This is a genomic window from Magnetospirillum molischianum DSM 120, assembly GCF_000294655.1.
Taxonomy (GTDB): Bacteria; Pseudomonadota; Alphaproteobacteria; order Rhodospirillales; family Magnetospirillaceae; genus Phaeospirillum; species Phaeospirillum molischianum.
In genome coordinates, this window is the sequence record NZ_CAHP01000034.1 from 111,956 (window position 1) to 168,626 (window position 56,671).

Here is a 56,671-nt window from a genome sequence, read left to right on the forward strand (position 1 = left end):
CAGCCAGTTGACCGCGCCGTAACGGCGGGGGCAGGGCGGCAGGCCGCGCGTCGGGTCGTTATTCATGTTAGGATCATCTCCATGACCGGCAGGGCCGGGCGGGTTCCGCCCCAGATCACCGCATCCTACATCGAGAATGCAGCGATGCATTATCTTGAACGCTTCGCTTCGTCCAGGGCCAACCTGCGCCGGGTGCTGATGACCAAGGTGCGCCGCTCGCTGGCCCATTGGGGCGGCGAACCGGCCGAGGCCGAAGCCGTCGTCGATGCGGTGCTGCTTCGTCTGACCGGCCTCGGTTATCTCGATGATGCCGTCTATGCCGACATCAAGGTGCGCGGACTGGCGCGGCGCGGCGGTTCGCTGCGTGCCATCCGTGCCACTCTATCAGCCAAGGGCGTCGAGGCGGAAACCGTCGCCGCCGCTTTGACCGAGCTTGGCCCTGATTCCGACCGCGCCGCCGCTCTGGCCCTGGCTCGCCGCCGCCGCCTGGGTCCATTCCGTTTATCTGAAGTCCGTGCCGATTATCGAACCCGCGATCTTGCCTCGCTGGGCCGCGCCGGGTTCTCGTGGGAAGTCGCCCGCGCCGTGATCGATGGCGATGGGGCGGAGCCGGACGACGGGAGCGAGACCGGCTGAGTTCGTCCGCCGCCTGGTCGTCGATGGAGCGAGGCTTGTCTTCCGGCTGTCTATGCCGTGAAGCGTTTGGCGGAGGTCGATCCGTTTCCCGCAATTATTGATAAAATTGTATTCATCGCATGGCGTCAAGTATTTGTGGTGTCTAATGTTTGATCTCGCGCATATCTGCGCTTACAAAAGTGGCAGAGTGTGGTAGGTGTCACCATTAGAACATTTACCCTATCGGAACGCTTTGGTGCTTGGGGGGCTTGATTGATGGCGATCGAATTGCGTCGGATGCCGATCTATGTCCGTCTTGGACTGATCGTTATCGTTGCCGTCGTTATCACGCTTTTCGATCTGGTCGGCAGCCTGCGGCAATTTTCCGAGATGGTGCACAGCGCACGCCTCGACCGGGTGAAGACGGCGGTGGAGGCGGCGCATTCGATCGCCGCCAGCTTTGCCGCACGTGCCGCCAAGGGGGAACTGACCACCGAGGCGGCGCAGGATGCGGCCAAGGCGGCGATTCACGATCTGCGCTACGCCGGAACCGAGTATGTCTTCATCGTCAGTTTGGACGGGGTGGTGCAACTGCAACCCTCCAATGACGGCTTGGTCGGCAAGAACCTGATTGGCCTGAAGGACGTCAACGGCGTCGCTTTCATCGCCGAAACGATCAAGGTGGTTCGTGAAAAGGGAGAGGGGGCGGTCGAGTATCACTGGCCCAAATCCGGATCCAGCACACCCGAGCCGAAAGTGTCTTTTGTCAAGGGCGTGCCGGAATGGGGCTGGGCCATCGGTACCGGGGTCTATACCGATGACATCGCCGCGACGCTGCGGGCGCTGACCTTGCGCGAAGGAGCGCGGGCAGTGGTCGAACTGGCGCTGCTGATCCTGCTTGCCGCGTTGATCGGGCGTGCGATTGCCCGGCCGTTGCGCCGACTGACTACCGAAATGCGGCGTTTGGCCGGGGGCGATCTGTCCGTCGATATCTCGCGGGATCAGGGGGCCGAAATCGGTGAAATGCAGGCGGCGGTGCAGGTCTTTAAGGACAACGCCGTCGAGGTCCGCCGCCTGACCCAGGCTCAGGAAGATTCCCAGCGTCAGGCCGAGGCCGCACGTCGCAGCCTGCTGCTGTCTCTGGCCGAAGAGTTTGAAAAATCCGTCAATCGGGTGGTCGAAGATGTATCGGCGGCGGCGGGGCGTCTCAGTTCGACGGCCGAAAGCATGGCCAAGGTCACCGACGATGCGGCGCGTCAGTCCGATACCGTTGCCGCCGCGACCGAGGAAGCTTCGGCCAACGTCCAGACCGTCGCCGCCGCGACCGAGGAACTCAGTTCCTCGATCACGGAAATCTCGCGTCAGGTCAATCAATCCGCGGCGATTTCGAATGCTGCTGTCGAGGCCGCCCGCCATACCGATGGCATCGTGCGCGGCCTGTCCGAGGCGGCGCAGAAAATTGGCGATGTCGTCAACCTGATTAACGATATCGCGGCGCAGACCAACCTTCTAGCCTTGAATGCCACTATCGAGGCGGCGCGGGCAGGGGAGGCGGGCAAGGGCTTCGCCGTCGTCGCGGGTGAGGTCAAGCATCTTGCCAACCAGACCGGACGGGCCACCGACGAGATCGCTCAACAAGTCTCGGGCGTTCAGGGCGCAACCCGCGAGGCGGTGGCGGCGATCAGCGGGATTGCCCGCACCATTGAGGAAATCAGCCGGATCGGTGCGGCGATTGCTTCCGCGGTCGAGCAGCAGGGGGCCGCGACCCAGGAAATCAGCCGTAATACCCAGCAGGCAGCGACCGGAACAGGCATTGTCACTCAGACTGTCGGCCGGGTCGCGACGGCGGTCTCGGCGGCGGGGCAATCGGCTCAGGACGTCCGTAATCAGGCCGGTCATCTGGCGGGCGATTCCGCAACGCTCCGTCAGGCGGTCGCCCGTTTCCTCGACGGCATCCGCGCCTGATCCGATCGGGTGATTCCCCCAGGGTAAGCGCCGGGCTTGACTTTCGCCCGGCGCGCCCGTCACTCTTCACCAACAGACCGAAGGGGAGCCCCACGCTTAGGGGGCTGAGAGGTCGGCACATGCGCCGGCGACCCTTGGAACCTGATCCGGGTCATGCCGGCGAAGGGATCGGAATCACCGCCATCCTCCCCACTTCGCCGCCCGATCCGCAACATCCGTTACAGGAAAGAGGCGAGGATGTCCGACCAAGCTGTTCCCCCGGTCTCTCCCCGGGTTACCACCGGCCCCTTGCCGGGGTCCCGCAAAATTCATGTCGAGGGATCGCGTTCCGACCTGCGGGTCGCGATGCGCGAGATCGATCTGGCCCCCAGCGCGGCGGAACCTCCGGTTCGTCTGTATGACTGTTCCGGGCCTTATACCGATCCGGCGGTCAGCGTCGATATCACCCGAGGATTGCAGCCGCTGCGTGCAGCGTGGATCGCCGAACGCGGCGATGTCGAGACCTATCCCGGTCGTCCGCACCGTCCCGAGGATGACGGACTGAAGCCGGGCGAAAGCATCGGCGTTCCGGTATTCGACCGTGGTGGGCGCCTGCCGTTGCGGGCCAAGCCGGGATGCCGCCCGACTCAGCTGGCCTATGCTCGCGCCGGGATCGTTACCCCTGAAATGGAATATGTCGCGATCCGTGAGAATCTGCGCCGGGCTGACGCAATCGACAGCGGCCCGCGCGATGGCGAAACGTTCGGGGCTGAACTCCCCGAAATTATTACCCCCGAGTTCGTCCGCTCTGAAATCGCGCGCGGCCGTGCCATCCTGCCTGCGAACCTCAACCATCCCGAAGCCGAGCCGATGATCATCGGCCGGAATTTCCTGACCAAGATCAACGCGAATATCGGCAATTCCGCCGTGGCGTCCTCGGTCGAGGAAGAGGTCGAGAAGATGGTGTGGGCGATCCGCTGGGGCGCCGATACCGTGATGGACCTTTCGACCGGGCGGCACATCCACGCGACCCGCGAATGGATCATTCGCAACAGCCCGGTGCCGATCGGGACCGTGCCGATCTATCAGGCACTGGAGAAGGTTGACGGCAAGGCAGAAGACCTAACCTGGGAGATCTTCCGCGATACCCTGATCGAACAGGCCGAACAGGGGGTCGATTACGTCACCGTCCATGCCGGTCTACGTTTGGCCCATATTCCCTTGACGGCAAAGCGGGTGACCGGGATCGTCAGCCGGGGCGGCTCGATCATGGCGAAGTGGTGTCTGGCGCATCATCGCGAGAATTTCCTCTACACCCATTTCGATGAGTTGTGCGAGCTGTTGACCGCGTATGACGTCGGCATTTCGCTGGGTGATGGGCTGCGTCCCGGTTCGATCGCCGACGGCAACGACGCCGCTCAGTTCGCCGAACTGGAAACGCTGGGCGAACTGACGCATCGTGCTTGGGCGCTGGATGCCCAGGTGATGATCGAAGGTCCGGGCCATGTGCCGATGCACAAGATCAAGGTCAATGTCGAGAAGCAACTGGCCCTGTGTGGCGAAGCGCCGTTCTACACGCTTGGGCCGCTGGTCACCGATATCGCCCCCGGCTATGACCACATCACCAGCGCCATTGGCGCGGCGATGATCGGTTGGTTCGGTACCGCGATGCTGTGTTACGTCACGCCAAAGGAGCATTTGGGGCTGCCCGACCGCCAGGATGTTCGCGAGGGCGTCGTGACCTACAAGCTGGCCGCCCACGCCGCCGATCTGGCCAAGGGACATCCCGCCGCCCGGTTGCGCGATGACGCTTTGTCGCGGGCCCGTTTCGAGTTCCGCTGGAAGGACCAGTTCCATCTGTCGCTCGACCCGGAAAAGGCTCAGGACTTCCACGACCAGCATCTCCCCGCGGACGGGGCGAAGCTGGCTCACTTTTGTTCAATGTGCGGCCCGAAATTCTGCTCGATGAAGATCAGCCAGGAAGTCCGCGACGCCGCCAATGCCGAGGCGGAAGCCGGGATGAACAGCATGAGCGAGAAGTTCCTCGCCGAAGGTGCCGAGATTTATAAGACCGATAAACCGGCGGCGGAGTGATCAAACGGAAACGGGGATGTGGGGCGCTTATGCCCCATATCCCCGTTCTTTTTTGTGGGCATTTGCCCTCAAAACGTGACTTTAGCGCTTGATGCCACAAGCTTTGTCTGCGGCGGCCAAGGCATCGCTGAAGCCGCTGAGGGCGACCGTGGCGGACAGATTGGCCCCCTTGGCGGGGATGGCGCGAAGGCTGGCGTCCTTGCCCTTGCGCATCGAAGCGATGATCGCTTTGTCGGTGGCGGCATCGCGTGCCCAGGCGCGGTCGCCCCGTGTGAACAGGGCGAATTTCGTCGCGCCGATCTGAAACTCGACCTCTGAATCTTTTTTGAAGCCGTAGGTGCCGTTCAGGCTGATCTCGTCCTGGCCCTTGGAGCCGGGACGGTGGGTAACGATCAAATAGGTGGTGGTTTTTCCCTTCTCGCCACCGACAACTTTGCCCGCAGCGGCGGCCAGATAGCAGGTTTTGGCGGCACCATCGCCATAAGTGAAAGATTCCCAGGTTCCGAATTTTCCAAGCCGCTTGGTGGCATCTGCGGCGGCTGCGGTGTTGGCGGCGACGGCCGGGCTGTGGAAGGCAAAGAGTGCGGCCAGGGCGGCGACAGCAAGGCGGAACGTCATGGAATCCTCGTCATGATGTTGATACCCGAACAAGAATCGAAAAAGGGCCCAGCCTCGCGGCGGGGCCCTCTCGATAGTGTCGTACCAAACCCCGAAATTACGGGAGGACGATCTCGACACGACGGTTCTGCGGCTCGCGGACGCCATCGGGAGTGGCGACCAGCGGCTCCGACTTGCCCTTGCCGACGACGTCGATCTGGGCGGCCGGGATGCCGAGCTTCACCAGTTCGGCCTTCACGGCATTGCCGCGCTTGATCGACAGAGCCTGGTTGTAACGCTCGCTGCCGGACAGATCGGTGTGGCCGGTCAGGTCGATACGGGTGATCGTGGTGCTCTTGGAGGTCCCGGCAGCCTGCTGGATGATGCGGGCGGCTTCGGGGGTGATCACGGCCTTATCGAAGTCGAAGAACACGATGAAGTTACGCTTCGCCGCGACCGGCTTGACGGGAACCGGAGTCGGGGCCGGAGCGGGAGCCGCCACCGGAGCGGGAGCCGCCACCGGAATCGGAGCCGGGGCCGGGTTGTTAAACTTGTAGGTGAAGCCGACCAGCAGGGCGTGATCGCGATACTCGTTGTCGATCTTAGTGCCGTTCGCGATGACCTTGGTGTCGTAGTCGAGGGTAGCGAAGTAGCGATACTGCGCCTTCAACTCGACATTGCGGGTCACGTCGTACCCGACACCGGCAAAGCCCTGATAGGCGAACTGCCAATCATTGCCCTTGTAGATGTTCTGGCCATCGACCTTGATCTTACCCGCATCGATGTTGGCGACACCGATACCGGCACCGAGGAACGGATGCCAGCGCGAATCGGGCAGGAATTCGTAGATACCGTTGGCCATCGTGGCCAGGACGGCGGTGTTGCCATCCACATTTATGCTGCCGCGGGGCGTGTCAATTTTGTTCAGGGAGTTGTCGCGATAGCTCAGTTCGCCTTCGACCTTCCACGGGCCGAACGCGTAACCGACCTGACCCTGGGCCAGCCAGCCGATGTCCGACTTCTCCTTGGCACTCTGGCCAAGGGCCTTCATCCGGTTGTCCTCAAGATGGCTGGCACCGGCATCGACGCCGACATACCACTGAGCATGGGCCAAGGTGGGCATCGTCACAGAGACCGCAGCCGCGGCGAGCAGAATCTTAAGGTTTCGCATTTGGGGTAACCTTCCCGAAATAAAGAGGCCGCATTAGCGGACGGCTATTCCCCCGGTTATACCGTGCGTTGGGAAAGGCGGCAAGGAACCGTCCTGTCGTTAGGAGCGGTTCCTTGGCGAGCGTTGCCAATAAGCAACAGTGTGCGGAAAGTACCCATACCCTGCCGCGATAATCGCGGCAGGGAAAATATCGGTACAATCGCCTATTCCGATCGGGTTCTTACCGGATCAGGACCCTGACGGACTTTCCGTCTCGGGCGCGATTGCTGCGGTCTCGGCCTGCGCCTTCAGCCGATGAAGCGCACTGAGAGCCATCGGGATGGTCGCCAGATACAGGCCCCCCAACACCGACAGGGTTAGCCACGGTTCCGTAACCAGAAAAGCGGCCGCCAGTCCGACGAATAAAAGGATCGGCAGCACCCATTTATGCGGAACCCGGACCTTCTTGAACGAGAAGGTCGGAAGCTGGCTGACCATCAGGAACGAGACGCCCAACAGGAAGACCGCAACGATGATCGGCTTGTCGAAGAAGCCGGATCCGAACTGAATGGTCAGGATCAGCGGCAAGAGAACCAGACCGGCGGCGGCCGGGGCCGGAACGCCGGTGAAGAAATTCGATGCGTAAGGCGGAAGGTCGGGTTCGCCGATCATGGTGTTGAAGCGGGCCAGTCGCAGCGCGCAGCAGACCGAGAACAGCAACACCAATGCCCAGCCGAATCCTCCGGCGTCGCGCATCGTCCAGAAATACAGCACCATCGCCGGGGCAACCCCGAAGCTGACGAAATCCGACAGCGAATCGAGTTCGGCTCCGAATTTCGAGGTGCCATGGAGAAGCCGGGCGACCCGACCGTCCAGTCCGTCGAGGATCGCGGCCAGAACGGTGGCGACGACCGCTTCCCGCCACAGGCCGTGAACCGCGAACCGGATCGATGTCAACCCGGCGCAAAGCGCCAGCAACGTCATGACGTTGGGGATGAGCCGCTTTACCGAAAGGCCGGGAATGCGGGGCTGGCGCTTGCGACGGAAAATCATCAGCGAGTCTCGAACGGACGCGCCGCCTCGGTCGAGGCGAGGTCAGCAACCACGGTCTCACCGGCGACGATCGACTGACCGGCGGCCACCAGGGCGACACTGCCCGCGGGCAGGTAGAGATCGATCCGGCTGTGGAGATGGCTGCGGCAATGGCACGCCGAGTCGGTTCCCTTGCCGGTCAGGCAGGCTTTGAGGCTGCACATCTTCAGATCGCATGCCTTGAACGACGAGGTGCAGATCTGGATTTTCTCGCCCTTGAAGACGCGGCGATAGAGCTTGTTGCCCAGTTGCTTGATCGGCTCGACGTTGAGGCGGAGCACGCCGAAACGTTCGCCAGCGGCAACCTTCTGCCCCTCGGTCAGGTCGAATGCGACGTCGCGGGCCACGGCTCCGGCATATTGCACCACCGCGATCTTGGCCCCGTTGGCGCGATCGAGCACGTAGCTGGCGCGGGTATTCTCGGTCTCGGCCTCGGGCTGCGACACCAAATGGAACTGACCTTCGGTGAACACGGCCTTGGACACGGTTGCATCGGTCGGGATGCGGGCGATCTGGACCGCGGCAAGGCTGCGCAGAATGGAGATGCGCGGCAAGGGGGCGCTGCCCAGGCCAAGCTCGGCCGGGGGAACGGCGCTGTCAACCGCGCTGACGGTGCCGTCGGTGGCACCGACGATCAGGCCGTCACGGGTTGGAGTGACGCGCTTCGGGTCTCGGAAGAACCACACGGTCCAAAGGGTGGCGAAGAAACCGAGCCAACCCAACAAACCCCAAATGTGGCCAAGAATATAGGCGGCCACCGCCACGACGGCGACGAACGGCCATCCGGCGCGATTAATGGGGAACGATAGATACTTAGTTAGAGTAGATAAGCCCTGGGTCTGCATTTACACCCTCCGGATCATGGGCCCGGCTTTAATACAGCCGGGACATTGCCCCTATATACCGCCGCGCCCGAGGCTTTTCACCCCGAAAACACTACGAATCACAGGGGGATTGCCCCCGCTCGGGTCCGACGGAAAATGGAATTCATCGTTGGGGAAGAATAAAGACCTGTCCGGGGTAAATCAGGTCGGGATTGCTGATGCGGTCACGGTTGGCGGTGAAGACCGCAGTATAGGCGATCCCCTCGCCATAGACGCGCCGCGCTATCCGCCACAGCGACGTGCCCGGAGAAACCACCACCTCACCGGCACCGGGGCGAGCCAGCGGCGTGCCTGGGGTCCAGGGTGTCTCGATCCGGGCCAGCACCTTGCCCTTGGCATCGACCAGATCCGCCCGCAGCAGATGGCTGTCGCCTGTCGGTCTCGATCCGGCGATCCGCCAGCCACCATCGGCATCGGCCTCGGCACGACCGATGAAGCGGTCGTCGATATAGAGATGGATTCGGCTGCCCGTCGGAGCCTTGCCCGATATGAACAGACGCCCCTTGTCATCGTGATCGACCAGATCGAGCGATAGCGCTCCATCGGTCAACCCGACCGGCCCTTGCAGCAACGTGGTGCCTCCGGTCGGGGCGGTCTTCAGTGCCAGCGCAGAACCTGTGCCGCGCTCGGGCACCACCAGGACCACCGGATCGCCGGATTCCAGAACCTCGCCATCGGGATTGACCGCCCGAAGCCGCAATTCGCGTCCTCCCGGCGGCATCGCCTTGGCGGGCACGAACACCCATTCGCCGCGTGGATCGGCGATGACCCGCCCCAATTCGGTTCCGCCGTCAAGGATGATGACCTGCGCTCCGGGCTGGGCGCGGCCGGCGATGACCGAATTGCCCTCTGTGCCGATGCGAACAACGTCGAAGCTGGGCCGTCGGGCGTCGGGAATGGGGGCGGCGGTGGGGGCGGTCGTCGGAGTGGGCACCGTCGGAGCGGCCTCTTCGCGCTCGTGCTGGAACGCCAGCAACGCCGCGACGATCGCGACGGCGAGTCCGAAGAGAGCGACTAGGGTTGGCCGGGTCAAAGGGGCCTCGACGGCTATGGCAAAACGAGGCAAAGCCTATCAGTTCCCTCTCTCGCTGTCACGGCCATGCAACACCTTCGGACTTTCCTAGACTGGAAAAGGCTCCGAGTCGGTACTACCTTATACGACCCCCAATGGAATTTAAGGAGTGTTCCGATGTCCGAAACCGATTCCTCCGCCGGTCCCACCAAACGGGTCCAGGTCTGGGATTTGCCGGTGCGGCTGTTCCATTGGTCGCTCGCCGCCCTGTTCGCCGTGCTTTGGATCAGTGGGTATAACGGAACGCTTGGCCTCCATATCAGCGCCGGGGCGTTGATTCTCACCCTGTTGCTGTTCCGCTTGGCCTGGGGCGTCGGCGGCAGTCCCACCGCTCGCTTTTCCGGTTTTGTCCGTGGGCCGGGAGCGGTTTTCGCTTATCTCCGCGGGGGTAAGGCTTCCGGGGTCTGGTCGGGTATCGGTCATAATCCGTTCGGCGGCTGGAGCGTTACCGTTCTGATCGGGTTGTTGTTGCTTCAGTCGGTGACCGGCTTGTTCTCCACCGACGATATCGCCACCGATGGGCCGTTGGCCTGGGCGGTGTCGAGCGGGACGGTCAAATCGCTGTCCTCGCTGCACCGGCAAGTCGGCTGGTTGCTGCTGGGGCTGGCCGGGCTGCACATCTGCGCGATTCTCTACTATCGCTTTGGCAAGGGCGAGGATCTCATCACCCCGATGATCGGCGGCGATGCCGATCTGGACACCGAAACCGCCGCTCGTGCGCCCAAGGAGCCTTTCGCCAGCGGGCAAAAGGCGGTGGGACTGCTGATCTTGGCTGCGTTGGTGGTCTACGGCGGTCTGGCGATCTGGGGGAAATAACCCTCAGGTCTTGCCAAGGCCGGGTCAAGAGGTGTAAACGACCCTCTTTCAGCGCGGCACCCCTGGAGGCCGCGCCTTTTGTCCTGTCAGGAGTAAATCCATGTCTGATGCGATCTCTATCGTCGCCGAACCGCGCGATCGGAGCGGAAAGGGGGCCGCCCGTGCCGTTCGCCGCACCGGTAAGGTGCCCGGTGTCGTTTACGGCGAAAAGCAGGCTGCCGTTCTGATCCAGCTCGACCCGCGCGTCCTGTGGGCCCAGTTGAACAAGCCCGGCTTTTTCACCCAGTTGTTCGACATCGACCTCGGCAACGGTTCGCGTGAGCGCGCCCTGGCCCGCGACGTCCAGTTCCACCCGGTTACCGATCAGCCGGTCCACGTCGATTTCCTGCGCGTGTCGGCCGACCATGCCATTCACGTCAAGGTGCCGGTCCACGTCGCCAACGAGCTTAGCTCTCCGGGCGTCAAGAAGGGCGGCGTCGTCAATATCGAGTTGCACGAAATCGAGCTGGTTTGCAGCCCCGATGCGATTCCGCATGGCCTGACCATCGATATCTCTGCTCTTGAGATCGGCCACTCGGTCCATCTGAAGGACATCGCCCTCCCCGCCGGGGTGAAGCCCTATCACCTGTCGCCCGAGGTCACCGTGATCTCGATCTCCGCTCCGACCGTTGCTCCGAGCACGGCCGAGGGCGAAGCGGCGGCTCCGGCCGCTGCCGGCTGACATGCTGTTGCTGGTGGGACTGGGCAATCCCGGCCCGGACTACGCCAGGAATCGGCATAATATCGGCTTCATGGCGGCGGACCTTCTGGCCCGCCGCCATTCCTTCGGACCTTGGCGGTCGCGCTTTCAGGGCGAGACCGCCGAGGGAAGCATCGGCGGCGAGAAGGTTTTGGCGTTGAAACCCGCCACCTTCATGAATCTGTCCGGCCAATCGGTGGCCGCGGCGGCTCGCTTCCTTAAGATTCCTCTGTCCGATATCGTCGTGCTGCATGACGAGCTTGACCTGCCGCCCGGCCGATTGCGGGTCAAGACCGGTGGCGGCGCCGGTGGCCATAACGGCCTAAAAAGCATCGATTCCCATCTCGGCAAGGATTATCGACGGGTCCGGCTTGGCATCGGCCATCCCGGCGACAAGGATCGGGTGGCAGGCTATGTGTTGTCCGATTTCGCCAAGGCCGACGAAAGCTGGCTGCCGTCGCTGCTTGACGCCGTGGCCGAATCCGTTCCGTTGCTGCTGGGCGGTGACGACGCTGGGTTCATGAACCGCGTCAGCCTGTTAACCCAGCCGCCGAAGCCCAAGACGGTACGGCCGTCCACGCCCGCGCTCCCGCCGGGGAATGTGGCCGCCGCTTCGTCGTCCGAACCGCTCCCGCCTCCCGGCGGCGCCCTCGCCGAGGCGCTGCGTGCGGCGATGACCAAACCCTCCACGAAGGATTAGACCCCCATGGGCTTCAATTGCGGCATCGTCGGCCTGCCTAACGTCGGCAAGAGCACCCTGTTCAACGCGCTGACCCAGACCGCGGCGGCTCAGGCGGCGAATTACCCGTTCTGCACCATCGAACCCAATGTCGGCCGCGTTGCCGTGCCCGATCCCCGGCTTGACCAGTTGGTCGCGATCGCCAAAAGCCAAAAGGAAATTCCGACCCAGCTCGAATTCGTCGATATCGCCGGTCTGGTGCGCGGAGCCAGCAAGGGCGAAGGGTTGGGCAACCAGTTCCTGGCTAATATCCGCGAGGTCGATGCGATCGTCCACGTTCTGCGTTGCTTTGAGGATGGCGACATCACCCATGTCGAGGGCAATGTCGATCCGGTTCGCGATGCCGAGACGATCGAGACCGAACTGATGCTGGCCGACCTGGATTCTCTGGAGCGCCGCTTCATTCCGCTGGAGAAGAAGGCCAAGAACAACGACAAGGATGCCAAGGCCCAGGTCGAGGTGATGGCTCCCTTGCTGGCCGCGTTGCGCGAGGGCAAGCCCGCTCGCACCGTGTGCTTCGATGGCGAAGACGAGCGGCGCATCGTGCGGACTCTCGGCCTGATGACCACCAAGCCGGTTCTTTACGTCTGTAACGTCGATGAGGCCAGCGCCGCCAGCGGCAATGAATTTTCGGCCAAGGTCGCCGCCTTTGCCGCCGCCGAGGGCAACAGTCACGTTGTGATCTCGGCCGCGATCGAAGCCGAGATCGCCCAGATCGGATCGGACGAAGAGCGCGCCGAGTTCCTGGAGACCCTTGGGCTGGGCGAAACCGGGCTGACCCGCGTGATCCGGGCCGGGTACGAGTTGCTGCACCTCGTCACCTTCTTCACCGTCGGCCCCAAGGAAGCCCGCGCCTGGACGGTACAGAAAGGGGCCAAGGCTCCCAATGCAGCCGGTGTCATCCATACCGATTTCGAACGTGGCTTTATCCGTGCCGAGACCATCGCCTTTGACGATTTCATCGCCTGCGGCGGCGAAGCCGGGTCAAAGGAAGCGGGCAAGATGCGGCTGGAGGGCAAGGAATACGTCGTTCAGGATGGCGACATTTTCCACTTCCTGTTCAACGTCTGAGCGCGATGGATTGGGGGCGGGGCTATCCCGTCCTCAATCAATCCCGTAATCCTGGATGCGGACGACGTAATCGCCACTGCCGCCAAGCTGAGTCCGCAGAGCCGACGCCTCTTCACAATCGGTGACGAAGGTCTGGATCGCGGACAGGGCGCATTCCTCGGGTTTGCGGCCCAAAGCGCGGGCAGCGATGTAGAGGCGTTGGGCCAGATCAAGGGGGATGTCGATGCGCACCGACAGGCTCCTTTGCTATTTTCTTGATTCTCACACCGGTTCCGACGAAAACCCAGGACCATGAGCTCGCTGTCCGATCATATCGCGCTTCGGCGCACCTTCGCCATCATCTCCCACCCCGATGCGGGTAAAACCACGCTGACGGAAAAGCTGTTGCTGTTCGGCGGAGCGATCCAGATGGCCGGAGCCGTGCGCGCGCGCGGAGAGCAGCGCCGCACCCGCTCGGACTGGATGGCGATCGAAAAAGAACGCGGGATCTCGGTGTCGGCTTCGGTGATGACGTTCGAGCATGAAGGGCTGACCTTCAACCTGCTCGACACGCCGGGCCACGAGGACTTTTCCGAGGATACCTATCGCACCCTGACGGCGGTGGATTCGGCGATCATGGTATTGGACGCGGCGAAGGGCATCGAGACCCAGACCCGCAAGCTGTTCGAGGTCTGTCGTCTGCGCGACGTCCCGATCGTCACCTTTATCAACAAGGTCGATCGCGAAGGCCGTGAGACCTTCGATCTGCTCGACGAGATCGAAAAGACCCTGGCGCTCGACGTCTCGCCGGTGACTTGGCCGATCGGGATGGGGCGCGATCTGAAGGGCGTCTACGATCTGACCCGTGACCGGGTGATCCTGTTCGATCCGGGGCGCGGCGATCACATCGCCGAAATCGGCCTGGACGCCAGCCTGGATTCGCCGGAACTCGACCGTGTGGTCGGTGCGGCGGCGGCAGAGAAACTGCGGGAAGAAGTCGAGCTGGTCCGCGCCGGTTTCCCTGAGTTCGATATCGATGCGTTCCGCGCCGGTCACCAGACTCCGGTGTTTTTCGGCAGCGCGCTGAAGACCTTCGGCGTCGCTGAATTGCTGCGCGGAATCGGACGGCTGTCGCCGGCACCAATGGCGCGCAAGGCGGTCAGCCGTACCGTCGAGCCGGACGAGGCCAAGGTCACCGGCTTTGTTTTCAAGGTCCAGGCCAACATGGACCCCAATCACCGCGACCGCATCGCCTTTTTCCGTATTTGTTCGGGTACGTTCCGGCGTGGCATGAAGCTGCGTCACATCCGTACCGGCAAGGCGATGGCCCTGGTCAATCCGGTGTTCTTCCTTGCCCGCGACCGGGAACTGGCCGAGGAAGCCTATCCCGGCGACATCATGGGCATTCCCAATCACGGCCAGTTGCGGATCGGCGATACGCTGTCGGAAAGCGAGGATCTGAATTTCCTCGGTATCCCGACCTTTGCCCCCGAAGTGCTGCGTCGGGTTCGGCTCGACGATCCGATGAAGGCCAAGCAGTTGAAAAAGGCGCTGGAGGATCTGGCCGAAGAGGGCGTCAGCCAGGTATTCAAGCCGCAAGACGGTTCGACCTGGATCGTCGGCGTGGTCGGGCCGTTGCAGTTCGATGTGCTCTCGACCCGGATCGAAAGCGAATATTCGATCAAGGCCGGGTTCGAGGAGGCACCGTTCGTTACTGCCCGCTGGGTCGCCTGCGACGACGACGCGACGATGCGGCGTTTCATCGATGCCAATAAGTCCAATATGGCCGAGGATCGCGACGGCGGGCTGGTCTATCTTGCCCGGAATTCGTGGCAATTGACCCGCGCCCAGCAGGATTTCGAAACCGTTCGCTTTACCGCGACCCGTGAACAGCATTAACGGAAATTGGACACGGACGACACTGGACGGGGGGCGATTTGCCCCCCAGATAGGATGCGGTTTATCGTAACCCCCGGAAGGCAATGACCATGACTCCCCAGGAACGATCCTTGATCCAGAGCGTCTTTGACCGTTTGGCGCGTCTGGCTGGCTCTCCCAAGGACTCGGAAGCCGAGGCTCTTATCCTCGCCTCGATTCGACAGATTCCCGACGCCCCCTATCAGTTGGTCCAGGCGGTGGTGGTGCAGGAGCAGGCTCTCAACGAGGCCGACGCCCGGATCGCCGAGCTTCAGCGCCAGTTGGCCGAGGCCCAGGCTCAGGCCCGGACCGCTCAACCCGCACAACAGCCCGCGTCCGGCGGTCTGTTCTCCGGCATCAATCCGTGGGGCCGCTCTCGCGTGCCGCAAACCCCCGCTGCCCCGGCTCCGGGCTATGCTCCGGCTCCTCCTCCCGGCTTTGGCGGTGGTCAGCCCGCGTATCCCCAGCCCCCCCAGTCAAGCCCATGGGGCGGCGGTGCTCCATCGGCTGGCGGCAGCTTCCTGCGCACGGCGGCCGGAACCGCTGTTGGTGTCGCGGGCGGTGTCATGCTGGCCCAAGGACTTTCGAGCATGTTCGGCGGCAGTCACGCCGCTGCGGCCGCGGCTCCCAATGTGCCGCCCGCCGCAGATCCCGCCGCCGCCGCCCCGGTGTCCTACGACACCCAGGTTGCCGACACTGGCGGCTATGATGCTGGCGGCGATTACACGGCCGATGGTTTCGACGGTGGCTTCGACGACAGTTCTTACTAATCCTGTGATGGGTGGGTGGGAGTGGTCCCGCCCACCACGTCCATCCGGCTGAAGAACCGGATCGGCGGCGTGGCGAAGGCGAAGCGCCACCCCTTAGGGTTGGAATGGTCCCGTGCCCCCACCCGCCATTTCCCTAAACCGTCACCGAATCGAAACGAATTAAGGCAGATATTACAGCCTGTTAGCTGGATTGGTTTCCGGCCTTGACACGGGTGGGCCTACCCCTTATGGTGCCCGCGCTTTTGGCACCGTCGGGCCAATGGGGGCTTTTCGAGGATTACGGCATGGCTGACCCCGAGACGACCCCGTCCCTGGAGGAATTCGAGTCCCGTCTGCGCGAGGCGCGGAAACGGGAGGAAGAAGATTCCGGACGGGAGGCGGAGCGCAAGGGCGGCCCCACCAGCATGGGGCTGGGCTTTCGCATCGGCATCGAACTCGTTGCCGGGCTGGTGCTTGGGGTTGGGCTTGGCTGGGTTCTCGACCTGTGGCTGAAGACCGGTCCCTGGCTGATGCTGCTGTTCCTCTTTATCGGAGGGGCGGCCGGTGTCATGAATGTTCTCCGCGTCATGCGCGGCCTGGATCAGACGGTCGGTTTCGGCCAGGCGCAACGGCGCGCCGGACAGGCGCAGGACCATTGAAAGAGGCGTGCAGTGGCTAATCCAATCGAACAGTTCAAGATCCTGCCGTTGGTTCCCCTCAAGGTCGCGGGTGTGGACATCTCGTTCACGAACTCTGCGGCGATGATGGTTCTGGCGGTCTGTCTGACCACCCTGTTCCTGACGCTGTCGGTCCGCTCGCGCGCCCTGGTTCCGGGCCGTTGGCAGTCGCTGGCGGAAATCTTCTACGAATTCATCGCCGGAATGCTGCGCGATAATGTCGGGTCCGAAGGGCGGCGTTATTTCCCCTTCGTCTTCAGCCTGTTCATGTTCGTGCTGTTCGGCAACGTCCTGGGTCTGTTGCCGATCCCTGCGATCGGCTTCACCTACACCAGTCACATCATCGTTACCTTCGCCCTTGCGGCGGTGGTGTTCGTTGGCGTGACGGTGATCGGCTTCTGGCGTCACGGTTTCCACTTCCTGCGGATGTTCTTCCCGGAAGGGGCGCCGCTGGTGACCGCCATCGTGCTGGTTCCGATCGAAATCATCTCGTATCTGTCGCGTCCGATCAGCCTGTCGGTCCGACTGTTCGCGAACATGACCGCCGGGCACATCATCTTGAAGATTCTGGGTGGCTTCGTCGTCACTCTGGGGTCGATGTATATTCTGCCGGGCGTTCTTCCCTTCGCCTTCCTGTCGGCGGTGACGGTGCTGGAAATCGGTATCGCCCTCTTGCAGGCGTATGTCTTCACCGTGCTGACCTGCATTTATCTGCACGATGCCATCCACATGCATTAAAGCCGGCGGCGGGTCCGAGGCTTGATTTTCTGTCCTTGAAGGAGCTTGAGGAACATGGATTACGAATCTGCGAAAGTGATCGGTGCTGGTCTGGCCGCTATCGGTGTGATCGGTTCTGGTGTCGGCGTCGGCTCGGTTTGGTCGTCCCTGATCGCCACTGTCGGCCGCAACCCGTCGGCCAAGTCTAACGTCGAGCTTTACGCTTGGATCGGTTTCGCGGTGACCGAAGCCATCGCGCTGTTCGCCCTGGTCATTTCGCTGATGATCCTCTTCAAGTAGGACGGCGGTTCTCCTCGGAGGACGGGAACGGCGCCGCGCGGGAACTTCTCGGTCGCGGCCCACCCCGTCTTCGGGGGGGAGAAAAAGCTCGCTCGTCCCTCATTCTCCAGGAGCTTCCGGGATGCCCCAGTTCGACCCGGCATTGTTCACGCCGCAGCTATTCTGGCTGTTGCTCACCTTCATCGCGCTCTATGCGTTGATGGCCCTGGTGGCCCTGCCCAAGATCGGCGCCGTTCTTGACGAGCGTCAGCGCAGGATCGACGACAATCTCGACAAAGCCGCGCAGTTGAAGGCTGAAGCCGACGCCGCTGTGGCCGCCTATGAAAAGGCGCTGGCCGAGTCCCGAGCTCAGGCTCAGAAAGTCATTCGCGAAGCTGCCGACCGTCTCGCCCGCGAGGCGGACGAACGCAATCGCGCCCAGGCCACGCGCCTTGCCGCTCTCATCAAGTCCGGCGAGCAGCGTATTGCCGCCGCCAAGGCTCAGGCCCTGGCCAATGTCCGCGCCGTTGCCATCGACGTCGCCGCTTCGGTGGTTGAGCGTTTGGTCGGTCAAGCGGCCGAACCGGCCAAGCTGGAAGCTTCGGTGACCGCCGCTTTCGAGGAGCAGGGCCGATGATCTCTACCGCTTATGCCGCGACCGAGGCCGCCGCACACGCCGGTCCGTTCTATACCGAGGCTCATTTTTGGGTCAACGTCGCCTTCCTGCTGGTGATCGGCTTGGCTTGGCGTCCGGTGGCTCGTGCCATTGCCGCCGCCCTCGACGCCCGTTCGGCCAAGATCAAAGGCCGGATCGACGAGGCCCATCGTCTGCGCGAGGAAGCTCAGGAACTGCTCGCCACCTATCAGCGCAAGCAGCGTGACGCGATGCGTGAGGCCGAGGAAATCATCGCTCACGCTAAGGCCGAGGCCGAGCGTTTGGCCCATCAGGCCGCCCGCGATCTGGAAGTCCAGATGAAGCGGCGTGAGCAGATGGCGCTGGATCGTATCGCCCAGGCCGAGGCTCAGGCGCTGAAGGAAGTTCAGCACACCGCGGTCGATATTGCTATTGGTGCTGCCACCAAGGTGATCGGCGAAAGCCTGTCGGCTGGGCAGCGCGCCAAGCTGGTCGATCAGTCGATCCGTACCTTGCCGGCGAAACTGCACTAAGTAAGGCAGTGTAGGCGAGGGCGGATGGAAATCCGGATCGTCAGGTCGGATAAGAAGCGTTTTCTCGATCTGCTGTTGCTCGGTGACGAGCAGGAATCAATGATCGACCGCTATCTCGACCGGGGGACGTTATTCGTCCTTGACGATTTCGGGACGAAAAGTATCTGCGTTGTTACCGACGAGGGCGAGGGGATTTTCGAGGTCAAGAATCTCGCCACTGCGCCGGACTCACAGCGTCGGGGCTATGGTGGTGCGCTGCTGGAACATGTGGTGGCGCACCATACCGCACGGGGGCGGTGGATGTTGGTTGGGACCGGGGACAGTCCTCAGACTGTACCTTTCTACCGGCATCATGGTTTTGAACCGTCTCACCGTGTCGCCAATTTTTTTCTCGACCATTACGACCATCCGATCTTCGAAAACGGCGTTCAGCTGGTCGATATGATCTATCTGAAGCGGTCTCTCGCTTACGTCTGAGACGAACCGGCCAAGGGGTCAGATCGAGAATTGGTGTACACACCCCCACCAGACCAAACGGAAAGACACTACAATAGGGCGGCCTACCAAATAGGCCGCCCTGTTCTTTTGTGCGTTGGATGTCTTGGAGAAGAAGCGGCGCTACTCGTCGGCACAGGCCCAGGAGCTTACAGCCCGAGTTCGGCGAGGATGCGCCCGGCCGCGATGGCGGGATCGGCTGCGGCGGTGATGGGGCGGCCGATGACCAGGATATCAGCGCCGCGATCACGGGCTTCAGCAGGGGTCAGCACCCGCTTCTGATCGCCCGTTTCGCTCCAGGCGGGGCGAATTCCCGGTACGACCAGGGTGAAATCGGGACCGCATTCGGCCCGGACCGCTGCGATCTCCAGAGGAGAGCAGACAATACCATCGGCACCGTTGTCCTGGGCGAGGCGGGCCAGTCGCCGGACCTGATCGGCGACGGAACCGCAGAAGCCGACCGCTTCGGCAGCGGCCTGATCAAGGCTGGTCAGGACCGTCACCGCGATCACCTTGGGAGGGGCAATTCCCTGCTTGGCGGCGCTGTCACGCCCGGCATCGGCGGCGGCGCGGATCATCTCTGCGCCGCCCGAGGCGTGCAGAGTGGTGATCGAGACCCCAAGACGGGCCACCGAGCGCATCGCGGCGGCAACGGTGTTGGGGATGTCGTGCAGCTTGAGATCAAGGAACAGCGGCAGGCCCGTCTCCCGAATCGCGGAGAGACCGTGAGAGCCGTTGGCGGTGAAATATTCCAGTCCGATCTTCAGCCCGCCAACCTGTCCGGCCAGGGTTCGGGCCAAAGCGGTGGCGGAGTCGGGCTCGGTGGTGTCGAGGGCGACGAAAACGGGATTGGCGGCAGTCATGTCAATACTCGAAGGAAAAGGTGTCTCAGCCGCCGTCAGGACGGCCACGGATCGCGCCGAGCTGGCGTTCGAGGCTTTCGATCCGGCGGGATTTGTCGCGGGATTGGCGGCGGTCCGGGGTGGCGGCGATCCACGCCAGGGTCACGCCGCCAATCAGCCCGATGGCGAGGGGCAGCAGAACGACCAGAAAGGCGGGCAGCGCGATCGGATCGATCGGCAGCGGCCACAGCTCCAGATGCACTGCGGTACGGTTCGAAATGGCGAACACAGCCACCAGCAGGCCCAGCGGCAGACCGACGGACCAACCGAGCAGGCGGTTCATTCCTCGTCTCCGCCCACATTGAGGCGCTCGCGCAATTGCTTGCCGGTTTTGAAGAACGGCACGGTCTTGGACTCGACCGAGACGGCCTCGCCGGTTCTGGGGTTACGGCCCTGGCGCGGGTCGCGCCGTTTGACCGAAAAGGCCCCGAAGCCGCGTAGCTCAACCCGGTCGCCCCGAGCCAGCGCGTCGGCGATTTCGTCGAAAATGGTGGTGACGATGCGCTCGACATCCCGAAGATAAAGGTGGGGATTGCGCTCGGCCAAACGGGCGATCAGCTCCGACTTGGTCATGGGTCAAGGTCCTCGCATGCAATCGGACAATCTCGCAGAAGCATGCCCCAGCCCCCCGTTCTCGTCAAGTCAAGTCATTGAGGCCCAAAGGTTTTTACTTCTCGTCAGCCGAGGGTGTCACCACTTCCCAGGTGCCGTCTCCACCCCGGCAGGCGACCACGTCGCGGACGAAAGCGGGTGGGGTTCCGTCGTCGCCTCCGGTCTGTTGGCGCAGGGTCCGGCAATCGCGGCCACCGGAATCGGTCCAGGCTGCTCCGATCATCGTGACCTGGCCGCGATGATCGCGCAGGCTCCACGGCACCGGCTCTCCGGGACGGGCCGTCTCGGCGGCTTCGATCGTGGCGGCGGCCCACATTCGGCTGGGAGGCGGGTCCATGTATTCGCCGATCGCGTTACCGACCGCCGCGCCGGCGACCAGCCCCGATCCGGCAAAAACCCAGGGATAGCGGGTTCCGATCGCTGCCGCGCGGCCGATTCCGGCTCCTAACCCGGCTCCGGTGACGGTGCCGATCTTCTGTCCATCGGTCGGTTCGGCGCATCCGGCCAGTGCCGTTGCAAGCAAGACCAGTGTTGCCGATGTACCGAGGCGCATCGTCACACTCCTTCGCTACGGAAGGGCCGGGCCAGCAACGCGCGGATTGCTCCGTCGAGATCGGCACCGTGATTGAGAACGGCGTCGATGGCGGCGCAAATCGGCATCTCGATTCCGGCCGTCGCCGCCATGCCCAGAACCGCAGCGGCGGAATGAACACCCTCGGTGACCGAATGGCGGCCGCCGAGGATCTGCTGCAAAGTTTGCCCCTGCCCCAGGGCGAATCCCAGCGAATAGTTGCGCGACTGGGTTGACGAGGCCGTCAGGATCAGGTCGCCCAGACCGGAGAGTCCCATCAGGGTCTCGCGCCGTCCGCCTTGCGCCATCGCCAGCCGGGTCATCTCGGCCAGTCCCCGCGTGATCAGGGCGGCGCGGGCGTTGTCGCCCAGCCCCCGTCCTTCGACGATGCCGCAGGCGATTGCCAGCACGTTCTTGACCGCGCCGCCAATCTGGGCCCCGACCGGATCGTCGGACAGATAGGGGCGGAAGCTGGGGGTACCCAGCGCCTCGACCAGCGCCTGTCCCAGGCCGGGATCGGCGCAGGCCAGGGTGACCGCGGTCGGCAAGCCGCGTGCGACCTCGATGGCGAACGTCGGCCCGGACAGCACCGCGACGGTGGCTTCGGGCAATTCTTCCGTTACCACCCGCTCCATCAGGGCGTAGGTCGAGAGTTCGATTCCCTTGGAACAGATCACCGCCGGAGTGCCCGGCCGCCAGAACGGAGCCAGGGCGCGGCACCCGGCGCGCAGATGCTGGGCCGGAGTCACCAGCAAAACGGCGTCGGCGCTGGCGGCTTCGGCCTGATCGGCGGTGGCGTGGATGTCGCCGTCCAGCGCCACGCCCGGCAGGAACAGGTCGTTGGTTCGGCGGTTATTGACCGAATCGACGACTTCTGGCTCACGCGCCCACAGCGTTACCGATAATCCGGCGCGGCGGGCCGTCAGGGCCAGCGCTGTTCCCCAGGCTCCACCCCCCATGACTCCGATTCGCTTGAAACCGCCCATTTTGATCTATCCCCCGTCTGCCCAGGCTGTCCGGTTTACCCTGTCGATCCGGGCGGAGCAAGCCGGGCGTCGTCGTTATTCCCGGCCGTCATGTTCGTAAAGGCGGCGGACAATGAACAGCGGCCGTCCCTTTACCTCATCGAACACCCGGCCGAGATAATCGCCGATGATGCCGAGTGTCAGCAATTGCATCCCGCCCAGGAACAGAACCGAGACCAGGATCGATTCATAGCCCGGCACGTCGATCCCCCAGACCAGGGTTCTGATGATGCGGAACAGGATATAAAAGAAGGCCAATGAGGAGATGACGGCCCCGATGACTCCCCAGACTCGTAGCGGGAAGTTCGAAAACGAGGTCAGGCCGTCAAAGGCAAAACGCAGCAGCTTGATCGAACTGAATTTCGATGTTCCGGCGGCGCGCTCGCCCTGGTGATAGATGATCTCGGTGTGGTTGAAGCCGACCCAGGCAAAGATGCCCTTCATGAAACGCGAGCGTTCCGGCATCTCGTTGATGGTATCGATCACCCGGCGATCCATCAGGCGGAAATCGCCGACTTCACGCGGGAGCCGCACGTCGGACAGGTGGTCGAACACCCAATAGAAGGCACGGGCGAAGGCCCTTTCTTTCATGCCTTGGCCGGTGCGGGCGTCGCGACGGGCGAACACGACATCCCAACCCTCGCGCCATTTCGCCAACATCTCCCCGATGACCTCGGGGGGGTGTTGCAGGTCGGCGTCCATCGGCACCACCGCTTGGCCCCGGCTGTGGAATAAACCGGCCGAAAGCGCCTTTTCCTTGCCGAAATTGCGCGACAGATCGACGATCCGCAATGACGGTTCGGACTTTTGTACTGCTAGCAGCCGGGCCAGCGTGTCGTCGCTCGACCCGTCATTGACGCAGATCACTTCGACCGTGACGCCGAGGCCGTGCAACGCTGGCATCAGCCGTCCGAACAGCAGCGGAACATTTTCGCCTTCGTTGTAGCACGGGATCACTACCGACAAGACCGGAGCGGAGGCGTCGTCGTTTTTCTGGATCGTCATTCCTGGTTTCCGCCGCTTGCTTCGCTGTATCCAGCATCGCACCGACTGCTGTCCAGAGCAACGCGCGAGCCAGCGATGGCAAAGGTGATCCGCCCGGCGACGGCGACCTTGGGCACCACCAGTTCCGCGTCGGGACCGGCGGCGGCCAGTGCGGCGGCCTCGGCAACGCCGTGACAGCCGGTGGCGGCGAACACGGCGGCCGATGGATGGCGAAGGCGCGGTGTCTCACGCTCCAATCGCTCGGCGGAGAAGTAACAAATGGGGAGGTTCAGGTCAGCGGCGAGAGCGCACAGCGCCGCTTCGTCCCTGCGGCGGTCGAGACTAGCCAGCCCGGTCAGCGCCAGCGGCGACAGCGCATGAGCCGCCAGCATTTCGGCGGCAAGCCGGGCCAGGGCGGTTGGGTCAGGGCCAGGGCGGCAGCCGATCCCCAGCCACAACCCTCCCGCCACGGTCAGGTCTCTCGCGACAAGACAAACAAAGCCTGATCGGCGAACAGGTTGGCGATTCCGGCAGCGCGGGGCAGCGGCAGCACTCGGCCGTCACGATCGAGCGCGATCGCCTTATCGACCCGCACGTTCAGCGCGTCGCACAGGCCGAGGAAGTCGCGGATGGTACAAAAATGAATGTTGGGTGTGTCGTACCACTGATAGGTCAGGGTATCGGTGACCGGCATCGTTCCCCGGAACAGCAAATGGGCGCGAACCCGCCAATGGCCGAAATTGGGAAAGGACACGATGGCGTGCCGCCCGATCCGCAGCATGTTTTCCAACACTTTGCGCGGTTCGTGGGTGGCCTGAAGGGTCTGACTGAGGATAACGTAATCGAACGCGCCGCTGGGATAATCCTTCAGATCGGTATCCGCGTCGCCCTGAATCACCGACAGGCCGTGGCCGACCCCGGCCGACACGCCTTCCATCGACAGTTCGATTCCGCGTCCGTCAACGCCGCGATTGCGCCCCAGCCAGTCGAGCAGCGCCCCTTCGCCGCAACCGACGTCAAGCACGCGGGCACCAGGCTCGACCATCTCGGCGATCAGCTTCAGATCGACGCGCAACGGGCCATTCGCCAGGGTCATCATCGTCCGTACCGCCTTTGTCCGGTGGGCGGCGGCAAGCCTCGATGGGCGGCGGCGCCATCAAGGAAACCGGCCAGGGTGGCGTGAAATTCCGGTTCGTCCAGCAGGAAGGCGTCGTGTCCCTTGTCCGAGAGGATCTCGACAAAGCTGACGTTCGCCGCTACCGCGTTCAGGGCATGGACAACGGCGCGGCTTTCCGGGGTGGGGAACAGCCAGTCGCTGGAGAACGACACCACGCAGAAGCGGGTCCGGGTGCCGCGAAAGGCGTTGGCCAGCACGCCGCCATTTTCTGCCGCTAGGTCGAAATAATCCATCGCCCGCGTGATGAAAAGGTAGGAATTGGCGTCGAAGCGATCGACGAACGTCGATCCCTGATGGCGCAGATAGCTTTCGACCTGGAAATCGGCATCGAAGCCGTAGGTGATGTGCTCGCGGTTCTGAAGGTTGCGGCCAAATTTCTGGTGCAGCGCCGGTTCCGACAGATAGGTGATGTGCGCGGCCATCCGCGCCACCGCCAGCCCGCGCTTGGGCCGCAGGCCGTGGCTTTGATAATCGCCGTCGCACCAGTCGGGATCGGCCATGATCGCCTGACGGCCAACTTCGTTGAACGCGATGTTCTGGGCGGAATGGCGGGCGGCGGACGCGATCGGAATTGCCGCGAACACCCGCTCGGGATGGCTGTGCGCCCATTCCAGAACCTGCATTCCGCCCATCGAGCCGCCGATGACGCAGAACAACTGGTCGATGCCAAGATGGTCGATCAGCCGGGCCTGGACCTCGACCATATCGCCGATGGTGATGACCGGAAAGGACAGTCCCCATGGTCGGCCGGTAGCTGGATCGATCTCGGCCGGGCCAGTGGTGCCCATGCAGCCGCCAAGGACGTTGGAGCAGATCAGGAAATAACGGTCGGTGTCGAGCAGCCGCCCCGGCCCGACCAGATCGACCCACCAGCCCGGCTTCCCCGTGATCGGATGCGGGTCGGCGACATGGTGGTCGCCGGTAAGCGCATGGCAGATCAGAATGGCATTGGAACGGTCGGCGTTAAGGTGGCCGTAGGTGCGGTAGGCGACGGTCACTGGTCCCAACTCGACACCGCAATCGAGACGGATCGGGCGGTCAAGCCCCAGTTCGACACGGTGGTCGGGACTTAGGGCCGGATCGGCGGAAGGGGGTGTATCTGCTGCGCTCATCAGGTTGCTTATCATTTTTCGCGCGGAGGCGGGCAACGAACAGGGCATATCATCATGTCCTAGCTAGGTTCGCCATCCCCCAGAGTCAATGTTTTCTTTGATTTCCAAGCGCGGGGGCACTAAACCTATTCCCCTTGAACAGGATTTCGATCATCGCTTTGCCATGACCCAGGACAGTACCAGCCTCGACTCCCTTCGCCGTGAAATCGACAGTATCGACGAGTCGATTCACGATTTGTTGATCCAGCGTTCCGCGCTGGTCGAACGGATCGCCAATGCGAAGGGCGAAACGATTACGGTGCTTCGCCCCGGACGCGAAGCCGAGATTTTGCGCCGTCTGCTCGCCCGTCATCGCGGGCAATTCCCGCGCATGGCTCTGGTTCGGATCTGGCGCGAAATGATCGGTGCGCTGCTGGCGATCCAGGCCCCCTTCGCCGTCGCGGTCCAGTCTTCCGGGCGCGGTCCCGATTTCATCGAACTGGCCCGCAATCATTTCGGTGTCGTGGTGCCGCTCCAGGCTTGTCGAACTGCCGGTCAGGTGGTGCGCGCCGTTGCCGATAGCGAGGCTTCGGCCGGATTGGTGTCGATGCCCGCCGGAATCGAGATGGCTGACGAGCCTGAGCCGTGGTGGGCCAGTCTGGCCGTCGGCAGCGGAGAAGCCCCCCGCGTCGTCGCCCGTCTGCCGTTCGTCTCGCCGCCGCTTTCTTCCGGTGTGGCCGAGTTGCCTCAGGCGCTGGTGATTGCGTGCCGCGATCATGACGATACCGGCGACGACCGCACCTTGGTCGTGCTGGAGACCGGCCCCGACGTCAGCCGCGACCGTCTGCGCGCCGCCATGGCGGCGGGAGGGCTGGAATCGGCCGGGTTGCTGGCAATTTGCCGTCGCGGCGACGCCTGGCTGCATCTGATCGAGATTCAAGGGCACGTCGCCGTTGGCGATCCCCGTTTGGCGCGGCTGGCCGCCCAGCGCGAGCCGGTGGCTCACGTTTCGGTGATCGGCGGCTACGCCACGCCTCTTCCCCCCGAAAGCATTCCCTGAGCTAAAGAGCTATTTCGTGCCGTAACCTAGGAGTTTCCGCCCGTGTCCGCTCCCGCGCCCCGTCCCGGCATCATGGATGTCCGTCCCTATGTCGGTGGCGAATCCGCCCTTGAGGGTGTTAGCCGCGTCATCAAATTATCCTCGAACGAGGGTGCCCTGGGGCCGAGTCCCAAGGCGATGGAGGCGCTCGCGGCGCTGGCTCCCGAAATCCACCGCTATCCCGATGGTGGAGCTACTGAATTGCGTGCCGCTATCGCCGCCCGCTTCGGCTTCGCGGCGGATCGGATCGTCTGTGGTGCCGGTTCGGACGAATTGCTGGGCCTGTTGTGCCGGGCCTATGCCGGGCCGGGCGACGAGGTGCTGCAATCCGAGCACGGCTTCCTGATGTACGCGATTGCCGCCAAGGTCAGCGGCGCCACCCCGGTCAAGGCGGCCGAGGTCGATCTGACCGCCAGCGTTGATAATCTGCTGGCGGCGGTAACACCGCGTACCAAGATCGTTTATCTCGCCAATCCCAACAATCCGACCGGCACCTATCTGCCGAAGGACGAGGTGGCGCGGCTGCGTGCCGGTCTGCCCGATCATGTTCTGCTGGTCATCGACGCCGCTTATTCCGAGTTCGTTTCGGCCGAGGATTATTCCTGCGGCAAGGAACTGGTCGAGGCTGGCGAGAATACCGTGGTCTGCCGCACCTTCTCGAAGATCTATGCCCTGGGCGGCCTGCGCCTGGGCTGGGCCTATTGCCCCGACTCGATCGCGGACGTGCTGAACCGGGTGCGCGGCCCGTTCAATGTTTCGTCGTCGGCGCTGATTGCCGGTCTGGCTGCCTTCAACGACACCGAGCACTATGCCCGTGCCAAGTCCCACAACGAGGCATGGCGTTCCTGGTTGGCTGACCGGCTGACCGAACTTGGCCTGACCGTGGTGCCCAGTGTGGCGAACTTCCTCCTCGTCCACTTCCCGCACGAGGCCGGGCGCGATGCCGCTGCCGCCGATGCCTATCTGCGTCGCAATGGTATCATCGTCCGGGCGATGGCCAGCTATGGCCTGCCCGACAGCCTGCGTATCACCATCGGTAATGCCGAGGAAACCCAGGCGGTGGCGGAGACCCTGGCCACGTTCCTTGCCGGCGAGGCAGAAGGATGACCGACGAGTCATCCTTCGATACCGTTTGTCTGGTCGGGATCGGTCATATCTGTGCGTCTCTGGCGGTGGCACTGCGTCGGAACGGCTTGGCCCGGCGCCTGGTGGCGTTGGAGATTGACCCCGAGGCTCGTCGCGTTGCCCTGGAGATGGGGCTGGTTGACGAGGCTACCGACGACCCCGCCCGCGCCGTTCCCGGTGCGGGGTTGGTGGTGGTCGGCGTTCCGGTGGGAGCGATGGAGCAGGTCGGTGCCGTGATCGGCCCGCATCTGACCGCGGGAACCATTGTCACCGATACCGGCTCGGTCAAGCAGGCGGTGGTGCGCGACCTGGGGCCGCATATCCCCGACGGGGTGCACTTTATTCCCGGCCATCCCATCGCGGGCACCGAGCATTCCGGTCCGTCCAGCGCCGTTGACGGGCTGTTCGTCGGGCGTTGGCAGATTTTGACTCCGGTGCCCGGGACCGACGAGGCGGCGCTGGAGCGTCTGTCCGAGATGTGGCGGCGGATCGGCTCGGATGTCGAGATCATGGACCCGCAGCATCACGATAAGGTGCTGGCGATCACCTCGCATCTGCCGCATCTGATCGCCTATACCATCGTCGGCACCGCGAGCGATCTCGAAGGCCATCTTCAGCACGAGGTCATCAAGTTCTCGGCCTCGGGTTTTCGCGATTTCACCCGCATCGCCGCGTCCGATCCCGTGATGTGGCGCGACGTCTTCCTCAGCAATCGCGAGGCGGTGCTGGAAGTCATCCAGCGCTTCACCGAGGATCTGACCGCGTTGCAGCGGGCGATCCGCTGGGGCGAGGGCGAGACCTTGCAGCAAAAATTCACCGAGACCCGCGCGATCCGCCGGGCCATTATCGATGCCCGTCAGGCGTGAGGGCGGCGCGGGCCGTCAGCCGCCGGGGGGGTTCCCTCCTTACGCAACGTGAAGCGCACTGGCATGACCGGCACCGATTTTAATCTCGATACCCTCACTCCGCACGATGCGGCGATCGAACTGGACCGTCTGGCCCACGAAATCGCCCGTCATGACAATGCCTATCACGTTCTGGCATCGCCGCTGATCGACGACGGCGCGTATGACGCCCTGGTTCGGCGCAATGCCGCGATCGAGGCGCGCTTTCCCGATCTGATCCGTCCCGACAGCCCGTCGCGGCGAGTCGGCGCACGGGGGGCCGAGGGCTTTGGCAAGGTGGTGCACCGCACGCCGATGCTGTCGCTCGACAACGCTTTCTCCGAAAGCGATGTCGCCGATTTCGTCCAGAAGGTTCGCCGCTTTCTCGGCTTCACGCCCGAGGAGGCGCTGGGCTTCGTCGCCGAGCCGAAAATCGACGGTCTGTCGATCAATCTCCGCTACGAGGGCGGGCGGCTGGTTCAGGCCGCGACCCGTGGCGACGGTACCGAGGGCGAGGATGTTACCGCCAACATCCTGACCCTCGACACGGACCAATTGCCGCGCGAGTTGCCCGCCGACGCCCCCGCCTCGATCGAGATTCGGGGCGAGGTCTATATGGCGAAGGCGGATTTCCTCGACCTTAACCGTCGTCAGGAAGAGTCCGGGGACAAGCCGTTTGCCAATCCGCGCAATGCCGCCGCCGGATCGTTGCGTCAGCTTGATCCGTCGGTGACCGCAGGTCGGCGTCTCAGCCTGTTTGCCTACGCGGTCGGCGATGCGTCCGAACCCTTCGCCTCCAGCCATTGGGGCCTTCTCTCGCAACTGAAGGCGTGGGGCTTCAAGGTCAATCCGCTGGTCAGCCCGTGCGGCACGGTTGCCGAACTGATGGCTTTCTTCCAGGTGCTGGCCGAGCATCGCGCCAAGCTGGATTACGATATCGACGGCGTTGTCTATAAGGTTGACGATATCGACCTGCAACGTCGCCTGGGGATGGTCAGCCGCTCGCCGCGCTGGGCAATCGCCCACAAATTCCCCGCCGAGCAGGCCACCACCCGGCTGGAGCGGATCGAGATTCAGGTTGGTCGCACTGGTGCGCTGACCCCGGTGGCAATTCTGGCTCCGGTCAATGTCGGCGGCGTCGTTGTCGCCCGCGCCACCCTCCATAACGAGGATGAGGTTGTCCGCAAGGACGTTCGCGTCGGCGACATGGTGATCGTCCAGCGCGCCGGTGACGTGATCCCCCAGGTGGTGGGCGTGATCGAGGGGCTGCGGCCCGAGGGAACCGAACCGTTCGTGTTTCCCTCCGTCTGTCCGGTTTGCGGCGCGCATGCCGAACGGCCGACGGGCGAGGTGGTGCGCCGGTGTGTCGGTGGGTTGACCTGCGACGCCCAGGCCAAGGAACGCCTGCGTCACTTCGCTGCCCGCACCGCCTTCGATATCGAGGGGCTGGGGGAAAAGAACGTCGAATTCCTGTGGGAGCGCGGCTTGGTCCGTAAGCCCGCCGATATCTTCCGGCTGGAAGTGGCCGACAGCGCATCGCTGACCCGGCTGGAGAATTTCGACGGTTGGGGCAAGAAGTCGGCCGACAAGCTGTTCGCCTCGATTCGCTCCCGTGCCCAGATCGGGCTGGAACGCTTTATTTTCGCGCTGGGCATCCGCCAGATTGGCGAGGCTACCGCCCGCCGTCTGGCCCGTCATTACGGCACGCTGGAGCAGTGGCGGACGGCGATGGTCCAGATCCGCGAAGGCGACGAGGAAGCCCGCGCCGAGCTGACCTCGATCGAAGATATCGGCCCATCGGTGGCCAAGGATCTGGCTGATTTCTTTGCCGAGGATCATAATCTGGTCGCGCTGGACGATTTGATCGCGGCGATGGCGGCGTTGGGGGGCGGGATCGATCCGGCCCGTAAGATCGAGGCGGCGGATTCGCCGCTGTCGGGGCGAACCCTGGTCTTCACCGGCACCCTGACCCGGATGACCCGCGACGAAGCGAAGGCGCGTGCCGAATCGATGGGGGCCAAGGTGGTTGGACGGGTGACCCGTAAGACAGATTTCGTCGTCGTCGGCGCCGATGCCGGGTCGAAGGCAACCGCCGCCCGCGATCTTGGTCTTGCGCTGTTGTCCGAAGAGGAATGGCTGGCTTTGTGCGGCGCATCCCGCCCCGCTCACGCCGGTCGTCCGGCCCCCGTTTCGGACGCATGAGCGGCGGTCCGCTCACCGCCTACCGCGAGCGGGTGAACGCGGGCGCGATCAAACCCGACATCGCTCAGGCCGTCGCGATCGAGAAGCTGCATGAGCTTCATCTGGCCTTGACCGGCTATCGCCCGGCTTTGGCCGGAACCGGCTGGTTGGCTCGGTTCGGTCTTCGACGAGGGCGGTCTTTGCTGGGCGGCGACCGCTCCCGCCCCTACCAGGGCATCTATATCTTCGGCGAGGTCGGACGCGGCAAGTCGATGCTGATGGACCTGTTCTTCGAGACAGCCACCATCCCCGGAAAGAAGCGCGTTCACTTCCACGAATTCATGCGCGATCTCCATGTCGAGATCCACCGCTGGCGTCAGGCTCCCAGCCGCCGCGACGCTGACCCGATCCCCAAATTGGCCCGCGCCGTTGCTGCCGAGGCGTGGTTGCTGTGCCTGGATGAGTTGCAGGTCACCGATATCGGCGATGCGATGATCGTCGGCCGGTTGTTCCAATGCATGCTCGATGAGGGCGTGGTGATGGTGATCACCTCGAACCGGCCACCATCGGACCTTTATAAAGACGGGTTGCAGCGCGACCGCTTCCTGCCCTTCATCGCTCTGATCGAGCAAAGGTTCGAAATCCTCGAACTGAAATCCGAGCGCGACTACCGCTTGGGACGCAAACGCGGTCTGCGCGTCTTCCACTCTCCTAATGACGAGGCCGCCGAATCGGCGCTGGAGCTGGCTTTTGCCCGCTTGACCGAAGGCGTTGTCGCGATTCCTCACACCTTCGAGGTCAACGGCCATCCGGTTCGGGTACCGCTGGCGGCCGTCGGCGTCGCCCGCTTTTCCTTTGCCCAATTGTGCGGTGCCGCGTTGGGGCCGTCGGATTACCTGGAGCTGGCGGGGCGTTATCACACCCTGATTCTGTCCGACATCCCGATCCTGTCGCCCGCCAATGCCGACAAGGCCCGGCGTTTCGTCACCCTGGTCGATGCGTTGTACGAGCGCCGCGTCACCCTGATCTGTTCCGCCGCCGCGCAGCCGGAACACCTGTATCCCGAAGGCGTCGGTGCGTTCGAATTCCAACGCACGGTGTCCCGCTTGATCGAGATGCAGAGCGAGGGATGGATCGCACGGGAATAAAGCGATTCCGCTGGATTCCGCCCCATCCTTTAGGGTGGCGAAAACCCCTCCGGGTAGGGTATGTTCGAATGGGTCTAGTGATTGCGGACCTGTTTGCTGCAAGCGCGCTGGAATGAACGATATTTCGTAGGTGTTGTCCCGTCGGCAATGTCCTTGCCCTTGGGCTGAAAACCGGGTACCAAAGCCGACCGACGGTGATTGCGGCGGCTGTTTTGCGCCCACCCGTCAGAGCAATTTGTTACCACGTTCGAGGGAATTTCCCATCATGGCTCGCAAGAAGATCGCTCTCGTAGGGTCCGGCAATATCGGCGGCACGCTCGCCCATCTGATCGGCCTGAAGGAACTGGGCGACGTCGTCCTGTTTGACGTCGTCGAGGGCGTGCCGCAGGGCAAGGGGCTGGACATCCAGGAATCGACTCCGGTCGAGGGTGTCGATGTCCGCTATACCGGCGCCAACGACTATGCCGCGATCAAGGGTGCCGACGTGGTGATCGTCACCGCCGGTGTCGCGCGCAAGCCGGGGATGAGCCGCGACGATCTGGTCGGCATCAACCTCAAGGTGATGAAGGCCGTCGGCGAAGGCATCCGCGAAAACTGCCCCGATGCGTTCGTCATCTGCATCACCAATCCGCTCGACGTGATGGTGTGGGCGTTGCAGCATTTCTCCGGCGTGCCCGCCAACCGGATCGTCGGCATGGCCGGCGTGCTGGATTCCGCTCGCTTCCGCACCTTCCTGGCCGAAGAGTTCAACGTCTCGGTCGAAGATGTCACCGCGTTCGTTCTGGGTGGCCACGGCGACACGATGGTCCCGCTGGTTCGCTATTCCACCGTTGCCGGTATTCCGCTGCCCGACCTCGTTAAGATGGGCTGGACCACTCAGGAGCGCCTCGACAAGATCGTGCAGCGCACCCGTGATGGCGGTGCCGAGATCGTCAATCTGCTGAAGACGGGTTCGGCCTTCTATGCTCCCGCCGCGTCGGCGGTGGCGATGGCCGAATCGTATCTGAAGGACAAGAAGCGGGTTATGCCCGTCGCGACCCTGGTGAAGGCCGGTATTTACGGCCAGCCCGACGACGTGTTCGTCGGCGTGCCGGTGGTGCTGGGCGAGGGTGGCGTCGAGCGGGTGGTTGAGATCGCCCTCGATGCCGAGGAGCAGACTGCATTCAATAAGTCCGCCGACGCAGTGCGGGGACTGGTCACGGTCGCTAAAGGCCTGATCGGCTAAAAAAACACAGGGAGCAAACGCGAATGAATATCCACGAGTACCAAGCCAAGCAATTGCTGGCCCGGTACGGCGTCGCCGTGCTGAAGGGGGGGGTGGCTTACACCCCCGCCGAAGCCGGACAGGTTGCCGAAACCTTGGGCGGCCCGGTCTGGGTGGTTAAGGCCCAGATTCACGCTGGCGGTCGCGGCAAGGGCCATTTCCTGGGCGACAGCTCGGGCAAGGGCGGTGTCCGGGTCGTCAAGTCGATTAAGGAAGTCGAAGAGACCGTCAACGCGATCATGGGCAAGGTGCTGGTCACCGCCCAGACCGGCCCGGCCGGTCGCGAGGTCAAGCGCGTCTATGTCGAGCAGGGCTGTGACATTAAGCGCGAGCTGTATCTCGGCATGCTGATCGACCGCGCCACCTCGCGGATTACCATCATGGCCTCGACCGAGGGCGGCATGGAGATCGAAGAGGTCGCCGCCACCCACCCGGAAAAGATCACCAAGGTCGCGATCGATCCGGTCCAGGGCTTTCAGGCCTATCACGGCCGTCAGATCGCCTTCAGCCTGGGTCTTGAGGGCAAGCAGGTCAATTCCGCCGTCAAGTTCATCGGCGCCCTGTACAAGGCGTTCGTCGATCTCGATATGTCGATCGCCGAGATCAACCCGCTGGTCGTCTCGGGTGACGGCGACGTGATCGCGCTCGACGCCAAGATCAACTTCGACGACAACGCTCTGTTCCGTCACAAGGAAGTCGAGGAACTGCGCGACGAGGCCGAGGAAGATCCGGCCGAACTCGAAGCGGCTCGCCACTCGCTCAATTACATCAAGCTGGACGGCTCGATCGGCTGCATGGTCAACGGTGCCGGTCTGGCGATGGCGACGATGGATATCATCAAGCTGTATGGCGGCTCGCCCGCCAACTTCCTTGATGTCGGCGGCGGGGCGACCAAGGAGCGCGTTACCACCGCGTTCAAGCTGATCCTGTCCGATCCCAACGTCGAAGGCATCCTGGTCAACATCTTCGGCGGCATCATGCGGTGCGACGTTATCGCCGAGGGCGTTATCGCCGCCGCGCGTGAGGTCAGCCTCAACGTGCCGTTGGTGGTCCGGCTTGAGGGCACCAACGTCGAACTGGGCAAGAAGATCATGGCCCAGAGCGGTCTGCCCATCATCGCCGCCGACAATCTGGCGGATGCCGCCGAAAAGGTGGTCAAGGCCGTGAAGGAGGCTGCGTAATCATGGCCGTTCTCGTTAATTCCGAGACCAAGGTGATCTGCCAGGGCTTTACCGGCGCTCAGGGCACCTTCCATTCCGAGCAGGCGATCGCCTACGGCACCAAGATGGTCGGTGGCGTCACTCCGGGCAAGGGCGGCACCTCGCACCTTGACCTCCCGGTGTTCAACACCGTCGCCGAGGCCAAGGCCCGCACCGGCTGCAATGCCACCGTGATCTATGTGCCGCCGCCGTTCGCCGCCGACGCCATCCTTGAGGCGATCGACGCCGAGATCGAATTGGCCGTCTGCATCACCGAGGGCATTCCGGTCGCCGACATGCTGGCGGTCAAGCGCGCCCTGGTTGGGTCGAAGACCCGGCTGATCGGGCCGAACTGCCCCGGCGTCATCACCCCCGGCGAGTGCAAGATCGGCATCATGCCCGGTCATATCCATCGCCGCGGCAAGGTTGGCATCGTGTCGCGTTCGGGCACCCTGACCTATGAAGCGGTGGCGCAGACCACGGCTGCCGGTCTGGGCCAGACCACCTGCATCGGTATCGGTGGCGATCCGATCAACGGCACCAACTTCGTCGATAGCCTGGAAATGTTCCTGGACGATCCCGAGACCGAGGCGATCATCATGATCGGCGAAATCGGCGGCGATGCCGAGGTCAAGGGTGCCGAATTGCTGCGCGACTCGAAGATCAAGAAGCCGACCGTCGGCTTCATCGCCGGTCGTACCGCACCTCCGGGCCGCCGCATGGGTCATGCCGGTGCGGTGATCTCGGGCGGTAACGACACGGCCGACTTCAAGATCGAGGCCATGCGTTCGGCTGGAATCGCCGTTGCCGAATCTCCGGCGGCGTTGGGTTCGACGATGCTGGCTCTTCTGAAGGGCTGATCCCGCTCCCCCGGTCCGGCGACGTCGGAATGTCGGACCGGGGCCTATCGGCAATGCCGATGGTTCGAGACGCAGGCCAGGGTGGCGTCCCGGCGGCGCCGCTCCGCCCAAACGTGAAAGGGGCGCGGGCGATCCCCGCGTTGATTCCCAGGATGACCAGGCACTCCGAGGAAATGTCCTTTCTGAGCGGCGGCAACGCCGTTTTTATCGCCGAGTTGTATGGTCGCTATCTTGACGATCCGGCCTCGGTTGACCCGTCCTGGGTCCGCTTTTTCCATGAATTGCACGATGATCCCGGCGCACTGGCGGGAGACTTCAAGGGACAGGGCGCGCTTCGTCGCGACTTGAAGGTGATCGGTGCCGCCGATCCCGATGCGCCGCCCGCGAAGAAAGACGCCAAGGCCGCCGCCACGGCGTCCGATCCGGCGGCGATCCGTCAGGCCCAGCTGGATTCGATCCGCGCCCTGATGTTGATTCGCTCGTACCGGGTGCGCGGCCATCTCCAGGCCGAGCTGGACCCGTTGGGGCTGACCGCGCAGGAACAGCATCCCGAGCTTGACTACCGGACCTACGGCTTCACCGATGCCGATCTCGACCGCGAGATCTTCATCGACAATGTGTTGGGGCTTGAATCTGCCAGCCTGCGCAAGATCATGCAGGTTCTGCGTGATACTTACTGCGCCCGCATCGGCGTTGAGTTCATGCATATCCAGGATCCCGATCAGAAGGCCTGGATTCAAAAACGCATCGAATCGATTCACAACCGAACCGACTTCACCCCGCGTGGCAAGCAGGCGATTTTGGAACGCCTGACCGAGGCCGAGGGGTTCGAACGCTTCCTGCAACTGAAATATACCGGGACCAAGCGGTTCGGGCTGGAAGGCGGCGAAACAGTCATTCCGGCGCTGGAACAAATCCTGAAGCGCGGCAGCCAGCTTGGTCTTAATGACGTGGTGATGGGAATGGCCCACCGCGGACGTCTGAACGTGCTGGCCAACTTCCTGAAGAAGCCGTATCAGGCGATCTTCTCGGAATTTCAGGGCAATGCCGCCCATCCCGAGGACGTTCAGGGATCGGGCGACGTCAAATACCATCTGGGCACTTCGGGCGATCGCGATTTCGACGGCAAGGTGGTGCACCTGTCGCTGGTGCCCAACCCGTCGCATCTTGAAGTCGTCGGGCCAGTGGTGGTCGGCAAGGTTCGCGCCAAGCAGACCCATCGCGGCGATACCGAGCGGACCAGCGTGTTGGGCATCATCCTGCACGGCGATGCCGCCTTTGCCGGTCAGGGGATCGTGCCGGAAACCTTCCTGTTGTCGCAGTTGAAGGGGTACGCCACCGGCGGCACGCTGCACATCATCATTAATAATCAGATCGGCTTTACTACCGCGCCGCAATATTCGCGTTCCGGCCCATATTGCTCGGATGTGGCGAAGGGCTTCCAGGCTCCGGTGTTCCACGTCAATGCCGACGATCCCGAAGCGGTGGTGCATGTCGCCCGGATCGCTATCGAATTCCGTCAGGAATTCAAAAGCGACGTCGTGATCGACATGCAATGTTATCGCCGCCAAGGCCATAACGAAGCGGATGAACCCGGCTTTACCCAGCCGCTGATGTACCGCAAGATCGCCGGTCATCCGACGACGCGAGCGATTTACGGTGCCAAGCTGGTCGCCGAGGGGGTCATGACCGCCGAGGAGGTTGAGGCCGTTTCCGCCGATTTCCAGGCGCTGCTGGAACGCGAGTTCCAGGCGTCGAAATCGTTCAAGGTCAACAAGGCCGACTGGCTCGAAGGCAAGTGGCAGGGCATCGTCCAGCTTGCCGACGAAGAGGAATTCCGCGAGGAAAAGACCGGCGTTCCGATCGACCTGCTGCGTGAGGTTGGCCTGGGGCTGGCTCGGGTGCCCGAGGGGTTCGCCGTCAACCGCAAGGTCTTGCGCCAGCTTGACGCCAAGCGCGAGATGATCGAGTCCGGGGCCGGGATCGATTGGGCGACCGCTGAGGCGCTGGCCTTTGGCACGTTGCTGGTCGAGGGTAATCCGGTGCGGCTATCCGGTCAGGATTGCGGACGCGGCACCTTCTCGCAGCGTCATTGCCGTCTGGTCGATCAGGAGACCGAGGCCCGGTTCGAACCGCTGAATCTGTTGCGTGAGGATCAGGCCCGGTTCGAGGTGATCGACAGCCCTCTGTCGGAAGAAGCGGTGCTGGCGTTCGAATACGGCTATTCCCAGGTCGAGCCGAATTCGCTGGTGATGTGGGAAGGCCAGTTCGGCGATTTCGCCAACGGCGCTCAGGTCATCATCGACCAGTTCATTTCCTCGGGCGAGTCGAAGTGGCTGCGGATGTCCGGTTTGGTGCTGCTGTTGCCGCACGGCTATGAAGGCCAGGGGCCGGAACATAGTTCGGCGCGGTGGGAGCGTTATCTTCAGCTTTCGGCCGAAGACAATTGGCTGGTCTGTAACGTCTCGACCCCGGCCAATTACTTCCACGCCTTGCGCCGCCAGTTGCGCCGCAATTACCGCAAGCCGCTGGTCATCATGACGCCGAAATCGTTGCTGCGGCACAAGCTGTGCGTCTCCAATCTGGACGAGTTCCAGGCCGGAACCCGGTTCTATCGGGTGTTGGCCGAGACCGCCCATTTGATCGCCGATGCCAAGATCCGCCGGGTGCTGCTTTGCTCCGGCAAGGTCTATTATGACCTGCTGGAGGAACGGACTCGTCGCAATCTCAACGATGTCGCGATCATTCGGGTCGAGCAGCTCTATCCCTGGCCCAAGGATGCGATCAAGCATCAGTTGGCGCGTTACCCCAACGCCGAATTGCTGTGGGTTCAGGAAGAGCCGGCCAATATGGGGCCGTGGACTTTTGTCGATCGCCGCATCGAATTCATTTGCGAGGAACTCGACCTCAAGGCGAAGCGGGCGGTCTATTGCGGCCGCAAGGCGGCGGCCTCGCCCGCCAGCGGTTTGTACAAGACTCACGTCGCCGAACAGCAGGCGATCATCGAGAAAGCTCTGGTCGGCGATCAGAGCGATTTGTTCCAGCCGTTCCGCCGCGCCACCAAATTGTCGCGGCTGCACGCATAGAAAATAAAAGACAATAGGATCAAGGGAAGCACCGCCATGTCGACCGAAATCAAGGTTCCCACGCTGGGCGAATCCGTCACCGAGGCCACCGTCGCCAAATGGTTCAAGGCGGTCGGCGAGACCGTTCGCGCCGACGAATCTCTGGTCGAATTGGAAACTGATAAGGTGACCGTCGAGGTGCCGTCTCCGGCCTCCGGCGTTCTGACCGAGATCATCGTTGCCAGCGGAGCGACCGTTGGTGTTGGTGCTGTGTTGGGGCTGATCGGCGAGGCGGGAACCCAGCCGATCATTCCGGCGTCCAAGCCCGTGGCGGCCCCGGCTGCCGCTACCGCGCCTGCTGCTCCGGCGGTGATGCCCTCGGCCAAGAAGATTGCCGCCGATGGCGGTCTCGATCCCGCCGCTCTGGCCGGGACCGGCAAGGACGGTCGGGTGACCAAGGGGGACGTGCTGTCGGCGCTGGCCGCGCCGGTTCCTACGCCTGCCGCTGCTCCGGCCGCCGATTTGGGCGGGCGTGAGGAACGGGTGAAGATGACCCGTCTGCGCAAGCGGATCGCCGAGCGTCTGAAGGATGCGCAGAATACCGCCGCGATGCTGACCACCTTCAACGAGGTGGATATGACCGCGCTGTTCGATCTGCGCAATCAGTACAAGGACGCGTTCGAGAAGAAACACGGAACCAAGCTTGGGTTCATGTCCTTCTTCGTCAAGGCTTGTGTCGCCGCGTTGAAGGAATGGCCGGCGGTCAATGCCGAGATCGCGGGCGACGAATTGATCTATAAGAAATATTACGATATCGGCGTTGCCGTCGGTACGCCCCAGGGGCTGGTGGTGCCGGTGGTGCGCGGAGCCGATCAGTTGTCCTTCGCCGGGATCGAGCAGACCATCGCCGGGCTGGGCAAGAAGGCCCGCGACGGCAAGTTGACGATGGAAGACCTTAGCGGCGGCACCTTCACCATCTCCAACGGTGGGGTCTATGGCTCGCTGATGAGCACCCCGATCCTTAACCCGCCGCAATCGGCGATCCTGGGCATGCACAAGGTGCAGCAGCGGCCGATGGTGATGCCGGATGGCAGCATCGCCGCCCGCCCGATGATGTATTTGGCTCTGTCTTACGACCACCGCATCATCGACGGCCGCGAGGCCGTATCGTTCCTAGTCCGGGTCAAGGACGGGATCGAAGATCCCTCGCGTCTGCTGCTGGAGGTCTAGAACCGATGTCCGATTCTTCCTTCGATCTTGTTGTTATCGGTGGCGGTCCGGGCGGCTATGTCGCCGCGATCCGCGCCGCGCAATTGGGCCTGTCGGTCGCCATTGTCGAAAAGCGTCCGACGCTGGGTGGCACCTGTCTTAATGTCGGCTGCATTCCGTCAAAAGCGTTGTTAACGGCCTCGCACCATTATCACACCGCTGCCCATGGGTTGGGAGCCTTTGGCGTCAAGGTCGCGGGGGTCGAACTCGATCTGCCCGCGATGATGGCCCATAAGGACAAGGTGGTTGCCGACAACACTAAGGGCATCGATTTCCTGCTCAAGAAGAACAAGATCGCCCGTATCCTCGGGGCCGGGTCGCTGGCCGGGGACGGTCGGGTGACGGTGACCGCGCCGGATGGAGCCGTCTCGACCCTGACCGCACGGGCGATCGTGTTGGCGACCGGGTCCGAGGTGACTCCGTTGCCGGGGCTTACCATTGATGAAGAGGTGTTCGTCTCCTCCACCGGTGCCCTGGCCCTGCCCAACGTCCCCAAACGGCTGGTGGTGATCGGTGGTGGCGTGATCGGTCTGGAACTTGGCACCGTGTGGGGCCGGTTGGGGGCCGAGGTGACTGTGGTCGAATATCTCGACCGCATCCTGCCGTTCCACGACCTTGACGTGTCAAAGACGATGACCCGCCTGCTCGGCCAACAGGGGATGAGCTTCAAGCTGGCGACCAAGGTGCTGGCGGGTGAGCGCAAGGGTGACGGCGCGGTTCTGACGCTGGAGCCTGCCGCCGGAGGCGCGGCCGAGACCCTGGATGCCGACGTGGTGCTGGTCGCGATCGGCCGCCGTCCCTTCGTCGAGGGACTGGGGCTGGAGACGGTCGGGATCGAACGAACCGCTCGCGGTTTCGTCAAGATCGATGGCTCGTTCCGCACCAATGTCCCTGGCGTCTATGCCATCGGCGATGTCGTCGGAGGTGCGATGTTGGCGCACAAGGCCGAGGATGAAGGCGTTGCCCTGGCCGAAATTCTTGCCGGTCAGCACGGTCACGTCAATTATGAGGCGATCCCCTCGGTGGTCTATACGTGGCCGGAAGTCGCATCGGTCGGCCGCACCGAGGAGCAGTTGAAGGAGGCCGGAACCGCCTATACGGTCGGCAAGTTCCCTTTCCTCGCCAACGGCCGCGCCCGCTCGATGAACGACACCGATGGTTTCGTGAAGATTCTCGCCGATGCTGCCACCGATCAGGTGTTGGGCGCCCACATCATCGGCCCCAATGCGGGCGATCTGATCGCCGAAATTGTTCTGGCGATTGAGTTCGGCGCGGCAGCCGAAGACATCGCCCGGACATGCCACGCCCATCCCACCTTGTCCGAAACGGTCAAGGAGGCGGCGCTGGCCGCCAACGGGCGAGCTCTTCACGTTTGACGACGACAAGGGGCCGAATATGGCCCCTTGTCCCGACAACGGAACAAGACGACATCAAACCGGCAATCGATCTGTGGAAGATTTGAGGGCCGGCGAGGAACCGGCAATCCGAAATGCAGTTCCTCGCCGCCCTGGTCGATTCGCGCGTCGCAAGGGGGGGCTGCGGGGCGCGCGGATCGAGGTGCCTTTTCCGCCAGGGGGGATGGCGGAGTGGGCGAGACGTTCGGGGAGCAGGGTGGACTGAAACTTCCCGTTCGTCTCTATGTAAATAGACTAATTCTTATTTGATGCATCTGCAACACATTTTTTGATCCCGCGAACGGACCCACCGCCATGATCGTCGAAATCGCCGCCGCCATCTCTGCCGGGGCGTCCCTTGTCACTTTGGTTGCCGTGTTGTGGACGGCGCGGCGCGGTGGCGAGGGGGCATCGGACAATCGGCTGGACTGGATCGAACGCAGTCTGCGTGAGGATTTCGCGGCTCAAGCCCGGCTGGGTCGGGAGGAAATCGGCGGCCAGATTCGTGCCTTCCAGGCCGAGGCCCGTGCTGCCGCCGAGCGCACTCATACCGATCTGCGCCTGCTGATCGAACAAAAGTTGGCAGAGGCGCGCTCGGATCAGGCGGCGCAGGGGCGGGCGTTGCGGGAAGAAGTGGGGGCGGGACTGAAGCAGGTCGGCGACGGGCTGGCGGCAACCCTGCGCGAACGTCTCGATACCGTCTCTAAGGCGGTCACCGAACAGACCCGCACCGTTTCGGAACAGCTCGACCGTGTGCGCGGCGACAATGCCGCCAAGCTGGAACAGATGCGCCAGACCGTCGATGAAAAGCTTCAGGGGACGCTGGAAAAGCGACTGGGCGAATCGTTTAAGCTGGTCAGCGACCGGCTGGAGCAGGTGCATAAGGGGCTGGGCGAGATGCAGACCCTGGCCAGCGGTGTCGGCGATCTGAAGCGGGTGCTGACCAACGTCAAGACGCGGGGCACCTGGGGCGAAGTCCAACTGGGCGCACTTCTGGAGCAGATTTTTCGCCAGGACCAGTTCATGCGCGAGGCTAATTGTTGCAAAGGCTCGGCCGAGCGAGTCGATTACGCGATCCGACTGCCGGGAAAGGGCGATGACGAACCCGAAGTCTTGTTGCCGATCGATTCGAAATTCCCCAACGAGGATTACGAACGGCTTCAGCTTGCGGTTGAACGCGCCGATCCCGAGGCGGTCGAGGCCGCTGCCCGCGCCCTGGAAGCACGGGTTAAGGTCTGTGCCCGTGAAATCCGCAACAAATACATTAATCCGCCCGTCACCACTGACTTCGCGATCCTGTTTCTGCCGACCGAGGGTTTGTATGCGGAAGTCCTGCGCCGTCCTGGCCTGATCGATCTGATCCAGCGCGATTATAAGGTTGTCGCCGCCGGTCCAACCACGCTGGGGGCTATCCTTAACGCGGTGCAGATGGGATTCCGCACCATGGCGATCGAAAAGCGTTCCAGCGAGGTATGGGAGATCCTGGGCGCGGTTAAAACCGAGTTCGGCAAGTATGGCGAGGTGCTGGATAAGGTGCAGAAGAAGCTTCAGGAAGCGTCGAAGACAATTGATGACGTCGCGGTCAGGAAGCGCGCGATCGACCGCCAGCTTCGCTCGGTCGAGGCCGCCCCGGATAGCGGCCTCGCGGCCTTGCTGACATTCGACGATCCAGGCGAGGCGTAGCGCCAAGCTGGACTGATCGGAACGGATCGTCGTGATCAGGGATAGGGTGGAGGAAAAGCGCCTCCGTTCTATCCCCCCGTTCTGAGAGTGCGGATTGTTGCGATCAGTCCGGCCGTCGAGGAATCGTGCGGGGTAACCGGCGTATCGCCTGACAGTTCGGGTAAAATCGCCTTGGCCAGCGCTTTGCCCAGTTCGACGCCCCATTGATCAAAGCTGTTGATGTCCCAGATCACGCCCTGGACGAACACCTTGTGCTCGTACAGGGCCAGAAGCATCCCCAGCGTGCGGGGGTCGAGGCTGCGATAAAGCAAGGTGTTGCTGGGGCGGTTGCCGGGGAACAGCCGATGGGGAAGCTGGGCTTCCAACTCGGCCCCGGACAGCCCGGCTTTGGTCAGTTCGGCGCGGGCCTCGTCCTCGGTCTTGCCGCGCATCAGCGCCTCGGCCTGGGCCAGCACGTTCGATAGCAGCAGCAGATGGTGATTCCCCAGCGGATTGTGCGTTTCCGCCGAGGCGAGGAAATCGCATGGAACCAAGCGGCTGCCTTGGTGGATCAACTGGTAGAAAGCGTGCTGGCCGTTGGTGCCCGGCTCGCCGAACAGGACGGGTCCAGTTGACCACGTTACCGGGTGACCGTCGCGGCTGGTCGATTTGCCGTTGCTTTCCATGTCGAGTTGCTGGAGATAGGCGGGCAAGCGGTGCAGATACTGATCGTAAGGCAGGATCGCGATCGCTTCGGCTCCCAGGAAGTTGGCGTTCCACACCCCAACCAGAGCCAGCAGCACCGGCATGTTGGCCTCAAGCGGCGCGGTGCGGAAATGCTCGTCCATCGCATAGGCGCCGCCGAGCATCTCCTCGAAGCGGTCGAAGCCGATCGCCACCGCAATCGACAGGCCGATCGCCGACCACAGTGAATAGCGCCCGCCAACCCAATCCCAGAACTCGAACATGTTGGCGGTGTCGATCCCAAAGGCGGCGACGGCCTTGGCATTGGTCGATAGCGCGACGAAATGATGCTCGACCGCCGCCTCGCCCAGCGCCGAGACCAGCCAGTCGCGGGCGGTGCGGGCGTTGGCTAGCGTTTCCTGGGTGGTGAATGTCTTCGAGGCGACGATGAACAACGTCGTCTCGGGGGCGCACAGCTTCAGGATCTCTGCGGCGTGGGTGCCATCGACGTTCGACAGGAAGTGCACCGCCAGATCGGGGCGCTGATAGGATTTTAACGCATCGGCCACCATCGCCGGTCCAAGGTCCGAACCGCCGATGCCGATATTGACGACATCGCGAATCGGCTTGCCGGTGGCTCCGCGCCAGGCGCCGCTGCGAACCCGCTCGGAGAATGTCTTCATCCGCGCCAGCACCGCCCGGATTTCGGGCATCACGTCAGTCCCGCCGACCCGGACTGGCCGGTCGGAGCGGTTGCGTAGCGCGACATGCAGCACCGAGCGGTGTTCGGTCAGATTGATCGGTTCCCCGCCGAACATCGCCTCGCGTGCGGCCTCCACCCCGGCTTGCCGGGCGAGGTCGAGCAGCAGGGCACGGGTTTCCCGATCAATTCGGTTCTTCGAATAATCAAGCAGCAGATCGTCGAGGCGAAGGGAGAAGGTGGCGAACCGATCCGGGTCGGTGGCGAACAGCTCGCGCATCGACGGGAGGGCCTTGGGGTCCGCTTTTTCCGTCAGAGCCTGCCAGGCCGGAAGTGTGGTGGGGTGGGTCACGACGTCTCTCCCTACGAGCGTTCAACCGGGGCGGACTGTACTCCGGTTCGGCGTCGCTGTCGCCCGATTCGCTGCCGTGGCAGGGATAAAATAATCGTGACGGCGGGGCGCTTGCGGCCCCGCCGATCCGGTGGTTTACCCGCGCTCGGGGAACAGCGCCTTTAGTTCCTCAGGGCTGGCCGGGCAAACGCCGCGCTCGGTGATCAGGCCGGTGATCAGGCGGGCAGGGGTGACGTCGAAGCCGTAATTGACCGCAGGCGAGCCGTCGGGGGTAACCTGGACTTCGGTGACGGTTCCGGCTTCGGTCTTGCCGAAGATATGGGTCTGCTCGCGGGCCGAGCGCTGCTCGATCGGGATTTCCTTTACCCCGTCGGCGACGGTCCAATCGATCGTCGGGCTGGGCAGGCCGACATAGAAGGGGACGTTGTTATCCTTCGCCGCCAGCGCCTTCAGATACGTGCCGATCTTGTTGCAGACGTCGCCATTGCGGGTGGTGCGGTCGGTGCCGACGATCACCAGATCGACCAGCCCGTGCTGCATCAGATGGCCGCCGGTATTGTCGGCGATCACGGTGTGGGGAACGCCGTGCCAGTTCAGTTCGCGCGCGGTCAGGCTGGCCCCCTGGTTGCGCGGGCGGGTCTCATCGACCCAGACATGGATCGGAATGCCGGCGTTGAACGCCTTGTAGACCGGGGCCAGCGCGGTGCCCCAATCGACGGTAGCCAGCCAGCCGGCATTGCAATGGGTCAGCAGGTTGATCCGTTCACCGCCCGCCGCCTGCTTCTTTGCCCACAGATCGGCGATGATGCGGCAGCCGTTATCGCCCAGCGCGCTGTTCATCGCGGCGTCTTCGTCGCAGATCTCGGCGGCGCGGGCATAGGCGGCGGCGATACGATCCGCGACCGGCAACGGCGACAAGGCGGCGATCATCTCGTCCAGCGCCCATTTCAGATTGATCGCGGTCGGGCGGGTGGCGTGCAGGCGCGCATAGGCGGCGGCCAGACCGGCGTCGGTGGCATCCTCGCGGGTGGCCAGCGCCATGCCATAGGCGGCGGCGGCGCCAATCAACGGCGCACCGCGTACCCACATGTCGCGGATCGCGGTCTCGGCATCGGCCAGAGAGCGGAGGGTCAAGACAACGAAATCGTGCGGGAGACGGGTCTGGTCGATGATCTCGACCCCAATGCCGTCGGAGGCAAGCCAGATGGTGCGGTAGGATACGCCGTCGATTCTCATGTTTTCCCCCGGTCCTGACGAAGGGGGGGACTGTAGCCCATGGTCCCGGCGGTGGACAAGAGGGGGTGGCGGCGAGTAAACGACGGTTCTGCGCGACATAAGGAATAAAGGGAGGTCGGCTCGTGACCATCATCGCCATCGACGGCCCGGCGGCCGCGGGGAAAGGAACCCTGGCCCGGCGGCTGGCTGCTGAACTGGGCTTCGACTATCTCGATACCGGGCTGATCTACCGGGCGGTCGGGATGAATCTGCGTCGGGGCGGAACCGATCCGGCCGACGAGGCGGCGGCCGAGGCGGCGGCTTTGGCCCTGGTGCCCAGCGATCTGGCCGCCTCGGATCTGCGTGGCGACGATGCGGCCCAGGCGGCGTCGAAGGTCGCGGCGATTCCCGGCGTTCGTGCCGCGTTGCTGGAGTTCCAGCGTCGCTTCGCCCACACCCCTCCAGGAGGAAAAGGCGCGGTGCTGGATGGGCGCGATATCGGGACCGTGGTCTGCCCCGACGCCGAGGTGAAGCTGTTCGTTACCGCTTCCCTGGAAAAGCGGGCCGAGCGACGGCTGAAGGAGTTGCAGGCGGCGGGCCGTGGAGGTATACAGAGCGCCGTCCTTGCCGACATGAAGGAACGCGACGATCGCGACCGTAACAGGTCCGTCGCTCCCCTAAGGCCGGCGGATGGCGCCATCGTACTGGATACCTCGGATCTCGACGCCGATCAGGCTTTCGCCCTCGCGCTGTCATCCGTCCGAAGTGGTGTTCCGGTATTACGCTAGACCGGCGTCTGCAAAAGTTTCGCCCGCCGTCCGGGGTTCGCCTGGGCGGTGGGTTTCGTTTGCTTCGGGAGAGCGTCCCCCACGCTTGAAAAGACCGCCGGAGACAACCGGCTGGCCAGTAACAAAACGACTCGAAAGGAACTTCAACTCCATGACCAATTCCCCCATTGACGCGGGCGATGATTTCGCCTCCCTGCTCGACGAGACGCTGGGCGTCGGCGGCACGTTCGAAGGCTCGGTGATCCGTGGCCTGATCGTCAACATCGACGGTGACCATGCGGTGATCGATGTCGGCCTCAAGTCCGAAGGCCGCGTCCCGCTGAAGGAATTCGCTACCGCTGGCCGTGCCGCCGAGATTAAGGCTGGCGACCGCGTGGACGTTTTCATCGAGCGCTATGAGGACAAGAACGGCGAAGTCGTTCTGTCGCGCGAGAAGGCGAAGCGCGAAGAAGCCTGGACCCTGCTCGAGAAGTCGTTCCAGGACCAGCAGCGCGTCAACGGCGTCATCTTCGGTCGGGTCAAGGGCGGCTTCACCGTCGATCTGTCCGGCGCGGTGGCCTTCCTGCCCGGTTCGCAGGTCGATATCCGTCCCGTCCGCGACATCACCCCGCTGCTCGGCACCACCCAGCCGTTCCAGATCCTCAAGATGGACCGCTCGCGCGGCAACATCGTCGTGTCGCGTCGCGCCGTTCTCGAAGAGACCCGCGCCGAACAGCGCAGCGAGTTGATCGAGAACCTGAAGGAAGGCCAGATCCTCGAAGGCGTGGTCAAGAACATCACCGATTACGGTGCGTTCGTCGATCTCGGCGGCGTCGATGGTCTGCTCCACGTCACCGACATCGCCTGGAAGCGCATCAACCATCCGTCCGAGGCGCTGCATATCGGCCAGACCGTCCGCGTTCAGGTCATCCGCTTCAACCCGGAAACCCAGCGCATTTCCCTCGGCATCAAGCAGCTTGACGCCGATCCGTGGGAGGGTGTCGAAGCCAAGTACCCGGTCAGCGCCAAGTTCACCGGCCGTGTCACCAACATCACCGATTACGGCGCGTTCGTCGAGCTGGAGCCCGGTGTCGAAGGTCTGGTCCACGTCTCCGAGATGTCCTGGACCAAGAAGAACGTCCACCCCGGCAAGATCGTTTCGACCTCGCAGGAAGTCGAAGTTATGGTGCTGGACGTCGATCCGCAGAAGCGCCGTATCAGCCTCGGCCTGAAGCAGACCATTTCCAACCCGTGGGAAAGCTTCCTCGAGCGCTTCCCGGCGGGCACCTCCGTTGAAGGCGAGATCAAGAACATCACCGAATTCGGTCTGTTCATCGGTCTGCCCGGCGATATCGATGGCATGGTTCACATGTCCGATCTCGATTGGGAAAAGCCCGGCGACGCCGCCATTCAGGACTTCAAGAAGGGCGATGTGGTCAAGGCGAAGGTTCTCGACGTTGACGTCGAGAAGGAACGCATCAGCCTCGGCATCAAGCAGCTGTCGTCGGATCCGTTCCATGACGCCATTGCTTCGATCAAGAAGGGTGACGTCGTGACCTGCACGGTGACCCACGTCACCGAAAACGGTATCGAAGTCACCGTCGAGGGCCTCACCGGCTTCATCCGCAAGAGCGACCTGTCGCGCGAGCGGTCGGAGCAGCGTCCCGAGCGTTTCGCCATCGGCGAAAAGATCGACGCCAAGGTCACCGCGCTCGAAAAGGGTGCCCGCAAGGTCAGCCTGTCGATCAAGGCCCGCGAAGTCGAAGAAGAGAAGCAGGCGATGGCCGAGTACGGTTCGTCCGACTCGGGCGCTTCGCTCGGCGACATTCTCGGTGCCGCCATGCGCAAGGCTCAGGCGAGCGAAGACAAGTAGTCTTTGCCGCCAAGGCTTGTGCCAGACGATGAAGGCCCGGAACCGCAAGGTTCCGGGCCTTTTTCCTTGGGATCGAATCCTGTCCCGAAACTACACCGCCGTTCCGCCGACGGTCAGCCCGTCGATGCGCAGGGTCGGCTGACCGACACCGACAGGGACGCCCTGGCCGTCCTTGCCACAGGTGCCGATACCGGGATCGAGGGCAAGATCGTTCCCGACCATCATGACGCGGCTCATCGCGTCGGGGCCGTTGCCGATCAGGGTCGCGCCCTTGACGGCGGGTCCGATCTTGCCGTTTTCGATCAAGTAAGCCTCGGAGGCGGAGAACACGAACTTGCCGTTGGTGATGTCAACCTGACCACCGCCGAAATTAACGGCGTACAGGCCGCGTTTAACCGAGGCGAGGATTTCCGCCGGGTCGGCATCGCCGCCCAGCATAAAGGTGTTGGTCATGCGGGGGATCGGGGCATGGGCGAAAGATTGGCGGCGTCCGTTGCCGGTGGCGGCGACTCCCATCAGCCGGGCATTGAGCCGGTCCTGGAGATAGCCGGTGAGGATGCCGTCCTCGATCAGAACCGTCCGGCCCGACGGGGTGCCTTCGTCATCGATCGAGATCGATCCGCGCCGGTCGGGCAGGGTGCCATCATCGACCACGGTGACGCCGCGGGCCGCGACGCGTTCGCCGATCCGACCGGAAAAGGCCGAGGTTTCCTTGCGGTTGAAGTCGCCTTCTAGCCCGTGACCGACCGCTTCATGCAGCATCACGCCCGGCCAGCCCGGCCCCAGAACCACCGGCATTTCACCGGCGGGGGCGGGAATCGACCCCAGATTGACGTCGGCTTGCCGCAGGGCTTCATCGACGCTGTTCCGCCATGTCGCGGCGGAGGTAACGCTGTCATAGCCGACCCGGCCGCCCAGGCCGTGACCGCCAGTTTCCATCCGTTCGCCTTCCGATAGCACAATGCTGACGTTCAGCCGCACCATGGGCCGGATGTCGGCGGCCAGCGAGCCGTCGCTCCGCAGGATCGCGACCGCCTGCCATGAGCCGGACAACGAAGCCGATACCTGGGTCACGCGGGGATCGCGAGCGCGGGCATAGGCATCGATTTCGCCCAGCAGAGCGACCTTTGCTTCGAACCCCATCTGGGTCAACGGGTTGAAATCGGCATAGAGCCGGCGTCCGGTCCCGACCGGAGCGGCGGCCAGATGGCCGGAATGACCGCCGCGAACCGCCGTTACGGTGGCGGCGGCGCGGGCGATCGCCTCTTCGCTGAGGTCGGAACCGTGAGCGTAGCCGTGGGCTTCGCCTGCGACCGCCCGTAAACCGAACCCGTGGGCAGTATCGAAATTGGCGCTCTTGATCCGGCCATCGTCGAGAACCACTGTCTCCGACTGGCGATATTCCAGAAACAACTCGCCGTCATCGGCTCCGGCCAGGGCGTCGGCGACAATTCGGGTCAGACGGGACCGGTCGAGACCGGCGCGGACAAAGAGCAGGTCGTGAGCCTGAGCGGCGTGGGGCATGGGAACTCCGGCAGTGACGGGACGGTGACGTTTAGATGTGGTGATTGGCAGAAGGGCGGGAAGTGTGTAAAGGTTTCCACCTAGAACATCCATCATTAGGGATATATGGGCAATGGCCGAGGCTCTGCCACTCCGACCGATTGCCATGCGCGAGCATGCGCAGCGCCGTATCCTGGCGGGAGAAATCCACGCCCGCCCCTTCGACCTGTTGTCGAGTCCGTTGCGCGTCTCCCATTTGGCGCTGGTCCATGCCGATGCCGCTGCCGAGCGCGCGCATCTGTCGGAATTGCTGGCCGCTAACGGTGCCGAGCTTTTGGCCTCGGAAAGCAATTATTTCAGTCGCGAACTGGGCGGTTTCCGCCTGCGGTGGGAGCGCCACAGCGAATTCTCGACCTATACGGTATCGCGGAGCGATCCCTTTACCGCGCCGTTCGAGGTCACCGCGCTGGATCTGCTGCCGGTCGGCTGGTTGGAAGCGCTGCCGGGAGAATTGCTGGCTGCCGTCCATGTGGCAGCAAACCGGAATCTGGCCGACGATCTGGCACCGCAGTTCGGCGGTAATCCGATGGTCGGCAGTAAGGTGGCTGGCGGCAATGGCGAATTGTGGACCGATTTCCGCCTGCATTGCGACGGATTCGGTCGGGTTATTCTACGCGATTTCGGCCTCAGCCCCAGCCAGACCGGGCGGTTGGTGCAGCGGGTCTTGGAAATCGAGACCTATCGGATGATGGCTCTGCTGGCCTTTCCGCTCGCCCGCTATGCCAATAACGAGACTGGCCGGATCGACCGCGAGCTGGCCGATATCGTTACCCAATTGGCCGATCCCGGCGTGGTGCAGAACGATCGCGATCTGCTGGAAAGCCTGACCCGTCTGGCTGCCGAGGCAGAACAGCTGGATGCCACCACTAGTTTTCGCCTTGCCGCCGCCAAGGCGTATTTCAACATAGTCAAATCGCGAATCAGCGAATTACGCGAGGAACGGATCGTCGGCTTGCAGACGATCACCGAATTCACCGAACGTCGTCTCGGTCCGGCGATGAAAACCTGCGAGGCCGCGGCTCGTCGCCAACAATCACTGGCGACACGGGTATCGCGCGCCGGCGATTTGCTGCGGACGCGGGTCGATATCGCCCTCGAAGAAAAGAACCGCGATCTGTTGAGGTCGATGAACCGCCGTGCCGAGATGCAGCTTCGCCTGCAACAGACGGTCGAAGGCTTGTCGGTGGTCGCGATCACCTATTATTTGCTGGGGGTGATTGGTTATCTCGTCCGCGGGCTGACCGATATCGGTGTTCCTCTTCGTTTCGATTTCGTCGAGTTGATCGCGGTGCCGGTGGTTGCCGGAGCGGTGTGGCTGGGGGTGCGCCGTCTGCGCAAGGCTCTGGCGGATCAGCACAAGGAATAGAGGGATACCCTTCTATTCCTTCTTTTCTTTTTTCGGTTTGGGCTTGGGCAGGCGCGAATCGAGCAGTTGGTGCATCTTGGTGTCCATCAGGAACAGCACCGTTCCCTCGTTATCGTCAGCCATCTGGGCCTCGATCGAGCCGTTAATCCAACGGATATAGTGGGGGGTCTTCAGCGCGGGCGGTCCCCACCGTTCGATCAGGGCGGCGGCAGTCTTGTCGAACGCCTCACGCGGCTGACGTCCGGTCATCTGGAAAATACGCTCGGCCCCGGTTTCGTCCTCGATCGCCATGAACCAGAAATCGGTTGGTGCTCCGGCCAGGATCACCTGACGCTGGACCCAGTTGTCTTTGCCAGCATCGGTGAACAAGGCGCAACGGTTGACACGGGCGGCGACCATTGCGCTGGGTAGAGCCAGCGGGGTGCGATCCGCGCCGTTGGGCCGCTCCTGATCCTGTGAACAGACCAGACGGGTGTTGGCGGGAAAGGCGGCGAAGCGTAGCTGGTTCAGCCGCATTCCGATCTGGGCCAGTCCGATATCGAAGGGACGGGGCGACGGCTCGGCGGCGGCGGGCAGGGCAATGATCAGGGACAAGACCGCCAGCAGCGGGCGCAGCATGGAATGTCAGTCGGATCTGTTCGAGAGTCCCGGCGATTTCAGCAGTTTGCGCAGCCGCAAATCGGCGACGGCGACGGCGAATTCATCCGGGCTCTTGGGGTCGAGGAACATCAGGGTCTCGTGTTGTTCATCCTCCCAAATCAACAGGCTGTCGCCACCCGCGTCGGGCTGGCCCAGTAGATCGGTCAAGGTCGAGGCAACCTTATCCCAGCCGTCGCGGTGAGCCCACAGGCTGACTCGGGCCAGTCGGTGGCGTCCCCCGCCCCCTTGTTCGACAAACAGCAGCCAGAGCCGGGCTGGACCGGCGAGACTGGGAATCGAGGCAAGCTCCCACCCGGCTTCCGAACCGGGCGCGATGATGGTACAGAATTTGACCCGGCTGGGATCGCGGCTGTTATGTCGCTTCAGCAGTTGGGGGTCGGCCAGCTTGGGGGTGCCCTCGTCGGCTTCACAGATCAGGCGCAGACCCTCGGGCAGCGCCATCGTCCGGACGTCTTCAAGCCGGGAGCCCAGGCTGGGCAGGGAGGGGGCAAGCGCCGACAGCGCCCGCTGATCGGCTAGGGCTTCCCCCGGCAGAACCGTGGCCGAAAACACCAACATCGTGGCCAGCCAGAACCGAGCCGGCATGGCGTTTCCTTTCTTGATGACTTCGCGGTCAGTATGGCACGGCATCGCCATGCCGTCACCGGGTCTTGGCTGCGCGTTCATTTGATTTCGTCAGGGCGAGACGGTCGGCCCCAGACGGCAGCGCCGCCATGGGATCGGCCGTCCAGGCGGCGATATCTTCGATCACCCGGTCGGCCTGAAGGTCGCGCAGCAGCATGTGCCACCCCTCGGGATAGAGGGCAGCGCGCTGGTCGTGGCCGAGGCGGGGCAAGACGGCGACGGAATCCCACACCGGATCGGGCGGGATTACCTGATCCTTCTCGCCATACAGCAACAGGGTGGCGACGGGCAGCCGGGCAATGTCGGCCTGGGCCGCATCCATCAGATCAACCAGCCCGTGGATCGCATCGACGCGGGTTTCCTTGATCACCAAGGGATCGCGCGACAGGGCGCGCAGCATCTCGATATTGTCCGAAGGCTGAATCTCCAATCCCCGCCCGGTCAACGTCAGGCCGGGTACCAGGGCGTTACTCAGCCACAAGGCGAACCGCTGAATTGGTCCCATCGCGTCACGTCCCCACACCGCAGGGGCGGATAGGATCACCCCCGAGATCGCGGCGGGCGGCGGAGCCATCGTCAGCGCCTCGATCGCGACCGCTCCGCCCATGCTTTCGCCCAGCAGGAAGAGCGGCAGACCAGGATGTTTGTCAGCTAACACGCGGGCGGCGGTGATCGCATCGGCGGCCATTGCCGCTTTGTCCGACCATTGGCCGGGATGCGGGCCACGCCCGAACCCCCGCTGATCAATGGCATAGGTGACGATGCCGTGGGCGGCCAGAGCCGACCCTGCCGTGGCGAAGGCGTTAGAATAATCATTCATTCCGTGCAGGGCCAACACCACCGCCCGAGGCGGCCGGTCGGATGGAAGCCACATTCGCAGCGGTAACGCGGCCCCGTCGGCGAGGTGGATTGTATCGGCGGTCAGCGATGGGTCCATTTGGGGCGGTCCTGCCGGATTCAGACGCGTGGTGCAGCCGCTCAACAGCGCGATGGACAGGACGGCGGCGACGGCTAGCCGGACCATGGCAGGATGCGACCGCGCATCTTGCGATCAACTTTGACGATGTGTTCGGAAATCCAGACCATCAGGAACGAGCGGATGGTTTCGGCGGTGACCCGTGGATCGTCCACCTGTTCGGCACGAAAGCGCAGGATGAATGCCTCCAGGGTGCGGAGCAGTTCGGTGTGCTGGCGGCGGTTTTCCTCGTATCCTTCGTAGCCGACTTCTCGTTGTGTCTCTTCCTCGCGGGAGAAATGTATCCGTGCGTAGGCCTCCATGCGGCAGAGAATATCGGCGAGCGCCTCGGTGCCGACGAAGGTTCCGGAATGGATGGCGAGATCGAGTTCATGCAGGATCGAGAACAAACCGCGATGGTCTTCGTCGATCTGCTCGATTCCGACCTTCATCCCGTCATGCCAAGCGCCCACCCCGATCCCCCATCCTGTCTGTTGGATTTGCCATAAATCCAACAGTAGTGGCGGCTTCAGCCGAAGGCAATGTCGGCTAGGCCTTAGGCTGGTTTTACCGGATTTTGTTCGGCTCATCGTTGTCGTCGCACTGCGATTTGTGGCAGGGTCTACTTCAACCTCGGGGGGGCTTTCCCGAAGTGAACAGGCGCGATGAGGGGAGCATGTTTTGACGAACGATCTGGCGGACAGAGGCGTTGATCTTGAGGTAAACCAAAGGTTACGCAAGACTTTGGCATTGATTCTGGCGGGGGGACGCGGATCTCGGCTGATGGATCTCACCGACTGGCACGCCAAGCCGGCTATTCCGTTCGCCGGAAAGTTCCGCATCATCGATTTTGCGCTGTCGAACTGCATCAATTCCGGTATTCGCCGTATCGGTGTTCTGACTCAGTACAAGGCGCATTCCCTGTTGCAGCATATTCAGCGCGGCTGGGGCTTCTTGCGCGGTGAGTTCAACGAATTCATCGAATTATTGCCCGCGCAGCAGCGCACCGAGGGGGGCAATTGGTATCGCGGTACGGCCGATGCGGTTTATCAGAACCTCGACATCATCCGCGCTCACCGGCCCGAGCATGTGCTGATCCTGGCCGGAGATCACGTCTATAAAATGAATTATGGCCGGATGCTGGCCCAGCATCTCGCCAGTAAAGCCGATGTGTCGGTCGCCTGCATTGCTGTGCCGCGTGAAATTGCTTCTGGCTTTGGCGTGATGGCGATCAATGCCGACAATCACATCGTCCGTTTTGACGAAAAGCCCGCAGATCCGGCGCCGATGCCCGGTCATCCCGATCTGGCTCTTGCCAGCATGGGTATCTATATCTTCAACGCCTCTCTGCTGTTCGACCTGTTGGAGAAGGATTCCAGCTTCGCGGGCAGTTCACACGATTTTGGCAAGGATCTGATTCCCAGCCTGATCGCGACCCATCGCGTCGTCGCCCATCATTTCAGCGATTCATGCGTGATGCATGACGGAGCCCAGGAACATTACTGGCGTGATGTCGGCACCATCGACGCGTATTGGGAGGCCAATGTCGATCTGACCAAGGTAACGCCGTCGCTTAATCTTTATGACGATTCGTGGCCGATCTGGACCGATCAGCCTCAGGTTCCGCCCGCCAAGTTCGTATTCGATTCCGATGATCGGCGCGGCATGGCGGTCGATTCCCTGCTCGCGGGCGGTTGCATTATCTCGGGTGCGGTGGTGCGCCGGTCGATGCTGTTCTCGAATGTCCGGGTCAATTCCTATTGCCTGGTCGAGGATTCGGTCGTCCTGCCCGGCTGCGATATCGGCCGTCACGCCCGTCTGACCAAATGCATTGTTGATCAGGGTGTGGTGGTGCCGCCCGGTCTGGTGGTCGGCGAGGACCCTGAAATCGACGCCCGACGCTTTTACCGCACCGAAAAGGGCATCACCCTGATCACTGCGGCCAAGCTGAAAGCTCTGGAAAACGGTGAGGCCTGATACCGGCCAAGGGGTCAAATCCAGGGTTGGCCGGTATTAGAGCGGATTTCGATCTGGCTGGGTCAGGCCGAAATCCGCGACCAGCCCGCGCGGCGTCTGAGCAGGGCTGGAACGGCCCGCATCGCGCAAAATTAGAGCCGATTTCGATTGAACGAAATCGGCTCTAAACGCAGATGGCTTTAGGCCAGAGTGGATCAGCGCGCTGGCGGCATCGACACGGCGGGAATTATCGGTGCGGTCTCAACCGCGTCCTGCCGACCGATCCAGATCTGCTGTTGAGGAAAAGGGATCTCGATCCCCTCCGCCTCGAAGCGCTTCTTGACCCGGCGATTGAACTCGCGCGTTACCGCCCATTTTTCGGACGGCACGGTCTTCAGCCGGGCGCGGATCACCACTGATGACGCGTCGAAGCGATCGATACCCTGGACTTCCATCGGATCGATGATCGCGGCCTGCCAGCGCGGCTCGGTCCGCATTTCTGTAGCGATCTCGGACAGAACTTCGCCAACCCGGTCGCAATCGGCACTGTACGACACCCCGATATCGAACAGAGCGTAATTAAAGCCCTTGGTCAGGTTGATCGCAGTGGTTACCGCTCCGAATGGAATGGTGTGGACCGAACCCTGGACGTCGCGCAGACGGATGGCGCGGATCGAGATCGCCTCGACCACGCCGGAATGCTCGCCGATCTTGACGACATCGCCGACGGCGATGGTGTCCTCGAACAGGATGAAAGCCCCAGTGATGATGTCCTGCACCAGCTTTTGCGAGCCAAAGCCGATTGCGATACCGAGCACGCCCGCGCCGGCCAGCAATGGGGCGATGTTGACCCCCAACTCGGACAGCACAATCAGGGTGACTGCGATCACCAGCACGCCCATCACCACGTTGCGGGCGAGGGGCAGCAGGGTGCGGGCCCGACCCGAGCGTTGGAGTTGGTTGCCTTCGGAATCGGTGGCGCTGAGATAACGCTCAATCGCACTGCTGAGGGTCTCCCACAGCACGAGGGCTACCACCAGAACCAGAGTGATGCTGATCGCCGAGGATAGAATCTGACGCCCGGTGGGCGAGGTCAGCAGCTTCAGCGATTGCAGCCCCCAGGTCTGGGCCAGGGCCAGGATCGTCACCACCGCGACCGTGCCGCGCAGCAGCAGGTGCATCACCGGCAGGTAGCGGTTGGCGCGGGCTTCCAGCATCGGATAGCGTTCGCGTACTTCCTGACTGACGGCGAAGCCGCGTTCGATCACGCGACGCAACAGGGAGGCCAGCAGCCCGGCCACCACCAGGATCACCAGGGTCAGGATGGTTGCGCGCAGCATGAAGTCGAAGCCGCCCTTCACCTGCACCGCCCACACCACATAGATCGCCACGACCCACAAGATGGCGAGCACATGCCAGATATCGGCCAGTCGGGTTCGCAGCATCTGGACATGCTGGCCGAACATCGGCTCGTCCGAGCCTCGGCGCAGCAGGCTCGCCACCACCCGGCGGTTTTGCAGGATGAAGATCACCACCAGGGCGGTCATCGCCAGCCCGATGACCTTCAAGGTCAGGAAGGCGGCCCCGGCGGGCATGCCGAGCAGTCGGGGGGCGCTGGCCGCCAGGGGACCGAACACGCCGACGACCGTCA

At 63.2% G+C, this 56,671-nt stretch carries 54 protein-coding genes, 1 pseudogene and 1 riboswitch (2 of these 56 cut by a window edge); of the genes and pseudogenes, 31 read left to right on the forward strand and 24 right to left on the reverse strand.

Annotated features, from left to right (window positions below; translation table 11 throughout):
- Positions 1–66 carry the start of an ABC transporter permease gene (locus PHAMO_RS14150; RefSeq protein ID WP_002730283.1) on the reverse strand. 750 nt of this gene lie to the left of the window's left edge, so only the first 66 of its 816 coding nucleotides appear in the window; its start codon is at positions 64–66; its stop codon lies off the left edge, out of view.
- Between the two features lie 15 nt (positions 67–81).
- Between PHAMO_RS14150 and PHAMO_RS14155 the strand changes: the two genes are divergently transcribed.
- From PHAMO_RS14155 to thiC, 3 genes are all read left to right on the forward strand, one after another.
- Entirely contained in the window at positions 82–636 is a 555-nt protein-coding gene (locus tag PHAMO_RS14155; RefSeq protein WP_002730284.1) for a regulatory protein RecX, read from the forward strand.
- Positions 637–891: 255 nt separating this feature from the next.
- The gene (locus PHAMO_RS20320) at positions 892–2,580 is read left to right on the forward strand and encodes a methyl-accepting chemotaxis protein (protein ID WP_002730286.1); all 1,689 of its coding nucleotides are present in this window, start codon (positions 892–894) and stop codon (positions 2,578–2,580) included.
- Positions 2,581–2,651: 71 nt separating this feature from the next.
- Positions 2,652–2,765: riboswitch (TPP riboswitch) on the forward strand.
- 52 nt (positions 2,766–2,817) lie between these two features.
- Positions 2,818–4,653 carry a phosphomethylpyrimidine synthase ThiC gene (gene thiC, locus PHAMO_RS14165; RefSeq protein ID WP_002730287.1) on the forward strand — a complete coding sequence of 612 codons (1,836 nt, stop codon included), beginning with the start codon at positions 2,818–2,820 and terminating at the stop codon, positions 4,651–4,653.
- An 81-nt stretch (positions 4,654–4,734) separates the two neighbouring features.
- On the opposite strand, the gene PHAMO_RS14170 is transcribed toward thiC, so the two are convergent.
- From PHAMO_RS14170 to PHAMO_RS14190, 5 genes are all read right to left on the reverse strand, one after another.
- Positions 4,735–5,271, reverse strand: a complete 537-nt coding sequence (locus PHAMO_RS14170; protein WP_002730288.1) for an invasion associated locus B family protein — start codon at positions 5,269–5,271, stop codon at positions 4,735–4,737.
- Positions 5,272–5,368: 97 nt separating this feature from the next.
- Positions 5,369–6,421, reverse strand: coding sequence for an OmpA family protein (locus tag PHAMO_RS14175; protein ID WP_002730290.1), 1,053 nt, complete (start codon positions 6,419–6,421; stop codon positions 5,369–5,371).
- A 228-nt stretch (positions 6,422–6,649) separates the two neighbouring features.
- Complete coding sequence (gene pssA, locus PHAMO_RS14180) at positions 6,650–7,453, reverse strand: CDP-diacylglycerol--serine O-phosphatidyltransferase (protein WP_002730292.1); 804 nt, start codon at positions 7,451–7,453, stop codon at positions 6,650–6,652.
- Positions 7,453–8,337, reverse strand: coding sequence for a phosphatidylserine decarboxylase (locus tag PHAMO_RS18645; RefSeq protein ID WP_002730293.1), 885 nt, complete (start codon positions 8,335–8,337; stop codon positions 7,453–7,455). The genes pssA and PHAMO_RS18645 overlap by 1 nt, the downstream gene beginning before the upstream one ends.
- 142 nt (positions 8,338–8,479) lie before the next feature.
- A complete protein-coding gene (locus PHAMO_RS14190) occupies positions 8,480–9,409 on the reverse strand; it encodes a LysM peptidoglycan-binding domain-containing protein (protein ID WP_040567373.1) in 930 nt (309 codons plus the stop codon).
- Between the two features lie 156 nt (positions 9,410–9,565).
- On the opposite strand from PHAMO_RS14190, the gene PHAMO_RS14195 reads away from it, so the two are divergent.
- The 4 genes from PHAMO_RS14195 to ychF all read left to right on the forward strand — a co-directional run bounded on the left by PHAMO_RS14195 (position 9,566) and on the right by ychF (position 12,813).
- The gene (locus tag PHAMO_RS14195) at positions 9,566–10,264 is read left to right on the forward strand and encodes a cytochrome b/b6 domain-containing protein (RefSeq protein ID WP_002730296.1); all 699 of its coding nucleotides are present in this window, start codon (positions 9,566–9,568) and stop codon (positions 10,262–10,264) included.
- 100 nt (positions 10,265–10,364) lie between these two features.
- A complete protein-coding gene (locus tag PHAMO_RS14200) occupies positions 10,365–10,985 on the forward strand; it encodes a 50S ribosomal protein L25/general stress protein Ctc (protein ID WP_002730297.1) in 621 nt (206 codons plus the stop codon).
- A gap of 1 nt (position 10,986) precedes the next feature.
- The gene (gene pth / locus PHAMO_RS14205) at positions 10,987–11,703 is read left to right on the forward strand and encodes an aminoacyl-tRNA hydrolase (protein WP_002730299.1); all 717 of its coding nucleotides are present in this window, start codon (positions 10,987–10,989) and stop codon (positions 11,701–11,703) included.
- A gap of 6 nt (positions 11,704–11,709) precedes the next feature.
- The gene (gene ychF / locus PHAMO_RS14210; protein WP_002730300.1) at positions 11,710–12,813 is read left to right on the forward strand and encodes a redox-regulated ATPase YchF; all 1,104 of its coding nucleotides are present in this window, start codon (positions 11,710–11,712) and stop codon (positions 12,811–12,813) included.
- 33 nt (positions 12,814–12,846) lie between these two features.
- Here the strand turns inward: ychF and PHAMO_RS14215 are convergent, their stop codons facing one another.
- Complete coding sequence (locus PHAMO_RS14215; protein WP_002730304.1) at positions 12,847–13,044, reverse strand: hypothetical protein; 198 nt, start codon at positions 13,042–13,044, stop codon at positions 12,847–12,849.
- A gap of 60 nt (positions 13,045–13,104) precedes the next feature.
- Between PHAMO_RS14215 and PHAMO_RS14220 the strand changes: the two genes are divergently transcribed.
- The 8 genes from PHAMO_RS14220 to PHAMO_RS14255 all read left to right on the forward strand — a co-directional run bounded on the left by PHAMO_RS14220 (position 13,105) and on the right by PHAMO_RS14255 (position 18,775).
- Positions 13,105–14,691 carry a peptide chain release factor 3 gene (locus PHAMO_RS14220; RefSeq protein ID WP_002730306.1) on the forward strand — a complete coding sequence of 529 codons (1,587 nt, stop codon included), beginning with the start codon at positions 13,105–13,107 and terminating at the stop codon, positions 14,689–14,691.
- Positions 14,692–14,780: 89 nt separating this feature from the next.
- Positions 14,781–15,479 carry a DUF2076 domain-containing protein gene (locus PHAMO_RS14225; RefSeq protein WP_040567375.1) on the forward strand — a complete coding sequence of 233 codons (699 nt, stop codon included), beginning with the start codon at positions 14,781–14,783 and terminating at the stop codon, positions 15,477–15,479.
- 284 nt (positions 15,480–15,763) lie between these two features.
- Positions 15,764–16,117 carry an AtpZ/AtpI family protein gene (locus PHAMO_RS14230; protein WP_002730309.1) on the forward strand — a complete coding sequence of 118 codons (354 nt, stop codon included), beginning with the start codon at positions 15,764–15,766 and terminating at the stop codon, positions 16,115–16,117.
- 12 nt (positions 16,118–16,129) lie between these two features.
- Entirely contained in the window at positions 16,130–16,873 is a 744-nt protein-coding gene (locus PHAMO_RS14235; RefSeq protein ID WP_002730310.1) for a F0F1 ATP synthase subunit A, read from the forward strand.
- A gap of 54 nt (positions 16,874–16,927) precedes the next feature.
- Entirely contained in the window at positions 16,928–17,152 is a 225-nt protein-coding gene (locus tag PHAMO_RS14240; protein WP_002730311.1) for an ATP synthase subunit C, read from the forward strand.
- Between the two features lie 121 nt (positions 17,153–17,273).
- Positions 17,274–17,768, forward strand: coding sequence for a F0F1 ATP synthase subunit B family protein (locus tag PHAMO_RS14245; protein WP_002730313.1), 495 nt, complete (start codon positions 17,274–17,276; stop codon positions 17,766–17,768).
- The gene (locus PHAMO_RS14250; RefSeq protein ID WP_002730314.1) at positions 17,765–18,298 is read left to right on the forward strand and encodes a F0F1 ATP synthase subunit B family protein; all 534 of its coding nucleotides are present in this window, start codon (positions 17,765–17,767) and stop codon (positions 18,296–18,298) included. Before PHAMO_RS14245 ends, PHAMO_RS14250 begins: the two co-directional genes overlap by 4 nt.
- Before the next feature lie 24 nt (positions 18,299–18,322).
- A complete protein-coding gene (locus tag PHAMO_RS14255; protein ID WP_002730316.1) occupies positions 18,323–18,775 on the forward strand; it encodes a GNAT family N-acetyltransferase in 453 nt (150 codons plus the stop codon).
- 167 nt (positions 18,776–18,942) lie between these two features.
- On the opposite strand, the gene pyrF is transcribed toward PHAMO_RS14255, so the two are convergent.
- The 9 genes from pyrF to metX all read right to left on the reverse strand — a co-directional run bounded on the left by pyrF (position 18,943) and on the right by metX (position 25,176).
- On the reverse strand, positions 18,943–19,656 hold the full coding sequence (pyrF, locus tag PHAMO_RS14260) for an orotidine-5'-phosphate decarboxylase (protein ID WP_002730317.1): 714 nt from the start codon (positions 19,654–19,656) through the stop codon (positions 18,943–18,945).
- Between the two features lie 25 nt (positions 19,657–19,681).
- Positions 19,682–19,978 carry an ABC transporter permease family protein gene (locus tag PHAMO_RS14265; RefSeq protein ID WP_002730318.1) on the reverse strand — a complete coding sequence of 99 codons (297 nt, stop codon included), beginning with the start codon at positions 19,976–19,978 and terminating at the stop codon, positions 19,682–19,684.
- Positions 19,975–20,268, reverse strand: a complete 294-nt coding sequence (gene ihfB, locus PHAMO_RS14270) for an integration host factor subunit beta (protein WP_002730320.1) — start codon at positions 20,266–20,268, stop codon at positions 19,975–19,977. The genes PHAMO_RS14265 and ihfB overlap by 4 nt, the downstream gene beginning before the upstream one ends.
- Positions 20,269–20,362: 94 nt before the next feature.
- Positions 20,363–20,860, reverse strand: coding sequence for a PHB depolymerase family esterase (locus PHAMO_RS14275; RefSeq protein ID WP_002730321.1), 498 nt, complete (start codon positions 20,858–20,860; stop codon positions 20,363–20,365).
- 2 nt (positions 20,861–20,862) lie between these two features.
- Positions 20,863–21,864 (reverse strand): NAD(P)H-dependent glycerol-3-phosphate dehydrogenase, encoded by a 1,002-nt coding sequence (locus PHAMO_RS14280; protein ID WP_002730322.1) that lies wholly within the window; start codon positions 21,862–21,864, stop codon positions 20,863–20,865.
- A 75-nt stretch (positions 21,865–21,939) separates the two neighbouring features.
- The gene (locus tag PHAMO_RS14285) at positions 21,940–22,908 is read right to left on the reverse strand and encodes a glycosyltransferase family 2 protein (protein ID WP_002730323.1); all 969 of its coding nucleotides are present in this window, start codon (positions 22,906–22,908) and stop codon (positions 21,940–21,942) included.
- Positions 22,905–23,357 carry a cobalamin biosynthesis protein gene (locus PHAMO_RS14290; protein WP_002730325.1) on the reverse strand — a complete coding sequence of 151 codons (453 nt, stop codon included), beginning with the start codon at positions 23,355–23,357 and terminating at the stop codon, positions 22,905–22,907. The genes PHAMO_RS14285 and PHAMO_RS14290 overlap by 4 nt, the downstream gene beginning before the upstream one ends.
- Positions 23,358–23,359: 2 nt before the next feature.
- Positions 23,360–23,986 carry a methionine biosynthesis protein MetW gene (gene metW, locus PHAMO_RS14295; RefSeq protein WP_002730326.1) on the reverse strand — a complete coding sequence of 209 codons (627 nt, stop codon included), beginning with the start codon at positions 23,984–23,986 and terminating at the stop codon, positions 23,360–23,362.
- Positions 23,983–25,176, reverse strand: coding sequence for a homoserine O-acetyltransferase MetX (metX, locus tag PHAMO_RS14300; RefSeq protein WP_040567383.1), 1,194 nt, complete (start codon positions 25,174–25,176; stop codon positions 23,983–23,985). The genes metW and metX overlap by 4 nt, the downstream gene beginning before the upstream one ends.
- 163 nt (positions 25,177–25,339) lie before the next feature.
- Here metX and PHAMO_RS14305 point away from each other — a divergent pair, with 163 nt between their 5' ends.
- The 12 genes and pseudogenes from PHAMO_RS14305 to PHAMO_RS14360 all read left to right on the forward strand — a co-directional run bounded on the left by PHAMO_RS14305 (position 25,340) and on the right by PHAMO_RS14360 (position 42,326).
- Complete coding sequence (locus PHAMO_RS14305; protein WP_002730328.1) at positions 25,340–26,215, forward strand: chorismate mutase; 876 nt, start codon at positions 25,340–25,342, stop codon at positions 26,213–26,215.
- Between the two features lie 72 nt (positions 26,216–26,287).
- Positions 26,288–27,361, forward strand: a complete 1,074-nt coding sequence (hisC, locus tag PHAMO_RS14310) for a histidinol-phosphate transaminase (RefSeq protein WP_235720855.1) — start codon at positions 26,288–26,290, stop codon at positions 27,359–27,361.
- Entirely contained in the window at positions 27,358–28,245 is an 888-nt protein-coding gene (locus tag PHAMO_RS14315; protein ID WP_002730331.1) for a prephenate/arogenate dehydrogenase family protein, read from the forward strand. The genes hisC and PHAMO_RS14315 overlap by 4 nt, the downstream gene beginning before the upstream one ends.
- Positions 28,246–28,308: 63 nt before the next feature.
- Positions 28,309–30,465, forward strand: coding sequence for an NAD-dependent DNA ligase LigA (gene ligA, locus PHAMO_RS14320; RefSeq protein ID WP_002730332.1), 2,157 nt, complete (start codon positions 28,309–28,311; stop codon positions 30,463–30,465).
- Positions 30,462–31,592 (forward strand): cell division protein ZapE, encoded by a 1,131-nt coding sequence (gene zapE, locus PHAMO_RS14325; RefSeq protein ID WP_002730334.1) that lies wholly within the window; start codon positions 30,462–30,464, stop codon positions 31,590–31,592. The genes ligA and zapE overlap by 4 nt, the downstream gene beginning before the upstream one ends.
- 265 nt (positions 31,593–31,857) lie before the next feature.
- Entirely contained in the window at positions 31,858–32,817 is a 960-nt protein-coding gene (gene mdh, locus PHAMO_RS14330; RefSeq protein ID WP_002730335.1) for a malate dehydrogenase, read from the forward strand.
- 14 nt (positions 32,818–32,831) lie between these two features.
- Positions 32,832–34,037: pseudogene (sucC, locus tag PHAMO_RS14335) on the forward strand (ADP-forming succinate--CoA ligase subunit beta); the annotation flags it as partial.
- 2 nt (positions 34,038–34,039) lie between these two features.
- The gene (gene sucD / locus PHAMO_RS14340) at positions 34,040–34,915 is read left to right on the forward strand and encodes a succinate--CoA ligase subunit alpha (RefSeq protein WP_002730338.1); all 876 of its coding nucleotides are present in this window, start codon (positions 34,040–34,042) and stop codon (positions 34,913–34,915) included.
- A 152-nt stretch (positions 34,916–35,067) separates the two neighbouring features.
- Positions 35,068–38,001 (forward strand): 2-oxoglutarate dehydrogenase E1 component, encoded by a 2,934-nt coding sequence (locus PHAMO_RS14345; RefSeq protein WP_040567314.1) that lies wholly within the window; start codon positions 35,068–35,070, stop codon positions 37,999–38,001.
- Between the two features lie 36 nt (positions 38,002–38,037).
- Entirely contained in the window at positions 38,038–39,210 is a 1,173-nt protein-coding gene (gene odhB, locus PHAMO_RS14350; protein WP_002730341.1) for a 2-oxoglutarate dehydrogenase complex dihydrolipoyllysine-residue succinyltransferase, read from the forward strand.
- Between the two features lie 5 nt (positions 39,211–39,215).
- Complete coding sequence (gene lpdA, locus PHAMO_RS14355) at positions 39,216–40,625, forward strand: dihydrolipoyl dehydrogenase (protein WP_002730342.1); 1,410 nt, start codon at positions 39,216–39,218, stop codon at positions 40,623–40,625.
- 333 nt (positions 40,626–40,958) lie between these two features.
- Positions 40,959–42,326 carry a DNA recombination protein RmuC gene (locus tag PHAMO_RS14360; protein ID WP_002730343.1) on the forward strand — a complete coding sequence of 456 codons (1,368 nt, stop codon included), beginning with the start codon at positions 40,959–40,961 and terminating at the stop codon, positions 42,324–42,326.
- Positions 42,327–42,394: 68 nt separating this feature from the next.
- Here PHAMO_RS14360 and pgi read toward each other — a convergent pair whose 3' ends face one another.
- A complete protein-coding gene (gene pgi / locus PHAMO_RS14365) occupies positions 42,395–44,041 on the reverse strand; it encodes a glucose-6-phosphate isomerase (protein ID WP_002730344.1) in 1,647 nt (548 codons plus the stop codon).
- A 135-nt stretch (positions 44,042–44,176) separates the two neighbouring features.
- The gene (mtnA, locus tag PHAMO_RS14370) at positions 44,177–45,277 is read right to left on the reverse strand and encodes an S-methyl-5-thioribose-1-phosphate isomerase (protein WP_002730345.1); all 1,101 of its coding nucleotides are present in this window, start codon (positions 45,275–45,277) and stop codon (positions 44,177–44,179) included.
- A gap of 122 nt (positions 45,278–45,399) precedes the next feature.
- On the opposite strand from mtnA, the gene cmk reads away from it, so the two are divergent.
- A complete protein-coding gene (gene cmk, locus PHAMO_RS14375) occupies positions 45,400–46,044 on the forward strand; it encodes a (d)CMP kinase (protein WP_002730346.1) in 645 nt (214 codons plus the stop codon).
- A 151-nt stretch (positions 46,045–46,195) separates the two neighbouring features.
- Entirely contained in the window at positions 46,196–47,896 is a 1,701-nt protein-coding gene (rpsA, locus tag PHAMO_RS14380; RefSeq protein WP_002730347.1) for a 30S ribosomal protein S1, read from the forward strand.
- 90 nt (positions 47,897–47,986) lie between these two features.
- Here rpsA and tldD read toward each other — a convergent pair whose 3' ends face one another.
- The gene (gene tldD, locus PHAMO_RS14385) at positions 47,987–49,420 is read right to left on the reverse strand and encodes a metalloprotease TldD (RefSeq protein ID WP_002730348.1); all 1,434 of its coding nucleotides are present in this window, start codon (positions 49,418–49,420) and stop codon (positions 47,987–47,989) included.
- Between the two features lie 112 nt (positions 49,421–49,532).
- Here tldD and PHAMO_RS14390 point away from each other — a divergent pair, with 112 nt between their 5' ends.
- The gene (locus PHAMO_RS14390; protein ID WP_002730349.1) at positions 49,533–50,825 is read left to right on the forward strand and encodes a DUF3422 family protein; all 1,293 of its coding nucleotides are present in this window, start codon (positions 49,533–49,535) and stop codon (positions 50,823–50,825) included.
- Positions 50,826–50,837: 12 nt separating this feature from the next.
- On the opposite strand, the gene PHAMO_RS14395 is transcribed toward PHAMO_RS14390, so the two are convergent.
- Genes PHAMO_RS14395 through PHAMO_RS14410 form a run of 4 tightly spaced genes read right to left on the reverse strand, consistent with a single transcriptional unit; the run spans position 50,838 to position 53,537 of the window.
- The gene (locus tag PHAMO_RS14395) at positions 50,838–51,443 is read right to left on the reverse strand and encodes a hypothetical protein (RefSeq protein ID WP_002730350.1); all 606 of its coding nucleotides are present in this window, start codon (positions 51,441–51,443) and stop codon (positions 50,838–50,840) included.
- A gap of 6 nt (positions 51,444–51,449) precedes the next feature.
- Positions 51,450–52,151: a hypothetical protein gene (locus tag PHAMO_RS14400; RefSeq protein ID WP_155801820.1), complete on the reverse strand. Its 702-nt coding sequence runs from the start codon at positions 52,149–52,151 to the stop codon at positions 51,450–51,452.
- Positions 52,126–53,133 (reverse strand): alpha/beta hydrolase, encoded by a 1,008-nt coding sequence (locus PHAMO_RS14405; protein WP_002730353.1) that lies wholly within the window; start codon positions 53,131–53,133, stop codon positions 52,126–52,128. Before PHAMO_RS14405 ends, PHAMO_RS14400 begins: the two co-directional genes overlap by 26 nt.
- Positions 53,121–53,537, reverse strand: a complete 417-nt coding sequence (locus PHAMO_RS14410; protein ID WP_002730355.1) for a bacteriohemerythrin — start codon at positions 53,535–53,537, stop codon at positions 53,121–53,123. Before PHAMO_RS14410 ends, PHAMO_RS14405 begins: the two co-directional genes overlap by 13 nt.
- A 220-nt stretch (positions 53,538–53,757) precedes the next feature.
- Here PHAMO_RS14410 and glgC point away from each other — a divergent pair, with 220 nt between their 5' ends.
- Positions 53,758–55,041: a glucose-1-phosphate adenylyltransferase gene (gene glgC / locus PHAMO_RS14415; protein ID WP_040567390.1), complete on the forward strand. Its 1,284-nt coding sequence runs from the start codon at positions 53,758–53,760 to the stop codon at positions 55,039–55,041.
- Positions 55,042–55,235: 194 nt separating this feature from the next.
- On the opposite strand, the gene PHAMO_RS14420 is transcribed toward glgC, so the two are convergent.
- Positions 55,236–56,671, reverse strand: the 3' portion of a protein-coding gene (locus tag PHAMO_RS14420) for a mechanosensitive ion channel domain-containing protein (RefSeq protein ID WP_002730358.1). The gene runs 766 nt beyond the window's last position; only the last 1,436 of its 2,202 coding nucleotides appear in the window; its start codon lies beyond the right edge, outside the window; the stop codon is at positions 55,236–55,238.

Bases quoted from the DNA above. Each gene is read 5' to 3' on its own strand.
- thiC (WP_002730287.1), top strand. From the start codon at position 2,818: ATGTCCGACCAAGCTGTTCCCCCGGTCTCTCCCCGGGTTACCACCGGC.
- PHAMO_RS14245 (WP_002730313.1), top strand. From the start codon at position 17,274: ATGCCCCAGTTCGACCCGGCATTGTTCACGCCGCAGCTATTCTGGCTG.
- metW (WP_002730326.1), bottom strand. From the start codon at position 23,986: ATGATGACCCTGGCGAATGGCCCGTTGCGCGTCGATCTGAAGCTGATC.
- PHAMO_RS14230 (WP_002730309.1), top strand. From the start codon at position 15,764: ATGGCTGACCCCGAGACGACCCCGTCCCTGGAGGAATTCGAGTCCCGT.
- PHAMO_RS14170 (WP_002730288.1), bottom strand. From the start codon at position 5,271: ATGACGTTCCGCCTTGCTGTCGCCGCCCTGGCCGCACTCTTTGCCTTC.
- PHAMO_RS14250 (WP_002730314.1), top strand. From the start codon at position 17,765: ATGATCTCTACCGCTTATGCCGCGACCGAGGCCGCCGCACACGCCGGT.
- mdh (WP_002730335.1), top strand. From the start codon at position 31,858: ATGGCTCGCAAGAAGATCGCTCTCGTAGGGTCCGGCAATATCGGCGGC.
- ihfB (WP_002730320.1), bottom strand. From the start codon at position 20,268: ATGACCAAGTCGGAGCTGATCGCCCGTTTGGCCGAGCGCAATCCCCAC.
- PHAMO_RS14195 (WP_002730296.1), top strand. From the start codon at position 9,566: ATGTCCGAAACCGATTCCTCCGCCGGTCCCACCAAACGGGTCCAGGTC.
- PHAMO_RS14255 (WP_002730316.1), top strand. From the start codon at position 18,323: ATGGAAATCCGGATCGTCAGGTCGGATAAGAAGCGTTTTCTCGATCTG.
- PHAMO_RS14155 (WP_002730284.1), top strand. From the start codon at position 82: ATGACCGGCAGGGCCGGGCGGGTTCCGCCCCAGATCACCGCATCCTAC.
- PHAMO_RS14285 (WP_002730323.1), bottom strand. From the start codon at position 22,908: ATGACGATCCAGAAAAACGACGACGCCTCCGCTCCGGTCTTGTCGGTA.
- tldD (WP_002730348.1), bottom strand. From the start codon at position 49,420: ATGCCCCACGCCGCTCAGGCTCACGACCTGCTCTTTGTCCGCGCCGGT.
- PHAMO_RS14395 (WP_002730350.1), bottom strand. From the start codon at position 51,443: ATGCTGCGCCCGCTGCTGGCGGTCTTGTCCCTGATCATTGCCCTGCCC.
- zapE (WP_002730334.1), top strand. From the start codon at position 30,462: ATGAGCGGCGGTCCGCTCACCGCCTACCGCGAGCGGGTGAACGCGGGC.
- PHAMO_RS14345 (WP_040567314.1), top strand. From the start codon at position 35,068: ATGACCAGGCACTCCGAGGAAATGTCCTTTCTGAGCGGCGGCAACGCC.
- hisC (WP_235720855.1), top strand. From the start codon at position 26,288: ATGGATGTCCGTCCCTATGTCGGTGGCGAATCCGCCCTTGAGGGTGTT.
- PHAMO_RS14390 (WP_002730349.1), top strand. From the start codon at position 49,533: ATGGCCGAGGCTCTGCCACTCCGACCGATTGCCATGCGCGAGCATGCG.
- rpsA (WP_002730347.1), top strand. From the start codon at position 46,196: ATGACCAATTCCCCCATTGACGCGGGCGATGATTTCGCCTCCCTGCTC.
- pyrF (WP_002730317.1), bottom strand. From the start codon at position 19,656: ATGACTGCCGCCAATCCCGTTTTCGTCGCCCTCGACACCACCGAGCCC.
- pssA (WP_002730292.1), bottom strand. From the start codon at position 7,453: ATGATTTTCCGTCGCAAGCGCCAGCCCCGCATTCCCGGCCTTTCGGTA.
- mtnA (WP_002730345.1), bottom strand. From the start codon at position 45,277: ATGAGAATCGACGGCGTATCCTACCGCACCATCTGGCTTGCCTCCGAC.
- PHAMO_RS14400 (WP_155801820.1), bottom strand. From the start codon at position 52,151: ATGAACGCGCAGCCAAGACCCGGTGACGGCATGGCGATGCCGTGCCAT.
- odhB (WP_002730341.1), top strand. From the start codon at position 38,038: ATGTCGACCGAAATCAAGGTTCCCACGCTGGGCGAATCCGTCACCGAG.
- PHAMO_RS14225 (WP_040567375.1), top strand. From the start codon at position 14,781: ATGACTCCCCAGGAACGATCCTTGATCCAGAGCGTCTTTGACCGTTTG.
- ligA (WP_002730332.1), top strand. From the start codon at position 28,309: ATGACCGGCACCGATTTTAATCTCGATACCCTCACTCCGCACGATGCG.
- lpdA (WP_002730342.1), top strand. From the start codon at position 39,216: ATGTCCGATTCTTCCTTCGATCTTGTTGTTATCGGTGGCGGTCCGGGC.
- sucD (WP_002730338.1), top strand. From the start codon at position 34,040: ATGGCCGTTCTCGTTAATTCCGAGACCAAGGTGATCTGCCAGGGCTTT.
- PHAMO_RS14360 (WP_002730343.1), top strand. From the start codon at position 40,959: ATGATCGTCGAAATCGCCGCCGCCATCTCTGCCGGGGCGTCCCTTGTC.
- PHAMO_RS20320 (WP_002730286.1), top strand. From the start codon at position 892: ATGGCGATCGAATTGCGTCGGATGCCGATCTATGTCCGTCTTGGACTG.
- PHAMO_RS14405 (WP_002730353.1), bottom strand. From the start codon at position 53,133: ATGGTCCGGCTAGCCGTCGCCGCCGTCCTGTCCATCGCGCTGTTGAGC.
- PHAMO_RS14175 (WP_002730290.1), bottom strand. From the start codon at position 6,421: ATGCGAAACCTTAAGATTCTGCTCGCCGCGGCTGCGGTCTCTGTGACG.
- metX (WP_040567383.1), bottom strand. From the start codon at position 25,176: ATGAGCGCAGCAGATACACCCCCTTCCGCCGATCCGGCCCTAAGTCCC.
- PHAMO_RS14275 (WP_002730321.1), bottom strand. From the start codon at position 20,860: ATGCGCCTCGGTACATCGGCAACACTGGTCTTGCTTGCAACGGCACTG.
- PHAMO_RS14265 (WP_002730318.1), bottom strand. From the start codon at position 19,978: ATGAACCGCCTGCTCGGTTGGTCCGTCGGTCTGCCGCTGGGCCTGCTG.
- PHAMO_RS14280 (WP_002730322.1), bottom strand. From the start codon at position 21,864: ATGGGCGGTTTCAAGCGAATCGGAGTCATGGGGGGTGGAGCCTGGGGA.
- PHAMO_RS18645 (WP_002730293.1), bottom strand. From the start codon at position 8,337: ATGCAGACCCAGGGCTTATCTACTCTAACTAAGTATCTATCGTTCCCC.
- PHAMO_RS14240 (WP_002730311.1), top strand. From the start codon at position 16,928: ATGGATTACGAATCTGCGAAAGTGATCGGTGCTGGTCTGGCCGCTATC.
- pth (WP_002730299.1), top strand. From the start codon at position 10,987: ATGCTGTTGCTGGTGGGACTGGGCAATCCCGGCCCGGACTACGCCAGG.
- ychF (WP_002730300.1), top strand. From the start codon at position 11,710: ATGGGCTTCAATTGCGGCATCGTCGGCCTGCCTAACGTCGGCAAGAGC.
- PHAMO_RS14315 (WP_002730331.1), top strand. From the start codon at position 27,358: ATGACCGACGAGTCATCCTTCGATACCGTTTGTCTGGTCGGGATCGGT.
- PHAMO_RS14305 (WP_002730328.1), top strand. From the start codon at position 25,340: ATGACCCAGGACAGTACCAGCCTCGACTCCCTTCGCCGTGAAATCGAC.
- PHAMO_RS14200 (WP_002730297.1), top strand. From the start codon at position 10,365: ATGTCTGATGCGATCTCTATCGTCGCCGAACCGCGCGATCGGAGCGGA.
- PHAMO_RS14220 (WP_002730306.1), top strand. From the start codon at position 13,105: ATGAGCTCGCTGTCCGATCATATCGCGCTTCGGCGCACCTTCGCCATC.